This is a genomic window from Sphingomonas sp. Leaf257 (assembly GCF_001422185.1).
Lineage (GTDB): Bacteria > Pseudomonadota > Alphaproteobacteria > Sphingomonadales > Sphingomonadaceae > Sphingomonas > Sphingomonas yabuuchiae.
Window position 1 is genome coordinate 1 of the sequence record NZ_LMMH01000007.1, and the last position, 57,006, is coordinate 57,006.

The following is a 57,006-nucleotide window of genomic DNA, read 5'->3' on the forward strand; positions in this document are numbered from 1 at the left end:
CGCAACTCGCTACGACCGCTGCCCAACCGTCTTCTTCTCTGCCGTCGCCCTCGCGGCCACCGTCATCTTCTGGCTATGACCAATGAGTCCTGACCCTAAGACGGGTCAGGCGATCCGCATGGGATCGGCGTCGGAGAACGGCACGGAGGTCGTCGTCGGCACCGCGGTGATGCGGATCGGACAGAACAGCCGCAACGTCGCGACCGCGGTCGCCGATCGGTTGAAGTCGATCAACGCCTCGCTGCCACCCGACGTAGTGGTGCAGCCGGTCCTCGATCGCACAGCCCTGGTCAATTCCACCATCAAGACGGTGGCGAAGAATCTCGGCGAAGGCGCACTGCTCGTCATCGTCGTGCTGTTCCTGTTGCTCGGCAACTTCCGCGCCGCGCTGATCGCCGCGGCGGTCATCCCGGTCACGATGATGCTGACCGGGTTCGGAATGTTACGGCTGGGGGTTTCGGCGAACCTCATGTCGCTCGGCGCGCTGGACTTCGGGCTGATCGTCGATGGTGCCGTCATCATCGTCGAGAATGCGTTGCGGCGTCTCGCCGAGCAACAGCATCACGAAGGTCGCCTGCTGAGCGTCAAGGAGCGGTTGGAGGCGGTCGCGACCGCGGCGCGCGAGATGATCCGTCCGTCCGTGTACGGGCAGGCAATCATCATCCTCGTCTATGTGCCCTTGCTGACGCTGACCGGCGTCGAGGGCAAGACGTTCGTGCCGATGGCGCTCACCGTCATCATCGCGCTGCTGTTCGCGTTCGTCCTGTCGCTGACCTTCGTGCCTGCGGCGATCGCCATCTGGCTGTCGCGGAGGGTGAACGAGGAGGACGGGCGGATCATCTCGTGGCTGAAGCAGCGCTACGAACCGGGCCTTGAGAAGGCGATGAAGCGACCGTCGATCACCATCGGCGCCGGCGTCGTCAGCCTCGTCGCCGCGGCGCTTGCCTTCACGACGCTGGGACAGGTGTTCCTCCCCCAGCTCGACGAGGGCGACCTGCTCATCCAGGCGCTGCGCATTCCGGCGACATCGGTGCAGCAGAGCCAGGCGATGCAGGTGCCGATCGAGCGCATGGTCTCGAAGCAACCCGAGGTGCGGTTCGTCTTCTCCAAGACGGGCACGGCCGAGCTGGCTTCGGACCCGATGCCGCCCAACGCGACCGACATGTTCGTCATCCTGAAGCCGCATGCGGAATGGCCCGACCCCAAACTGGAGAAGGCCGCGCTGGTCGAGCGGCTGGAGACGAAGCTCGCGCAGTTCCCGGGCAACGCCTATGAGATCACGCAGCCAATCCAGATGCGGTTCAACGAGCTGATCGCCGGCGTGCGCGGCGACATCGCGGTGAAGGTGTTCGGCGACGACTTCGCCTCCATGAACCGCACCGCCGAACAGATCGCCGGCATCCTTCGCCGGACGCAAGGAGCGGCTGACGTGAAGGTCGAACAGACGACGGGACTTCCCATGCTCGACATTCGCGTCAACCGCGACGCGATGGCACGGGTCGGCGTCACCGCGCAGGATGTGCAGGACACCATCACCGCCACGCTCGGCGGTCGCGAGTCCGGCATGATCTTCGAGGGAGACCGGCGCTTTCCGGTGGTCATCCGCCTGTCGGACGCCGAGCGCGCCGACCTGGGGCTGCTCGAACAGGTGCAGGTGCCGGTCGCCGGCGGTGGCTATGTGCCGCTGTCCAGCGTCGCCGATATCGGCGTCGTCGACGGGCCGAACCAGATCAGCCGCGAGAACGGCAAGCGCCGCGTCGTCGTCCAGGCGAACGTCCGCGGACGCGACGTCGGCAGCGTGGTCGCGGATGCGCAGGCGGCGGTCGCCGGCGTGCGCCTGCCGGCGGGCAGCTATCTCGAATGGGGCGGCCAGTTCGAGAATCTCGAATCCGCCAGCCAGCGGCTCAAACTCGTGGTGCCGGCGTGCTTCGTGCTGATCCTGCTGCTCCTCTACGGGGCCTTGGGATCGGTACGCGATGCGGCGATCGTCTTCACCGGCGTGCCCTTCGCGCTGGTGGGAGGCGTGCTGCTGCTGTTCGTTCGCGGCATGGACTTCTCGATCTCGGCCGCGGTGGGATTCATCGCATTGTCGGGTATCGCGGTCCTCAACGGCCTCGTCATGGTTAGTTCGGTGCAGGAGCTGATCCGGTCGGGCATGGACCGGGCCGAAGCGGCGCGGACGGGCGCGCTCCAGCGATTGCGCCCGGTCGTCATGACCGCGCTGGTCGCCAGTCTCGGCTTCGTACCGATGGCATTCGCCAGCGGAGCCGGCGCGGAAGTGCAGAAGCCGCTCGCGACCGTCGTCATCGGCGGCCTGATCTCGGCGACGCTGCTGACGCTGTTCGTGCTGCCGACGCTTTACGCCCGGTTCGGGCAGCAAGCGGTCAAGGTCGACGACGCGGATAGGGCGGACGACGGCGCGCCGCTGCCGCAACCCGCATGATCGCGTCTGGCAGGGGGGACTGACGATGGCGGCGCTCAAGTTCGCACTGATCCCCATGATCGCGATCATGATCGGCGCGCTTCTCGCCGGGTGGCGCACACCCGGCGAGAGGCTGGTCGCCGCCATGCAGCACCTTGCAGCCGGCGTCGTATTTGCCGCGGCGGCGACCGAAATCCTGCCGCTGGTGATGCACGGGGGATCGCCGGCTGCGACGCTGATCGGCGGTGCGATCGGCGTCGCGGTAATGCTGGGCCTCAAGGCGGCGGAAGGCCGGTTTGACGGCCCCGTGGCGCTGCTCGCCGCGATCGGGCTCGATCTTGCTATTGACGGCCTGGTTCTGGGTCTGGCCTTCATCGCCGGCGAGAAGGCGGGCACGTTGCTGGCGGTCGCGCTGACGCTCGAAGTGCTGTTCCTGGCCCTGACGCTCACCAATGATCTGACGAGCCGGTATCGCAAGATGAAGGCGATCGGCCTAACCTGCGCGCTTGCGCTGCTGGTGCCGATCGGCGCACTCGTCGTGCAGCCCGTGGCGCTGCTGTCGCCGGTGTGGATCACGGGATTCCTGAGTTTCGGCCTGATGGCGCTGCTCTACCTCGTCACCGAGGAGCTGCTGGTCGAGGCGCACGAGAAACCGGACTCTCCGCTCATCAGCGCGATGTTCTTCGTCGGCTTTCTCGCACTGCTGCTCATCGAGGAGATCGCGATGTGACCGGCCTGACCTTGAGCGGTGTCGATGTGCGCCGCGATCCATCCCGTAAGGAGAAGAAAATGTCGATCACCACGGCGCGATGGTCCTTTCTGGCCGCTGCGATTGCCCTGTCTGCGTGTTCCGGCGGCAAGCCGGCGGGCCAGTTCGGATCGAACGAGTCCGGTGCGACCGATGCCATCCACGGATCGAGCGCACGGCACGGCCGGCATGGCGATGCCGTCGACCGGCGATCCTGATACCGACTTCCTTCGGGGCATGATCCCGCACCATGAAGGTGCGGTCGATATGGCTCGCGCCGAGCTTGCCAACGGCACCGATCCGAAGGTGCGCGCGATGGCGGAGGAGGTGATCCGGACCCAACAGGCCGAAATCGTGAAGATGCAGGCCTGGCTCGCCGAACGGCAAGCCACAAAGAAGGGGACGCGATAATGGCACACGATCACGGCGAAGCCGGGCACAGCCACGACCATACGGCCGGCGCCAACGCCAAGATGCTCAGATGGGCGCTTGCCCTGACGGCGACCTATCTCGTGGCAGAGGTGGTCGGCGCCTTCGTGTTCAACAGCCTCGCGCTGCTGTCCGACGCAGCCCATATGATGACCGACGTCGCCGGTCTGGTCATCGCGTTGATGGCGATCCATCTCGGCAAGAAGGCTGCCGACGACAAGCGGACGTTCGGCTACAAACGACTGGAAATCCTCGCCGCGACCTTCAATGCGATCCTGCTGTTCGTCGTCGCCATGTATATCCTTTACGAGGCGATCCAGCGCTTCCGCGAGCCGCAGTCGATTCAGTCGACCGGCATGTTGATCGTCGCGGTCATTGGCCTCGTCGTGAACTTCGTATCGATGCGTCTGCTGACCGCCGGCAAGGACGAAAGCTTCAACGTCAAAGGCGCCTACCTGGAAGTATGGGCCGACATGATCGGCTCGGTCGGCGTCATCCTTGGTGCCCTCGCGATACGGTTCACGGGCTGGACGTGGGTCGATCCAGTCATCGCCATCGGCATCGGCCTGTGGGTGCTGCCGCGCACCTGGGTTCTGCTCAAGGGAACGATCAACGTGCTGCTGGAAGGTGTCCCCGGCGGGTTGAAGCTGCCGGAGATCCGTTCAACGATCGCCGCCATTCCGGGTGTCGCCGGCGTTCATGACCTGCACGTCTGGTCGATGGCTTCGGACGAGATCAATTGCACCGCCCATGTGACGCTCGGCGAGGGCGTCGATCCCGATAGCGTCAGGGTTGCAGTGACCAGAACACTCGACGAGAGGTTCGGGATCGAACATTCGACGATCCAGACCGAAGCGCCATCGCAAGCCTGTGAGGATGACCAGCACCTTCATCGCTAGCCATCTCGGCGATCGAAAGTCACAACCGGTATGCTCTATGTCGTCATCAAGGCAATGATCTCCGGTGCGATTATCGCGGCGGTTTCGGAGATCGCCAAGCGCAGTCCCGGCGTCGGCGCACTTGTCGCATCGTTGCCGTTAGTCTCTGTGCTGGGAATGATCTGGCTGTGGCGCGACACCCAAGATCGGGTGCTGATGGCGTCTCACGCCGGGGCGACTTTCTGGTTCGTGCTGCCATCGTTACCGATGTTCCTGCTGATCCCCGCGTTGCTCGGGCGCAACGTACCATTCTGGCTAGCGCTGGGCGCGGGGTGCCTCCTTACCATCCTGCTCTATCTCGGCCTGGTATGCCTTGGTCCACGCCTCGGCCTGCGGTTATAGGCCATCAGCGCAGGTCTCCCGCAATGTTGAGAGGCAACGCACACTAGACCAACGCCATATATCCGCTATGCTGGATATATGGAAAACGACTCGGCTATCACTGCGCTGGGCGCACTCGCACAGGGCACCCGCCTCGACGTGTTCCGCCTGCTGGTGCGGCACGAACCGGACGGCATGGCCGCAGGCGATATCGCCCGCCAGCTCGACGTGCCGCAGAACACCATGTCGGCGCATCTCGGAATCCTCGCCCGTGCGGGTCTGGTCCGCTCCGAACGGCATAGCCGCTCGATCATCTACCGTGCCGATCTGGACGGCCTGCGCGCGCTGACGCTGTTCCTCGTCAAGGATTGCTGCGCCGGCAATGCGGAGCTGTGCGCGCCGCTCGTCGCCGAACTCGCCCCCTGCTGCTGAAAGGACATCCCGTGGCCGTCGATATCGTCATCTATCACAACCCCGAGTGCGGCACGTCGCGCAACACGCTGGCGATGATCCGCAATGCCGGCATCGAGCCGCATGTGGTCGAATATCTGAAAACCCCACCCGCACGCGCGCTGCTAGTCGAGTTGATCGACCGCGCCGGCATGAGGCCGCGTGAGCTGCTGCGCGAGAAGGGGACGCCCTATGCCGATTTGGGCCTGGGCGACACGTCGCTGTCCGACGACGCGCTGGTGGATGCGATGATGGCGCATCCGATCCTCATCAACCGGCCGCTGGTTGTCTCGCCGCTCGGCGTGAAGCTCTGTCGGCCGTCCGATGCCGTGCTTGATCTGCTGCCAAGCGATCAGCTCGGCGCGTTCGCGAAGGAAGACGGGGAGAAGGTGGTCGATGCTTCGGGCCAGCGCGTCGCCTGATGCTCCTTGCCGTCCTGATCTTCGTCGCGACGATCGCGCTCGTCATCTGGCAACCCAAGGGACTCGGCATCGGGTGGAGCGCGATGGGCGGGGCCGTCGTGGCGCTGCTCGCGGGGGTGGTCACGCTGTCCGACGTGCCGGTGGTGTGGGGCATCGTCTGGAATGCGACCGCTGCGTTCGTCGCGATCATCGTCATCAGCCTGCTGCTCGATGAAGCCGGGTTCTTCGAATGGGCCGCGCTCCACGTCGCCCGCTGGGGCCGGGGGCATGGTCGTCGGCTGTTCGTCCTGATCGTGCTGCTCGGCGCGGCGGTATCCGCGCTGTTCGCCAACGACGGCGCGGCGCTGATCCTGACGCCGATCGTCATCGCCATGCTGCGGGCGCTCGGCTTCAAGGACAAGGCGACGCTGGCGTTCGTCATGGCCGCCGGGTTCATCGCCGACACCGCCAGCCTGCCGCTGGTCGTGTCGAACCTCGTCAACATCGTGTCGGCCGATTTCTTCAAGATCGGGTTCGGCGAATACGCGGCCGTGATGGTACCGGTCGACCTCGTGTCGATCGCCGCGACGCTGGGCGCGCTGCTGCTGTTCTTCCGGCGCGACATACCGACCGACTATGACGTGGGAGCGCTGCGCGCGCCGCGCGACGCGATCCGCGATGCCGCGACCTTCCGCGCCGGATGGATCGTTCTCGCGCTGCTGCTCGCCGGCTTCTTCCTGCTCGAACCGCTCGGCGTGCCGGTCAGCGCCGTGGCCGCTGCCGGCGCGATCCTGCTGCTGGTGATCGCGGGGCGGGGCCAGGTGATCTCAACGGCCAAGGTGCTGCGCGGCGCACCCTGGCAGGTCGTGATCTTCTCGCTCGGCATGTATCTCGTCGTCTACGGCCTGCGGAACGCCGGCCTGACCGATCATCTGGCGGCGCTGCTCGATCGCACGGCGCAAGGGGGCGTGTGGGGCGCGGCGCTGGGTACGGGCGTGATCGCGGCCGTCCTGTCGTCGGTGATGAACAACATGCCGACCGTGCTGGTAGGCGCGCTCTCGATCGACGCCACCCACGCCACGGGCGCGATCAGGGAAGCGATGATCTACGCCAACGTGATCGGCTGCGATCTCGGCCCCAAGCTGACGCCGATCGGTTCGCTCGCGACGCTGCTGTGGCTCCACGTCCTTGGACAGAAGGGCGTGCGGATCGGATGGGGCTATTACTTCCGTGTTGGCGTCACGCTCACCGTGCCGGTGTTGCTCATCACGCTCGCGGCGCTCGCGATCCGGATCAGCCTCGCGTGATGGGACTGACCATCACGACACTCGAACCCGCCGAGCTGGCCGGGTTGGCATGGTTCCTCAACGCTGCGAGCCTACCGAGCGCCGACCTCGCCGACCCTGGCCGCCTGTTCTTCCGGTTCGAGGCCGATAGCCTCGTCGGCTATGGCGGCCTGGAGGGGGAAGGGGCTGACCGCCTGCTCCGCTCGATCGTCATCCTTGCCGATCGCCGCGGGCATGGCCTGGGGCGGGCGTTGGTCGCCACCCTCGAACGACAGGCGCGCGACTTCGGGGTGCGTCGCCTCCATCTGCTGACGACGACGGCCGCGCCATTCTTCCGGGCGCTTGGCTATGCCGACGCAGATCGCGGCGCTGCTCCCCCGGCCGTCGCCGCATCGCGCGAGTTTACCGCGCTATGCCCGGCGTCGGCCGCCTATCTCGTGAAAGCTCTCTGATGCCGCTCCGCACGCTTGCCGATCCCGATACCCTGCCGGCACTCGATCCCGCCTATGCCATCCAGCGGCCGGCGCTGGGGCTTGGCCCGCTCGATTCCGCGCCGCGTATCCTTCTGCTCTATGGTTCGCTGCGCGAACGGTCCTTCTCCCGGCTGTGTGTCGAGGAAGCGGCGCGCCTGCTCCGGTTCTTCGGCTGCGAGACGCGCATCTTCGATCCATCGGCCCTGCCGCTGCCCGACCAACATGCCGGCGACGACCATCCGGCCGTCCATGAGCTGCGCGAGCTGTCTCTATGGTCGGAGGGTCAGGTGTGGTGCAGCCCGGAACGTCACGGGCAGATCACCGGCATCATGAAATTGCAGATCGACCATCTGCCGCTGTCGATGGGCGGGATGCGCCCGACGCAGGGGCGGACGCTCGCGGTCATGCAGGTGTCGGCCGGATCGCAGTCGTTCAACAGCGTCAACACGCTGCGCGTGCTGGGTCGCTGGATGCGGATGGTGACGATCCCGAACCAGTCGAGCGTCGCCAAGGCGTTCAATGAGTTCGATGACGACGGACGGATGAAGCCATCGAGCTACTATGACCGGATCGTCGATGTGATGGAGGAGCTGGTGCGGTTCACGGTGCTGCTGCGCGCGCATACTGTGCAACTGGTCGATCGCTATTCAGAGCGAAAGGAAGCCGGGGTGCCGATCAATACTGCGATGGACCTGTCCAGCATCGCGATTGCGCCGTAGGTCTCACAACTGAACTGCCTAAAAGAATTGACTATTTCCGATGCTTGCGAAGTGATGAAGCTCTCGCCGCGCTGGCTCACTCGACCCAGCTCGAAGCCGAGCGAGGCCAATTAACAGCGTAAACCACGACCATATTTTACATAATCTATGTTATCAATCTTGTACGTTTGTAAGCGCTAGATACAAATGACACCATCCTGCTAGATAGAAACGGCACTGCCGGTGCTGTCAGCGGATCGCCGGTGTCATAGCCTTCCTCGGCAACGAGGACGCGCATGGTATGACGGTGCTGACGATGAGTGCTGCAGAGATCACCCGGTTCAACACGCTGATGCGGCTCGACCGCGGCGAGATCCGGATCCCGGACGCGATGGAGCTGCTGGGCCTACAGCGGCGGCAAATCTACCGGCTGCTCGATCGCCTGCGACAGGAAGGCGCTGCGGGTCTCGTGTCGCGCAAACGTGGGCGACCGAGCAATCGGCGCTACAGCGATGCCTTTCGCGCCGAGGTGGTCGCGCTGGTGCGAGAAAACTATGCCGACTTTGGGCCGACGCTCGCGCGCGAGTATCTCGCCGAGCGCCACGGCCTTGGCTTGTCTTGCGAGACGCTCCGGCAGATCATGATGGAAGCCGGGCTTTGGAAGGACCGCGCCGCCAGGCGCCCTCGCCCCTACCAGCCTCGCTACCGGCGCGACTGTCGCGGTGAGCTGGTCCAGGTCGATGGTTCGAAACACTGGTGGTTCGAGGGCCGCGGCCCGCAATGTACGCTGCTGGTGTTCATAGACGATGCCACGAGCGAGCTGATGCACCTCGAGATGGTCGAGAGCGAGAGCACGTTCTCCTACATGCGCGCGACGCGCACGTACCTCGAGCGGCACGGCAAGCCGGTCGCTTTTTACACGGACAAGCACAGTGCGTTCCGCAACAACACGGCCTCGGCGAATGGCGACGGCATGACCCATCTTGGACGCGCGTTGGACCGGCTGAACATCGACTTGATCTGCGCGAACTCGCCGCAAGCGAAGGGGCGCGTCGAGCGGGCCAACGCGACGCTGCAGGACCGGCTCGTCAAGGCGATGCGGCTCCACCGCATCGACACCATCGACCAAGCCAACGCCTTCCTCCCCTCCTATATGGCGCAGCACAACCAACGGTTCGCCAAGGCGCCGTTCGACCCGCGCGATCTGCACCGGCCGCTCGCCATCCACGAGAACCTCGAAGCCGAGATGGTATGGCGCGAGCAGCGCACCGTCACCGGCGCCCTCACCCTCCACTACAACAAGGCGATGTTCATCCTGGAGCCGACCCTGGTCGCACAGGGGCTCGCGCGCAAGAAGGTGGATGTGTGCGAATATCCGGACGGCCGGCTCGAGATCCAGCACGAGGGTGAGACCCTGCCCTATCGCGTCTTCGACAAGATGCGCAGGGTGAACCAAGCGCCGGTGGTCGACAGCAAACACCTGGACGCCGCTCTGGCGCTCGCCCATGCCATCCAGCAGGTCCAGCCGCACCACGCCAAGCGCAACAACCACGAGCCCGCGCGTACCGCTCAGCCCAGCGGGATGTTCAAGGCCCCCTCGCCCGTCCCCCCTGGGCCTAAGCTGGATCGCCGCAAACTGGGCAATCAGCGCCTGAAGCGAGGCCCTCGCCTCTCCAACGACGACCTCGTCGCGCGCGGCCTGGGCGAGTATGTCCGCCAACACATCGGATGACCGAAGGCTGTGCCTGTCGGCGCCTCAAACGCGATGGAGTTTTGAGTGCTTCTAAGCAGACACGCGGTAAAGCCTGCACGGGAGTGCCCTGTGTCCCCTCAGCCTGGGTGGACGCTGGGCGAACCAACATGTATCTTAGGCGTTGGAGGACCAGGATGCGCGTGAATACCAGCACTTCGATGCGTTTGGCCCGCCGGGTCAAAAGCAGGTACGGCACATGGCAGGCCGTGCGACAGGCGTCGCGCGTCGAGAACGGCGTGTACGTCGTGAGCGCTAACGCGGCCACCGATAGCGACAAGCAGGACGGCTCAATTCCCGTCACGGCATAACCGGCTTGGCCTTCAGCTACTCGCTTTTTCTCGTTCTGCTGCTGATCTTCCCGGGCCTGTGCTTCTGGGCTGGCTGGCGTGCCGGCGAACGAACCGACTTCCTGAGCCCGTCGCCGGATCGACCGAACTCCACCCTTACGCTGTTCATGGTGGTCTTCGGCACCATTGTAGGACATCTGCTAGGAACGGGCTTCTTCGCTCTGCAAACGGCCTGGTGTCAGACAACCGGCTTCTGTGTCGGTGTCGGCTTCGACCCCAACATATACCGCGCCTTGTTGCGGGGTGCTTCCGATGCTCGAGGCGCGACAGACTTTGCATTGGAAGCATGGCTATTGGCGATGCTCCTCATCGGCGTGGTGACAGGCGTCGTCGCCCAGTGGCTCGTGCAGCGCGACGCCGTGAGTGGCAAGACGGACCCCATCGCGTTCGGATGGCTCAACCCCGCCGTGCAGGCGGTCAAAAAAGGCGACTCCTTCGTCGTCGCCTATGTGCTTACCAAGACCAGCCACGACGGCTTCATCGTGGCTTATGAGGGCACGGTTCAGCAGCTCGCGCTCGACGAAGACCAGTCGATCAAGCTGGTCATCCTCAACGACGTCGACCGTTTCCTGGTCAAAATTTCTGAGAGCGGCCTAGACCGGGTCGACACAAGCTCGACGCCGATCACCCAATTGCAGGTGACAGCGGCCGAGATTGCAAATGTGGCACTGGAGGTCGTGCAGGCGCCAGCTGCGGATGTTGAGGCCGTCGCACAAGAGGACGCGGCTGAACGGAGCTGACCAGCCTCACGGTCAGCCGAACCGCGCTGGCCAAACCCGTCTCGAAAAGGATGCTGAAACGGGAAAGCTTGCGGCTTCTCAGAAGCCTCGTTTACTTAACCCCGAAGTCGATCGCCAGCGCCTCTCGCTCTATCTCGGAAGCCGTATGGTGACACCAAAGGCCCACTCGGATCGGGACAGAAGGGCATCGCCGCCATGACCAACGGCGATGGCGCGAACCAGAGCAAGGCCCAGCCCATGTCCATCGGTGGTGCGTGACGCCTCGGCGCGGGCGAAACGCTGAAACAGGCGTTTGGCATCAACAGGAGGAACGCCCGGACCATTGTCCTCCAGTGTCACTTCAATCGCATCATGCGACACCTTGGCGGAGAGCTTCGCGGCGGTGCCGGCCGGCGTATGCCGCAACGTATTCTCCAGAAGGTTCGACAATGCCTGCGCGAGCAGGCGCCGGTCGCCCTCGATATGCAGTCCGGGCATGACGTCGATCGTCAGCGTATGGCCGGCAGCCTCAAAGTCGGGACGATAAGTTTCGGCCATGTCCTCCAGCAGCGCCGACAGATCGACCGCTCCCAACGCTCGACGTTCAGCCAACCCTTCGACCTCGGCGATGCGCAGCAGCGCGGCGAATATCTCCAGCAGATCGTCGGCCTGCCGCCGTGCCGCCTCGATCGCGTCTTTGTCCCCGGTCGCGGCGCGATCAAGCTGGTTGCACAGGCGGGTAAGGGGGGTGCGCAGGTCGTGCGCCACGTCGGTCGACACCTGCCGCAGATTATCCATCAACGCGGCGATGCGGTCGAGCATCCGGTTGAGCGTGGCGGCGAGGCGATCGAACTCGCTGTCCGACCCGTCGCGCGGCACCCGCTGCGTCAGGTCGCCGGCGATGATCGCCTGCGCCGTGGCATCGATGCGCGACAGGCGACGCCGGGTTAGCCATCCGACCAGCACGGCTGCGCCGATTCCCAGCGCCAGCATCGCCGCAAGCGCGGTGGCGAACAGCGACGCCAGTGTCCGGTCGATCGCGGCAAGGTCACGTCGATCAGCGACGACGACGAGCATCCCACCGGGCAGCGGTGTCGCAAGCGCCTGACCGACGCCGGTCACGTTGCCACGTCGGAAGCCGAAATGCTCCTGATAGCCTGGCTCGACCGGCGTCAGCGGCGTGATCGTCGCTGCGATCGGCCGCCCGGCGCGGTCAACGAGCAGATAATCAAGGCTCGCTTCGTTGCGCGCATCCTCGCGTAGGTGGATTGCCTCGGACACCGCCGCCAGACCACCTTCGCGCGCTTCTGCGACGAGCGCGCGGGTCTCCACCGCGACCCGATGGTCCAGTTGCTCCTCCAGTGCCTCGTGCGTCACTTCATAGGCGACGGCACCGATCGCCAGCGTCGCGGCGCTGAACGCCAGCGCGACAAGCACAACGATGCCGAAGGTCGAGCGCCACAGGCGGGTGAGCATCTACTCGCCCCGGATCATGTAGCCAGCACCTCGCACCGTCTCGATCGCATCGGCGTCGAAGCCGGCGTTGAGCTTGGAGCGCAGCCGGCTCAGATGCGTCTCGACGATGTTGGTCTTCGGGTCGAAGTCGAAATCCCACACCCGCTCCAGCAGCATGGTGCGCGTCATCACCCGGCGCGGATTGCGCATCAGCTCGGCGAGCAGCGCGAACTCGCGCGGTTGCAGGGTGACGCGTCGGCCGTCGCGCTCGACGGTGCGGCGATGCAGATCGAGGACGATATCGCCGACCCGCAGCAGATGCGCGTCATCGCCGCGTGGTGCCGGCCGGCGCGCCAGCGCATTGAGGCGGGCGGCCAGTTCGGAGAAGGCGAAGGGCTTTACCAGATAGTCGTCGGCCCCGCCCTCCAGCCCCTCGACGCGATCGGCAATCCCGCCGACCGCGGTCAGCATCAGAACCGGCGTCGCATCGCCCGCCGCGCGCAACGCCTTCACCAGCGCCAGCCCGTCGAGGCCGGGCAGCATCCGGTCGACCACGATCGCGTCGAACCCCCCGCCGGTCGCCTGGAACAGCCCGTCGCGGCCATCCTCGCTGACCGCGACCTGATGCCCGGCCTGGCCCAGTCCCTGCGCGACGAAGGCGCGGGTGTCGCTATCATCCTCGACGATCAATATCCGCATTGCCCAATTATCGCGTAGCGGCGTCGGTTCGCCAACCGCCGCCCAAGGCGCGGAACAGAGCGACCTCGTTCTGCGACACCGCCAGATCGGACTGGACCTGTTGGAGGGTCGCCGATGCGATCGCGCGCTGGGCATCGACTTGGAGCAGGCCGGGCGCGTCGCCAAGGCGGACGCGGGCACCTGCGCGGCGCGCATAGGCCTGCGCCTCGCGCGAGGCGGTCGCCAGATCGCGGTTGCGACGGGTTTCGGCATCGTAGGTCGCCAAGGCCGTCTCGACCTCGCGCAGTGACCGCAGCACCGCCACGTCCCACCCGGCCAGCGCCGCGCGCTCGGTCGCGCGGGCCTGTTCGAGACGTGCGCGTGCCGGTGCCTGGTTGGGAAAGGCCCAGCTGACGAGCGGCGTCACCGCCGCACTGATCCCGCCGGACAGCAACCCGACAGCCCCGCCCAGATTGACCCGTGGATAGAGGTCCGCGCGTGCCACGCCGATCCGTGCGGCCGCGGCGGCAAGGCGGCGCTCTGCTTCGCGCACGTCGGGACGGCGTAGCAGCAGCGCGGTGCCGTCGCCGACCGGTGCCGCCCCGCGCAGACGGGGCGCGGCGGTGCAGGCGAAGCGGTAGGCGCGCGCTTCGGCGGGCGGGCGCCCCTGCAGCGTCGCGAGCCGGTACAGCGCATTGGCGCGCTGCGCCTCGAACGGGGCGATGGCGGCACGAGTGGCAGCGGCGATCGTCGCGACCTGCGAGACTTCCAGCGGCGACACCTCGCCGGCACGCAACTGCTCGCGCACGAGAGCGAGCGAACGGTCCTGCGCCGCAGCGACCTCGCGCGCGGTGGCGATGGCGCGGGTCGATCCGCACAGGTCGACATAGGCCAGCACGGTATCGGCAACGACCGCAACGCGCAGTCCGTCGACGACGGCCACTTGCGCCTCGGTATCAGCGCCCGCCGCGGTCGCGGCCGAGCGAAGCCGGCCGAACAGGTCGAGGTCCCAGCTCGCGGTTGCGGCGATATCGTAATCCGTCGTGGGCACATTGCCCGACGCACTCGGTTGTCCGGCGGGATTGTCGATGCCCAGCGCGCTCTCGATCGTCGTCTGCGGCAACCGCGCTGCCCGTGCCTGTCGCAATGCCGCGCGTGCGCCGTCGAGATTGGCATAGGCGACGCGCAGATCGGCGTTGGCGGCGAGGGCCGATAGGACCAGTCCGTCGAGGACTGGATCGTCGTAGAGCCGCCACCAGTCATCCGGCACCGGCGCGATCGACGCGACGGGAAGTCGGGCGAACTCGCCCGTCGCGCTGGGTGGGGCGATCGTCGGCGGAGGTGCGGGCACGCTCATGCACGCGGAGGCGAGCAGCGCGACGGCGGGGACGAGGCGACGGATCATGCCAGCGCCTCCTTGTGTGCGGCAGCAGGCGGCACGGCGCGTTTCTCGCCATAGCGAGCGTAGAGCGCGGGCAGCAGCAGCAGGTTGAGCGCGGTCGACGAGATGAGACCGCCGAGGATCACGATCGCCATCGGATGCTCGATCTCGTGCCCCGGCGCGTTGCCCGCGACGATCAGCGGCACCAGCGCGAGGCCGGCACAGGCGGCGGTCATCAGGATCGGCACCAGTCGCTCCTCCGCGCCGCGCAGCACCAGTTCGCGGCCGAAGGTCATGCCCTCATGGCGTTCGAGATGCTGATAGTGCGACAGCAGCATGATGCCGTTGCGCGCGGCGATGCCGATGACGGTGACGAAGCCGACCAGCGAGCCGAGCGACAGCACCCCGCCGGTGAGCGCGACCGCGACCACGCCCCCGACCAGCGCGAACGGCAGGCTGACGGCGACCAGCGCGGTGATCCGGCGCGAGCGGAACTCCATCCACACCAGCAGCAGGATGCCGACGAGGCACAGCGCGCCGATGCTCCACAACCGGCTGCGCGATTCCTTCAGCGCGGCATATTCGCCCAGCACCTGCGGGTGATAGCCGGTCGCGAACGGCACCTTCGCGACCGCGGCGTCGACCGCCTGCGCGACGGTGCCGAGATCCGCGCCCGCGACGTTCATCGTCACGTCGAGGCGGCGCTGGCCGTTCTCGCGCTTCACCTCGTTGGGAGCGGGCGCGATCTCGATATCGGCGATGTCTCCGAGCCGCACCGGCGCGCCGGTGACGGGTGCCTGGATCATCAGGTCGCGAAGCGCATGGACGCTGTTCCGCACCGCCGGCTCACCCCAAACCGCGACGTCAAACGCGCGCTGGTCGCGGTAGATTTCGCCGACCTTGGCCTGCGCCACTAAGACCTGCGCCTGCCGGCGGACCTCGCCCGCGGTCAGCCCGAGCCGGGCCAGTTCGCCGGCGCGCGGGCGGATGCGGATTTGCGGGACCAGCACCTGGCTCTCCAGCTTCAGGTCGGACACGCCCTGAATACCGCCGATCGCGTCCCGAACACGCGCGCCGGCCGCGCGCAGCTCCGCCTGGTCAGGGCCGTAGATGCGGACGACGATGGTCGCGCCGGCACCAGTCAGCACCTCCTTGATCCGCTCGCGCAGATAGGTCAGCACATCGCGGTAGAGGCCGGGATAGCCCTCGACCACCTCCTTGATCCGCTTCACCGACGCATCGTAATCGGCATTCTCATCCAGGCTGATCCAGAGTTCGGTGAAGTTGGGACCGACCACCTCGTCGGCCTGCTCGGCGCGACCGATATGCGCGCCGAAGTTGCGCACACCGGGGATGCTGCGCAGCTCCTTCGACGCGCGGATCGTAATCCGGTCCATCGCCTCGATCGACGTGCCCGGCTTCTCGACGAAGTGCATCAGGAAGTCGGTTTCGCGGAAGTCGGGAAGGAACTGGTCCTTGAAGGTCGCATAGCCGACCCCCGCCAGCAGCAGCCCGCCCGCAACGATCCCGACCGCCAGCGCCGGCCTTCCCACCACGCACGGCAGGAAGCCGACATAGCGACGCTTCAATCCGGCGACGAAGCGGGTGTCGCGCTCCTCGGTAAGCGGCGCGTTCGGCAGGAGCAGCAGGCACATCGCCGGCGTGACGGTCAGCGCGACCAGCAGCGACATGCCGATCGCCAGCACATAGGCGATGGCGAGGGGCTGGAAGAAGGTGCCGGCTACCCCGCCGAGGAAGAAGATCGGCACGAACACCAGCATCACGATCAGCGAGGCGAACACGACCGCCGAGCGCACCTCCAGCGACGCGGCCAGCACCACCGCGAACGCGGGCTTCGGATCGGCCGCCTCGCGGTTCAGCCGCAGGCGACGGGCGATATTCTCCACGTCGATGATCGCGTCATCGACCACCTCGCCCAGCGCGATGACGAGGCCGGCAATAATCATCACGTTGATCGTCGCGCCCGACCAGAGCAGCATCATGCCGGCGCCGAGCAGCGACAGCGGGATCGCGACGAGGCTGATCGTCGCCTGCCGCCAGTCGCGGGTGAACAGGAACAGCACCGCCGCCACCAGCGCGCAGCCGATCATCAGCGCACGGGTGAGATTGTCGATCGATCGTTCGATGAAGGTCGCCGGCCGGAAGATCGTCGTGTCGACCTTCGCGTCCTTCAAACCGGGCTTCAGGTCGGCGAACGCCGCTTCGACCGCGCGGGTCAGCTCCAGGGTGTTGGCGGTCGGCTGCTTCTCGACGATCAGCATGATGCCGGGACCGTCGTCGATGATGGCGTTGCCGATCGGCGCGTTGAAGCCGTCGACCACGCGCGCGACGTCGCCGATCCTGACCGGTGCTTCGCCTGCCTGCTTGACGATCGCTTGGCTGAGGTCAGCCGCCGTCTGGACGGTGCCCGCCTGCTGGACCGCAAGCCGCTGGTTGGGCGTGTCGACGAACCCGCCGCCCCCGACCAGAACCGCGTCGCCCGCCGCGGCGCGTACTTCCGCCAGCGTCACGCCGGAAGCGCGCAGACGATCGGGATCGACCAGCACCTGCAATTGCCGGTCGCGCTGGCCCCAGACCGCGACGTTGGCGACGCCGGGGACCGCCATCAGCCGTGGCCGGATCGTCCAGCGCACCAATTCGGACAACTGCATCTGGTCGAGCTTCGTCGACGACAGCCCGACCTTCATCGCGCGACTGGTGGAGGAAAGCGGCGGCATCAGCACCGGTTGACGCGCCGCGAGCGGCAGGCGCGGCTGCACCTGCGCGATCCGCTCTCCGACCATCTGGCGGGCGCGGATCACGTCGGACCCGCGCTCGAACAGGATCTGCACCGACGACAGGCCCAGCACCGATTTGGAGCGCAGCGTCATCAGGCCGGGAACGCCGTTGACCGCGGTCTCGATCGGCACCGTGACCAGGCTTTCGACCTCCTCGGTCGACAGCCCCGGGGCCTCGGTCTGGATTTCCACCATCGGCGGTGCGAACTCGGGGAACACGTCGAGCGGCACGTCGCGCCCGGCGCGGACCCCGAGCACCACCAGCAGCGCGGCGAGCGCGAGAACGAGGACGCGCTGCGCCAGCGCGAAATGGACGAGCCGGCCAAGCATCAGTGCGCCGCCCCGAACTCGGTACCGAACAGCTCCGCCGCGCCATCGGTCACGACCTGCGCGCCGACGGACAGCCCGCGCGCGAGCAGCGCCCGTCCGCCGCTTTCCGATGCCACCTCGACCCGCTGGCGGACGAAGGTGTCGGGCGCGGTCTTCTGATAGACCCACTCGCCGCCATGAATGTCACGCAGGATCGCGGCGGACGGGACCGACAGCCCCTCGGTCTGCCCGGCGAGCGGCAGGTCGACCGACACGCGCTGACCGACCCGGAAAGCCCGGTCGCGATTGTCGACGGCGTAATACAGGTCGACGGTGCCCGCGACGGTGTTGGCGGATGGCGGCGCCTGCACCGGACGGGCGCTGCGTGGCAGGCCGGCGTCGCCGAGCGTGCGGACCGTCGCGGCGGCCTCACGGCGCACATTCCCCATGTCGCTGCCGAACACCGACGCGCGGACCCACAGCACCGCTTGCGACCCGAGCGAGGCGACCGCAGGCCCAAGCAAGCGGCGCTGCTGACGTGCCGCGCCCAGCGCTGCCTGTGCTGCTGCCAATGCCGCCGCAGCTTCGTCACGCGCGCGCACGCTGCCCGCTTCCTCGCGCACCAGGCTCGCGGCGCGATCGAGCGCGATCCGGGCGAGGCGGGCCTGCGCCGATGCGCGCGCCAGTTCGGCATCGGCCGCGGCCTGCTGGCTGCCGATTTGCTGGAGGTTGGTCGTCGAATTGACCGGCACGCCGTTGGCGCTGATCGGCGGGACCACGATTTCACCGGCCACCTCGCGCGTTGCGGTGGCCGATCCTCCGCCGACACGCACCAAGCCGATGCCCAGGCGACGTTGCGCCTCGGGCGTCAGCGTCAGCTTCAGCAGCTCGCTTTCGTGCGCGATCGTCTCGGCATGGGCGGGCGGTGCGGAGGGCTTCGCAGTCTTCTCGCCGCAACCGGCAAGCAGGATCGGGATCAGAAGAAAAGTCTGGCGCATCGTGACGGCTTAGTCACGAAAGCATGGGCGCTGCTGGAGGCGACTATACAAAGTCCCAATGAAGCGGCCCCCCGCTCTGGTTGCAGACGAGGGGTCCCGAGGTCACCCCCGACTTTTATTCGGGTTCTGTCGCGCGTGAAGTTCGCACCCCCGTCAGGCGACGTCGGACGAACCATATTGCCGCCAGCACGATCGCGCCCAGCAGGAACAGGTCGATCTTGTGAAACCAGGCCGACAATCTCGGGTCTGTGTTCCAGCGGCTCCCGAGTACCTGGCCGGCATAGGCCAGCCCCAGGCACCAAGGCAGTGACCCTATGAAGGTGTATAGGTGAAAGCGCAGCAACGGCATCCGGGCGATCCCCGCAGGCAGCGCGATAAACGAGCGGATGCCCGGCAACATCCGACCTATCAGAACAGCCGCACCGCCGAAGCGCTCGAAAAACCGTTCCGATCGGTCAAGATCCTCGGGTGTGAGCAAAAGCCAGCGTCCGTAACGCTCGACCATGGGACGACCACCGCGGCGCCCCGCCTCATAAGCAAGAGCTGATCCGAGATTACAGCCAACTGCTCCCGCAATCGCTACCAGCCACAGGTCCAGGCGACCGGTCGAGACCAGATAACCGCTAAACGGCATGATGATTTCAGACGGCAGCGGGATGCAGGCGCTTTCGAGAGCCATCAAACCGATGATGCCAATATATCCGGTCGCAGCGATCACGGCGACGATCCAGCCCGCCAGCGTCGCGATGAGATTGCTTAGCCCATTCATTTTGATGTCCTTGGCGCTTCAGTTTTCTTGCGCAAATGTGCGTCGACGCTCGTTGGCAGCCGCGAAATGACCGCAAGCGTCGTTTCCTCGATCATGCGCTAACGGAGAGACGGCCAGCTGCTCGGCGCGGAATTCAGGTTATTGGTCCAAACAAAAATCTGCGTCACGATGGCGGTCCAGCCCAAGCCGATAGCCCAACCAGCGGCCACGTCCGTCGGCCAGTGGACGCCTAGAATGATCCGTGAAGCCCCGATTGCAAAAATCAGCAACATGGCAACGGAAGTTGCGACAGTCGCTCGACGACCTCGACGGGCCTGCGCAGCCATGACGATCGCTAGCGAGCCATAGACGAAAGCGGAGTCCATGGCGTGCCCGCTCGGGAAGCTAGCCGTTCGAACATCGACAAGATGCGCGACAATCATCGGCCGGGGCCGATCCACGAGTGCCTTTAAAACGCTGACGATAATCGCCCCACCTGCGGCCGTGCTCGCAAGATAGGCACACAACCGCCAGCGTTGCCTGCTCGCTAGATATGCGAGCCCGATCGCGGTCACGATCCACAAAGTGAGGTTGTTACCCATCATGGTCGCACCGTGGGAAGCCACGATCAGCGGACCATGATCGCCGGTGCGCTCGCGCACCCACACGAGAATGGCCGCATCGAAACCCGTCACCCGGCCTGTGGCGAAGAGCGACGCGGCGACGAGTAGAAGCCCTGCGCCCAGCGCGAGCAGTGAGCCCCCGTAGAGTATCCGCATGGGGACAGTCACCCGACTTATTCCATTTGGTCCCGTCACGCCGGCTTCACGACCAGGACCTTGAACGTGCCAAGCGTTGCGACCGGGCGGGCACCAGGTTTGGCTGGCAGGCCAAACGATGCTGTCGGCAAGTAGATCGCACCGCTATCTGGATCGAGCGCACCCGTCCGTGCACCCACCGCAGTCTTGATACGGCCCACGCGCTTCACGACGGTGCCCTCAAGAGACAGCACGTCCAGCACTCCGTCCTTGCCGCAGGGAATGAATGCCAAGCGACGCTGCGGATCCAGAATCACGGCATCCGGGCCTGCGCCGATGTCGACCAGCTGCGAAAGTTTGTGGTTCGAGCCCGTGACGATGGCCGCCTTGCCGTTGGCACACGCGGCAATCAGGCGATCCGTTTTCGCGTCATAGGCAAGGCCAGATGGCTCGGCGCACCCTGGCAAGGCGATCGGCGCAGCGGCTGTGCCACGCCGCACGTCGACGACCTCCATCTCGTTTGCGTCCTCGTTGTTCACGAACAGCGTGCCGTCCGGCGTCAGCGCGGCATATTCAAGGCCCGGCTTGAGCTGCACAGTGCGCAAAGTCCGCATCGCTGCCGTGTCGATGATCGATACCGAACCGGCCTTGGCATTCATCACGAAGCCAGTTTTGCCGTCAGGCGAGACGATCGCAGCGTCAGGTTTTTTGCCGACCGTTACACGACCGAGTTCGCGACCATCGGAGGTTGAAAGAAAGCGGACCGAGGCATCGTCGCCGCTCGTCGCCATGAGCCGCCCGCCGGGAAGCGGTACGACCGCATGACCGTGCGCGATCGTGCCGATCGATCCGACTGCCCGCTCACCTCTGGTGTCGATGACGGTGACCGATGTCGACCGGGCGATGAAGAGGCGGTGATCGACTGGATCAACGCGGGCATAGTCCCATCCCCCGCCGTCCGGACCGGAAATGGTAGCCGCGACGCGATAAGCTGGCGTCGGCGGGGCAGCCCCCGCCGCAGCGAAGGAGGTCAGCGCCAAGGTAGCAGTCGTCAGTACCCTCTTCATTGTACAGTTCCTTGTGCTGGAATGGCGGGATCATGGTCGGAATGCGGTAGGGTCAGCCGAACGAGGATCGGCATTGCCAGGAGGACGAGCGGATATTGCAGCAACAGCCCGGCGATGATCGCGATCGCCAGCGGCTGCTGGATGCCTGAGCCTTGGCCGATCGCCAGGGCGAGCGGCAGGAGCGTCAGGATCGCCGCAAACGTCGTCATCGTGATCGGACGCAGGCGGTTGCGGCTTGCCTCGCGCGTCGCGACGACGGGCGGCATGGTGTGGCAGAGTTCCTCGAACTCGGAGACGTAGAAGATCGCCATCTCGGTGCCGATGCCGATGATCATCGTCATGCCCATCAGCGCCGTGATGTTGAGGTCGACGCCGGCGAGCCACAGGGCGGTGAACACGGCCGTGGTCGACAGGAGCGAGCAGCCGATGATGATGACGGGCAGCCAGAACCGCCGGTAAAGCACAAGCAGCAACACCAGCTCGGTGACGAGCGCTGCGCCGAACACCTTGATGAGGCCGGCGAAGGCGATCTGCTGCTGCTGATAGAGACCGCCCAGCTCATAACGGATACCGGGTGCCAGCACGCCTGGCTGGTCGAGGGCCTTCGTCACGTCGCCAACGGCAGCACCGATGCCGCGTCCCTGAATGCGACCGGTCACGGCGACCATCGGTTCCAGGTTCTCACGGGCGATCTGCGGTTGTCCGACGACTGCCTCGATGGACGCGACACGCGACAGCGGGAATAGATGGCCATCAGTGGCCCGGATGGGCAGCTGCCCAAGCCCGGCCTGGCTGATCGTCATCGCCTGCGGAAGCCGGACGCGCACGTCGATGGCCTTGTCGGGTCGGGCAAGGGTTGTGGCGACAGTGCCGCTCAGGGCGGTCGACAGCTGTGTCTCGACGTCTGCGGGCGCGACCCCTTCCACGCCGGCGCGAACCGGGTCGACCCGGACGTCGAGTGCGTCACCTGCGAGTTGAACGCCGTCCTTCACCTCGACCACGCCATCGATCTTTGCGATCAGTGCAGCGACCTTCTTGGCTTGGGCATCGAGCACGGTTGGGTCGGACGAGTAGAGCTTGACCTCGATCGGCTGCGGAACGGCCGTGAGATCACCGATCAGATCCTCGATGAGTTGCGCGACCTCGACTTGGACGCCCGGCACCTTGACCCCGATCTCGTCCGCGACGCTGGCAGCCACTTTCTCGGTCGGGCGACTGTGGTTCGGCTTCAGCCGGACGAAATAGTCACCGTGATAGCTCTGACCGAGATCACCGCCGAGGCCAGTGCCGAGCCGCCGCGAGAAGGTTAGCACCTCCGGATTGGCGGCAAGCAGACGGTCGATCTGGCCGACCTGACGCCCGCTCTCATCCAGCGACGTGCCGGGCGAAGTGTAATAGTCCATGACAAAGCCGCCTTCGTCGACCTTCGGCATGAAACCTGTCGGCACCTTGGAATAGCCGATATAACCGATTGTCAGGAGCGGCACGAGAATGACAAGTAGCAACCAGGGCCGGGCCGACAGGCGATCAAGGCCCTTGTCATGGACCACGGCAAGCCGCCCCTCACCGGCGACACCGGGATCCTTCCATGTGCGAAAGTCCACCAGCCACCTCACGAGGACCGGCACGACGAAAGCCGTCATCGCCCAGGAAATGGCAAGTGCCGCCGCCATCGTCACTGACAGCGCCTTGGAGAAGGCACCGGTGACCCCGGTCAGGAATGATAGCGGCACGAACACGATCAGCGTCGCGAGGCTCGATCCGGTCAGCGGTGCCATAAACTCACGCGCGGCCGGGATGACCGCGGCATTGCCAGCGACCTCCCCATCCGGTCTCACCTCGCCAGCGCGGCGGGCGATATGCTCGACCATCACGATGACGTCGTCGATCAGCAATCCGACTGCGGCGGCGATCCCGCCGAGGGTCATGATGTTGAAGCTCATGCCGAGGATGCTCAGCACCAACACCGTGGTCGCCAGCGTTGCCGGCACGACGATGATGGCGACGAACGTGACGCGCCAGCTGCGCAGGAACAGGAGGAGCACCAGCGCGGCGAGCACGAGGCCGATCAGTACCGCGTCACGAACGCTCGCGACCGATTGGGTCACCAACTCGCTCTGGTCGTACCAGTTGACGAGCTTTACCCCGGCCGGCAGCCTCACACTCGCCAGCTTCGCCTGCACTTGCTTTGCGATCTGAACCGCGTTGCCGTCCGGCTGTTCGTAGATGTTGAACAGCACCGCAGGCTTTCCGTCTTCGACGATCCGCTGCCAGACGGGCACGGCACCGGTCTGCACGGTTGCGACATCCCGCACCCGAACGACCCCTGCCGGGGCCGCCTTGACGACGATGTCACCGATCTGCGCAGCGCTGGCGACACTGCGATCGGCAATCACGAGCGAGAGTCGACCACGATCCTGGACCTGCCCGACCGCACTCAACACGTTGCCGTTGCGGATGGCGGTCGCAAGGTCCGCCATCGCCAGGCCGTAGCTCGCGAGCCGTTGCGGGTCCGCGAGCACCTCGACCTCTGCGGTGTCACCACCCTGCACACCGACCTTCGCAAGGCCGGTGATCGAGGACAGCAGCGGGGTAATCTGAAGTCGTGCGAAGTCCTGGAGCTGAGCTGGATCCGCCGTGTCGGATACCAGCGCATAGGAGATGATCGGAAAGACGGTCGGGTCCATCCGGCGGACATTGTACTGCGTGCCGGCAGGCAGCGACGGCAGGATACGGCCGACCGCGGTATCGACGAGCAGCGTGCTCGCGATCATGTCGCGCCCCCAACCGAAGTCGATCGAGATCTGCGCGGTCCCGCGCGCCGTCTCGGAACGGACGTTGTTGACGCCAGGGATGGCGCGGATCGCCTCCTCGACTGGACGGGTAACGGTCAGCGCGGTCTGATCTGCGGGACGGCTCCCGGAATCGAGATCGACGACGACCCGCGGAAACGATACCTGAGGGAAGAGCCCGATCGGCAACGACAACGCTGCGACGATTCCCGCTAGTGCCAGCGCCAAGCCGACAAGGACGAAGGCGCGCGACTGGGTGCGGAGGAACCGCTCGAGCATCAACGGCTCCGGACGGCATCGCCGTCGGTGACCTGATAGGCACCGGCGACGATCAGCGGGATACGGGGGGACAGGGCGCCATCCACGACGTCGCCCGCGTCCGACGACAGCCTGATAGTGACCGGCACCGCCTTGGCTTTGCCGCTCTGCACCTGGAATATTTTCGGGCTGCCACCGGCGGTCACGACGGCCGCGTGCGGCACGACCCATCCGTTGACCGCGCCGGTGCGGATGTCGACCTGCATAGGCTCGCCCGGGAGGAGTGCGCCCGCAGGGAAGGATAAGTCGACGTCGACCATCTTGGTCACGGCATTCAACGCGCCGTCGACCCGCACGACGCGACCTTCGATCGTACCGCCGCCCGACAAGCGCTTCAGCGACGCCGCTTGTCCGACAACGACCGCGCCGCGCTGCGACGGATCGATCCCGACGGTGACGACGATCCCGCCCGATCGCGCGACCGTTAGGATGGTCGCGCCCGCTGCGGTGCGGTCACCCTGGGCAACCGCGACGGCGGTGACGATGCCCGCAAACGGTGCCACGATGGTATGGACAGGGGTGCCAGCCCCCTCGGCGCGCAGCGCAGCGAGAGAGGTTCGTGCGTCGGACACCGCCTTGTCCGCCTGCACCAGCTGATCGGTTGTCGCGAGCTGCTGCGCGAGCAGCTGCGCCGTGCTGGCGCGCGCCTTCTGCGCTGCGGCGAGAGCGCTCACCGCTTGTGCGTAGGTGCTGCGCGAAGTCGGCGCCGTGACAAATATAGCAAGAGCCTGTCCGGCCTTCACGGCGCTGCCTGGGGCGACGAACAGCCGCGTCACCTGGCCTGGCTGCGCTTCATTGAATGTCCGGGTGCCGATCTCGGAAGGCGCCACGGAGCCATAAGCCGTGACGATCGCCGGTAGCGCACCCTGGCGGGGTGCGACGGTGTTGACGAGAACGCTGGGCGTCGGGGTATCGCTGGCATCCGGCGCGGGGGATCCGCTGCTGCAAGCCGTGACCAAAAGCAGAAGCAGAGCAGCAGATATTCTCGGATGAGGCGGCATCACCGACCGCTCCCCGCTTGTTCGGCGGACAAGTCGATCGTCGGCAGGCCCGCGCCGACCAGCGTCTGTATGGCGATCTGACGATCGAACAGCGCGAGTTCCAAGGTCATGATCTCCTCTTCCTTGGCGAAGCGGTTAGAGACGAGGTCGACATAGCCCCGCTCGTCGATGTTGGAGGCGCCGAACGCCGCCTGTGCCCGGGACGCGGCGATGCGGGCGGCAGGCAAATCGCGACGCGCGATCGCCAGTTGCGCCGCGAGCTGCTCATATTCGCGCAGCAGCGCGCCGACCGTACCGGTAGCGGCCGCTAGCCGCGCAGAATAATCGGCTTGAAGCTGCGCCCGCGTCGCCCGCGCGATCGCGACATTGCCCTGGTTGCGATCGAAGATGGGCAAGCCGACCTGCACGTTCGGCCCGCCGTTGATGACCTTCGAACTGTCGCTCGACGCGGAACCGCCAAGGATCAGGTCAGGAAACTGCGACAGGATCGCGACGCGCAATTGCTCGTCAGCGGCTGCATAGCCGAGGCGCAGTGCGAGCAGGTCGGGCCGGCGATCAGGCAGCGTCGCAAGCCCTGCGCGGATCGCGGCGGGGTTAAACGGCGGGAGGTCGGGCGCGGTCGCAAGCGGCATGACCGCATCGGGTGTCAAGCCCAGCAGGGCGTTCAGCTGGTGCCGCTGCGATAGCAACGTCTGGTCGAGCGTGTTGAGCGACGTGCGCGCCGCCTGAAGAGCGACACGGTCCGGGGCGACGGTGACGAGCGTCACGGTTCTGGCAGCGAGGGCGCGCTCGAGCTTGCCGTTGCGATCGGACAGGAGATCGTAGGCCGCGACATAGGTCGGGCGGCTGCGCGTGCCGATGATGATGTCGGTGGCAAGCTGGCGCGCCTGCCCGGCGACCTGCCATTCCTGCCAGACGAGATCAGCCGCAACTTGCCGGGTGCTGGCAGTGGCAGCGCGGCGTCGCGCGCGATAGGTGACGAGGCTCTTGATGTCCTGTGCCACTCCCAGATTCCAGGCCGGGACGGTGCCTGCCCCCGAAAGCAGAGGCAGGAAAGCGCCCGACAGGGACGGATTGGCGAGGATCGAGGCTTGCGTCGCCTGCCCCTCGGCAATGCCCCGCTTCAGGCGCGCCGCGCGAAGATCCGGGTTGTTTGCCAGCGCCAACGTCACGACGTCACTGACTGATAAGGCTCCATGATCTTCCGCGGCACCCTGCAGCGCGCCGACAGACGGCGCGAGCGGTATGTCTCGCGTGAGCGGAAGCGCGGTGTAATGCGCGCATCCCGCCAACAACGCTGCAAGCAGAATGGGCAGGACGCCCTTCCTGATCCCCCTGATCAACATGCTTCTGTCGCGCCTCCTGGCCGGTAACGCTGGCCAATGCGTCGGGATCTCGATGTTGGTCAGTCCGGGTTTTTGCCTTCGGCAACATTCTCGAGGATCACGCCGCTTCGCGCGTCGATTCCGACCTCATAAGGCTTGCCGTGGCTGGTGATATCGAAGGAATAGCGCAGGCCGCTGCCACCCTTCTCCCGTTCCAGCTCCTGATCGGTGATCGTGCCGGGACGCGCCTTGAGTGCGGTCTGCCGTGCCGTGGCGAGAGAGACCTTCGCCTGAGCGGCGTATTGGTGTCCCTTCAGTTTCGTTGCTGCCGCAGCGGCTGTTCCACTCATCGCCGCGACGGACAGCAGACCCAGCATCAATCGCACGTCTTTCATGACACACACTCCTTGGGGCAGATTACACCGTGCCCTTCTAGGAGCGGCAACCTTCGTCGCGGGTGAGGACAAGATTGATTATGCCCAACTTGCCGTCTCCGGCGCGAAACCGGATCATCAGTCGATGAAGCTCTTGTTGCTTGAAGACGATGCCGGGACGCGTGAGGACCTGGAGCGCGTGCTGAGCAGCGCAGGCCATGTCGTCGACGCCTGTTCGACCGGGCAGGACGCGATCTTCCTGGCATCTTCCAGCGAATACGCCGTTCTGATCCTTGACCGGATGGTGCCGGGCATCGCTGGCCTGCCGGCGCTCAAGGCCATCCGGGCGGCGGGGATACGGACACCTGCGCTGTTCCTCACAGCCATGAACGGCGTCGAGGACCGGGTCGAAGGGCTCGAGGCGGGGGCCGACGACTATCTGGCGAAACCGTTCGCGGCGACCGAACTGCTCGCCCGGATCAATGCGCTCGCGCGGCGCCCCCCGATCTCGGACGTCGCCGCCACGATTGCGGTCGGCGACCTGGTTCTCGACCGCATCCGCCGCAACGTGACGCGCGCCGGTCAGCGAGTGGATTTGCAAGCCCAGGAACTGAAACTGCTTGAATATCTGATGCTGCACGCAGGCGAGGTGGTGACCCGCACGATGCTCCTCGAAAATGTCTGGTCGTTTCACTTCGATCCCAAGACCAACATCATCGAGAGCCACATGAGCCGGTTGCGCGCCAAGGTCGATCGCGGCTTCGGACGTGAATTGATCCAGACCGTTCGGGGCGCTGGATACCGGATCGATGCGGGTTAGGTCACGCATCCCGGCCGCGTTCGGGAGCGCGGCCTTTCGCTTCGCCTTAATGCTGGCGGTCGTCGTGGCGCTCGGCGCAGGCGCCCTGTTGCTCACCGTGGAGAGGCAGATCGGTTATTACGCCCGAGAAGCCAGTGATGGGATGCTTCGGGCGGAATCGTCGGTTCTGGCCGCGGAATATGCCGATCTGGGTCTCTCGGGACTGACGGATGCCATCGCGCGGCACAGGGGTAGCGACGCGGATCCGCCCTATCGATATCTCCTGATCAACAGAACGGGACACCGGCTATCCGGCGACCTGCCGCTGCAAGCCGCCAGGATCGGTCAGGCAAGCGTTGCGGTGCCCGAGGATTTTGACGGTTCGCGACACGTCGAACATCTCGCAACGCAAGTAACGCAGCTGCCCGACGGATTGCTGCTTGTCGTGGCGACCGACAGCTTCGATGTTCAGCAGCTACGCCAGCGGCTCGGATACTTCACGATCTGGAGCGGCATCGCGATCGCTGCCTTCGCATTGATCGGCGGGTATCTGGTTGGGCGCGTCTTCCTGCGTCGGCTCGCGACGGTCAATCGCGCCATCGACCGGATAATTGATGGGGATAGCGCGGAACGGCTGCCGATGATCGGGTTCGGTCCGGAGTTCGACGACCTCACCCGCAACCTCAATCGCATGCTCGAGCGGAAGGACGCGGCGATGGAGGCTCTGCGGCAGGTGTCGACGGAAATCGCGCACGATCTGCGCACGCCACTTACCCGGCTCCACCAACGGCTCGAACGATTGCAGTCGTCAGGTGCCGGCGATCCCGACAGTATCGACGCGGCCGTCGAGCAGACCAACGGACTGCTCGCGACGTTCGAGGCCCTGCTGCGGATTGGGTCGATCGAGGGAGGTGTCGGGCGACGTCGCTTCGGTCCCGTCGACCTGTCCGAACTGCTCGATCGTATCCATGCGGCCTACTTGCCCGTGGTCGAGGACTCCGGGCAGACGTTCATTGCTCACCATGCTGCAGGAGTCACCGTCATCGGCGACCCCGACCTTCTCGCGCAGCTGTTCACCAATCTGATCGAGAACGCGATCGTCCACACTCCGCCCGGAACGCATATCGTCTCTCGCCTGCATATCGTTGGCGCCGAAGCAGTGGCGGAAATATGCGACAAAGGTCCCGGCATTCCCTTCGATGAACGTGAGAAGGTGTTTCGACGCTTCTACCGGCGGGATGCCAGTCGCAACACAGAAGGCGCGGGGCTTGGCCTGGCACTCGTGGCTGCGATTGCCGCCCTGCATCAGGCGGACTGCACCATCCCTGACAGTGCAATGGGCCTATGCGTCCGTCTCACTTTCCATCGGTCGTCTGCAATAGATCAGGTGACCGATGCCCCGAAGCACCATGGCTTGGCGTGATCGCCGACACCCGGGCGATCGGGCGCATACCCACGTCCCGTTAGGGGCACGAACATTGCCCAACCCAGTGAACACGCGACGACACTACCGTCAGTCTGCTTTGTGAAGACCTCTAGTCGCTCGGTCGCCGTGGAGGGGCCGATCGGCATGACCAGACGCCCGCCTATCCGCAACTGATCAAGGAGCGACGTTGGAACGCTCGCAGAACCTGCGGTGACGATCACTGCGTCGAAGGGCGCTCGTTCGGGCCAGCCCACGAAGCCGTCTCCGACGCGGGCATGGACATTTCGATAGCCGCGCCGGCGCAAGGCCGTGGCTGCCTGGTGCGCCAGCTGCGGGACGATTTCGATCGTCGAGACCTCTGCACCCAGCTCGGCCAGGATCGCGGCCTGATAGCCGGAGCCAGTCCCGACCTCCAGAACGCGAGACTTGCGCCGCACTTGCACTGCGGCCGTCATGATCGCCATGACGTAAGGATCGGAAATCGTCTGCTGCCACCCGATTTCCAACGGTGCGCCGATGTAGGCTTGCGGCTTGGCAGCGCGGGGTATGAAATCCTCGCGTGGAAGCTTTGCCTCGACCGCAACCGCTGCTCGAAAAAAGGGATCATCTCGCAGTGCCGGAACGTCAGCAGCAGCTGCCTTGATCGAGCTGATCATTCGCGCACGCTCGCCTGTTCGGTTCTGTGCGAAAGATCCGATGGCCGCTGAAGCACCAGTTAAGCAAACCAGACCCAGAAAAATCTTCAGCACGACGATCATGGCTCCGTCAGAATCCGCCGGCCCACCGGCAATATAGCTTGACGGTGCCAGCTCGCGGACGTGTACCCCTGACGAGATTACGCCACGATCGCAGCAGCTATGAGATTTACCAATGTCCGATACCTCACCGATCGGTGAGTGCATCGAGGTGACCGCGCGACGCATTCTCGATTGGGAACGGCCAGCGGGAGGTCGTGTCCCAGGCGGTGGTGTAGCTGAGGGATGGCCATCGGAGATCTTCGGATAGGTTTGGGTTGCGAAACTCAACCAACGGAGACTCCGATGACCGATGAGATGATGAGCGTTCAGGCGCTGCTGGGGAAGAGTGCGGACGCCGATTTCCTACGCGAGATGATCGGCTTTGCCGCGCAGCGTTTGATGGACCTTGAGGTCGGCAGCCTGACCGGCGCCGGCCTGCGGTAATTCGCCGCCAGTGCCGCCATCCCGGATCGAAAGCACCCGCACGATATGCAGCCCGGCCGCGGCGGCATATGCGTCCGCTTTCGCGCGTGCGGTTTTGTAGGCATTTCCGTAGCCGGTGAGGTTCGCCTTTTCCGGATCGGCGACCGAAAGGTCGGGGCCGGACACGATGTTGGCACCGGCGTCAGTGACGGCGGCGATCGCCGCGCCTACTTTGCCGGTGTCGCGCATCCGAACGGTGACGCTGTTGGCGACCTCGTACTGTCCCTTGTTCGCGCCCCAAGTGATGCGGTTCACCGACAGATTGCGAGTTTGGATATCCCGTTGGGCGACGCCTAACTTTGCCAGTGCCTGCGTGATCGCGGTCATGGTGCGAGCGTTCCGTTCGGACGCGCCGCGGGCATCCGCGGCGATGCTCGACAAGCCGGCGGTGAACAGCGCCTGGTCAGGCGTCGCCTCGGTGCGGCCGGTGCCCGTCACCGACAACAGCGTCTCGCCCGGCTGAAGGCCGATCGGATCGGGGGTGGCGTTGCAAGCGCCGAGACCAGCGCATAGCGGCGCGACCCAGATCAGACTCCTCATCCGCGTTCTTCCTTCTCGTTCTCTACCTGGAAGACACGTCTATCGATACGGTCGAGGTTTTCCCATTGGGATGCTAATTTTGGGACAACGAAAGGTCAGCCCAGGATAGGTGTTCCTATAACTACGCCATCCTCAAGCTGAAGCTTTTGCCACTGCCGCTCTCGCGCATAGTGGTACAAGGCAGAGTAGAGCCGCCAGCATCCAGAAAGCGGCCGTTAGGCCGGTATGCCCCGCGACGAAACCGATCGCAGCCGGACCTGCCAGGATGCCGGCGTAGCCAACCGTCGTAATCGAGGCGACGGCAAGCTCAGGCGGCATCGCGTTCTGTGCGCCAGCCTGGCGAAACAATACCGGCACCGTGTTCGATGCACCAAGTCCGATCAACATCAGACCCAACATGGCGACCACGGCAACCGGTGCGAGCAGCATGATCCCGTAGCCCATGAGCGCCAGCAAGCCGCCCCAAAACATGGTCTGACGATCACCAATTCGAGCCACCACCCGATCGCCGGTGAGCCGCCCTGCGGTCATCGCAATAGCGAAGACACTATATCCAAGGCCCGCTTGATCGGGTGCCAGCAATCCCTTGCCGGCAAGGAGCAGCGCACCCCAGTCGAGAATAGCCCCCTCCGTCAGGAAGGTAATCGCGGCGAGTAGCGCCAGGAGAACCACAATACCGCGCGGCACGACGAAAAGCGGCGCTTGTTCGGCACGCGGCGTAACGATGAACCGTGATGCGGCAACTGCCAGTGCGGCAAGCATCAGTGCGGTCGCAACGAGTGTTCCGGCGAGCGCGCTTAGGCGCGCAGATACATCGTCCGCGACGCGCACAGCTGGACATGCGCGACCTTCACGCGCATCGGCTTGCCCGAGATCTCGACGTCCTCGTGGCTCCAGTCGAACTGGTAAGCCTCGCCCGGCCGGAATAGCAGCGGGATGAACGCCGGCGCATTCATTACGTCGCGACGCCGCGCCTGCCGCCAGCGCGCCGCATAACGGCGCACCGCATCATACGAGCCGTCGAACCCCTCGCGTAGCAGCAGGTCGTGGATACGGGTGAGGCGCAGCTTCTCCCGCCGCGGCCGTGCCTCATCTTCCTCCAGCAACGCGTCCAGTCGCGATTGAAACGGCCCCAGCTTAGGCAGCGGCTGTACCTCCCGCCGATACCCCATGTCCGCCTCCGGCGCCCGGATCGCCTTACGCACCACCTTGCGCGACAGGTGCAGGTCCCGCGCTATCGCCTTGATGGCCTTCCCAGACGCGTGCTCGCGCCGGATCCTCAACACCGTCTCCAATACCAGCATCCCGATCTCGCCGCCTGACACACCGCCAAGCGAGCAGCCTAGACCACCGGGATGAGGGGTCCTTTTTCGACGCCGATCACCCCGCTGCCGGGGTCCTTTTTCCACGCCGATCCACACCCGAAATTTCGCTCGAAATGCGGTTGCCCATCACCGGCCACCGCTCTTTGCCCAGCCGCAGACTACCGACTGGCAGGTGAACGGACGACCGCTTTCGGGAGCGCTATTACCGCGATTGAACCACCGAAATTGGGTCGTTATAGCCTGGATCGCCGGTGAATATCTCAGCCTTGATGGTGTCACATTTTGAGCAGTGCGCCTCTCCCGAGGCATGAGGCTCGTGACGCCAGCGTGTCACGAACGCTGCATCATGCGCTCAACGATCCTAGACTGTTTGGTTGATAAAAAAAGCACGTGCAATCTCGTGTGCGGCGATGTTGGCTAACTTGGCCGAACAAAGCGGGCATATGCGATCCAGCCGTAGAAAACGGTGAGCCCGAAGAGGTTCACCACTTCGCCTGATAATTGCCGAAGGCTTCCACCCATCTGGTTGACCCCCACCATCAGATGTATCCCCGGGGTCGTGGGAAGCATCCGTGACGCTGCGACGAGCCATCCCGGCGTTGCCTCCGAGGGCCATGACAAGCCGGAGAGGAAGAAGATTGGCAGGGATGTCACGATCCAGAGCTGGATCGGCCGCTCGCGAGTCTTGAAGAAGCTGGCAAGCGCCATTGCCCCGGCGACGGTTGCCGCGACGAACGCGATTGCTGCGACGATGAGGGTGAGAGGGGCCGCCTGAGCACGTGGGTAGTCCTGAAACCAGAAAACGAAGCCAGTGTAGTAGGCCACGTCGAGGAGACCAATTGATACGAATGCCAGTGCGATGCCGAAGAACTCCCTGCGAGTGAAGCGTCGGCGGCCCTGCCGTTCCCTCATCGTCCCGGCAAGCAGAGCGAGACCCATCAGCAGCGTCTGATGAATGATCAGGAACGCGACGCCCGGAACGACCGTGCTTCCATAGCCTTCGCGCGTGTTGAAGAGCGGTCGTTGCACGAGCGACAAGGCCGGTGGCGCCGTCGCGCCGGCGGCCATCGCCTGATCCATCCCTGCCTCGCGACCGACCGCCGAAATGGCAGCGGCGATGCTGCCGAGCGAGGTGCTGCTACGAAGAAGATAGGCACCATTGCCATACAGCGCGATCGTGCCTTGGCCACCACGCAGGATGTTCCGCTCGTAGCCGTCCGGGATGACGATCACCGCGTCCGCGTGGCGAGATTGCACCCATCCGTAAGCCTCTCGAGGAGACGATAGGGAGGCGATGAGCTCGGCCTGCTGAAGGGCCGGGAGCTTCATCAGGAGCGAGCGGCTCGAACCGGTATGGTCGAGATCGACAACGACGATGGGCAGTCGCCTCGGCACCTCGCCGGAATAAGCGGCCGGGTAGAAGAACGAATAGATGATGGCCGATCCGATCAGCAGCAGGAGCGCGGATCGGTCCGAGAGGATGGCACGGAACGTGCCGAGGAAGGCGTTGCGTATCACCGGCGGCCCCAGGTTTCCGGCTGCTTCGCCGCGGCAAGGTAGCGCGGCAGTCCGACGGCAAGACCGACGATCACGAATGGTAGCATGACGATGATCTGTCGCAGTGACACTGATGCCGCCGAACCCATGATCCACTGCTCCGAAAGCAGCTTGGCAAAGGAAGAATAAGGAAGCAGCGCGCTCCATACCCGAGCAAAGCCGGAGGCGGACTCGACCGGGAATACCGCCCCGGCGAACGCGAAGGAGGCTCCCGCGTAGAGGCCAGCCGCCGAAAGCGCGCTGCTCATCGTTAGAGTAAGACCGACGAATAGAAGCCCGACACCGACATATGCCATGTACATCACCGCATAGCCGGCGCCGATCAGCAGCGGGCTGCCAGCGATCGGCCAGCCTCGCAGACCAGCCAGATAGGCGATCGCTGCGATCCCCCAGCCCATGAAGATGAGGACGTAGAGCAGCAATTTGCCGCAAACGGCCCAGGCCGCCTCGCGTCGCGAGCAGTCTGCAAGCCAGTCCCCGATCGTTCCGTCGCGAAGCTCCCGCCCGAGCGCGCCGGTGATCGCCACCATGAAGATCAGATGCAGCAATGCGGGATGAAGCAGCGCCACCAGCTGAATTTCGTAGCTGCCCTGCGGATTGAAGAGAACGGTCGAGCGTACCGCGATGGGTGGCCTGCGAACCCTCCCAGGCCCCAGCACGGCCGCGCTCTGCTGCGACGCAAGCGAGCTGGCATAGCCTTGCACGACGCTGCCGACTTCGCGGATGACGGACCCGGCCGGTGTCGAGTAGCTGGCATTGTAGAGCGCAATGACCTGAGCCGTGCCGCCGCGGAGTACCTCTCTGCTTGTGTCCCGATCGATGAGGACAATTGCATAGGCCTGTCGGGCGCGCACGGCGTTTTCCGCCATCGACAGGTCGGGTGCTATTTCGAGAACGGCCAAGCCGGGCGCCGCATCGAGACGGCGGGTCAACTCGCGGGCGATGCCGCCGCCGTCGCGATCGACCACCACGATTGGGAGGTCGCGCATGGCCCCGGCCGACATCTGGATGGCGACCGTGGCGAGAAGGATCAACGGGATCCATGTCACGAGCGACAGGTCCCAGAAGCTCTTTCGCAGGAAGCCGGCCTCCCGCCGAAAGCCGCCGACCAGCGCGGGCGGGATCATTGCGGCCAGTCGAACAGGACCGTCATACCGGGACGCAGCCCGTCGATGGGACGGGATGGCAGGGCGCGGACCTCGAAGCTCTTGACGTCGAACCCGCTGGACTGGCGGGTCGCGCGCCAGGTCGCGAACTCGCCCGCCGGCGCCAGGTACGACACGCGGAACGTCACCCGCCTGTTCGCAAGCGCAGGTATCGTTCCGACGATCTGCCGGCCTCGTGCGAGCCCGTCGAGCTGATCCTCGCGGACGTTCAGCGTGACCCAAGCGTTTTCGACGTCGGTCAGCATGAAGACCGGAAAGCCCTGCGGCACGAGTTCGCCTGGTTGAGCCATCCGCTTCCCGACTTCCCCAGCAGATGGCGCGACCACGCGCGTCTCGGCGGCGGCGGCCTGCACCTCGGCCACCGCGCCGCGCGCCTGCTGGACCTGACCGCCAGCGGCGGCCTTGTCCTGAGGGCGGGCTCCCGCCAGGGCCTGATCGTATTGCGCCCTCGCTGCCTTCGCAGCCTCCGTCGAAGCGATGGCGTTCGTCCGCGCCTCGTCCGCCTTCTGACCGGCGACGACGCCCTGGGCGAACAAGCGTTGCGTGCGGTTGCTGGTATCCTGCGCCAGATTCGCTGCCGCCTGTGCACGCCGCCATTGCGCCTCGGCCGCCCGGATGTCCTCGCTGCGCGCGCCGGCCTCGGCCTTGTCCTGCGTTGCCTGCGCGGCCTCCAGCGCCCCGCCGGCCTGCTGCTGCTTGGCGGCGACTTCGGGGCTGGAGATCGTGTAGAGTAGCTGCCCTTGCCGGACGGGCTGTCCTTCCTCCACGCCGAACGATGCGATCCGTCCCGTGACCTTGCTCGTGACGCGGATCTCGCGCGCGTCTACCATGCCTTGCAGCTGACCAGGCACGGGACGGTAGCTGAGCCAGAGTCCGACGCCCAGCAGGGCAGCGACCACGAGAGCGACAACGACCAGTTTGCCGCGGGGTGGCCTTGTCGTCCCCCCGCCGTCGTGCATTTCGTTTTCAGTTGCGGCGTTCATGGAATTACCTTGTCGGCTTTGGCGACGTATGCGGCCATCTCATCCATTTGCCCGCTGACGTTCAGAAGCTGGGCAAGTGCCTGTACATATTCGTTGGCCGCCTGCGCGCGCTGGATGCGCGATCGCCCCAGCGAAAGCTGCGCGTCGATGACGTCCAGCGATGTCGCCTGCTGTTCCCGATAGGATAGGGTCTGAAGCCGCAGATTCTCGATAGATGAAGCGAGGGAGGTATCGAGAAGCAGATACCGCTTTCGCGCCGCCTCGACGTCGTTCCACGCCTTCGTCACACCGATCTCGATCTGCGTGCGGCCTTCGCGCAGACCGGCGCGCGCCTGTTCCGCCGTCGCCCGTGCCGCATCGACCGCCTGTCGGCGCCCAAGACCCCCGGCGAGCTTATAGCGCAAGCCAACACCCACTGCCCAATCCGGGTCCGTGAGGAGGGTGTTGCGCCGGTCGAAATTATACTGGCCGAAGCCGTAGACGGTCGGGCGCTGCTTCGCCTGCTGGATCAGGACGCCGGCCTTCGCCTGGTCCTCCAGCGACGACAGCCGCTCGAGTTGAGGATGTGAGGCTAGGGCCGCGGCCTTGAACGTGTCGAGCGGCGGCAGTGGACGCGAGATGACGAAGAGCGGCGTTGACGGCCTCACTCCTGCGGGTTCGCGCAGCAGCCCCGCAAGCGCCGCATTCGCCGTCTGGAGGTCAGCGATCGCCTTCTCATATTCCGCCCGTGCGTCGTCGCGTGCCACCTCTGCCTGAAGGCGTTGCGCCCGGCTGATGAAGCGCGCTTCCTCGAGCTTGACGGCGTCTGCGACGTGACGGTCGAGCCCATCGAGCACGTCGCGGCGCACGCCCAGCGCTCGCTCGGCTAGCTGCTGGCCGAAATAGGCCCGCACCAGTTGCACGAGCTGATCGTTGGCGGTGATGGCCCGGTCGGCCTGCGCCTGCGCCACCTGTGCCCGCGCACCAGCCTGCGTCCCCGAAATCTGCCCTCCGGTGTAGATCGGGAGGGTCGTCGAAGCGATGGGGCGCGTACTTTGCCTTCTAACTTGAAACCGCAGCGGGTCAGGGATGCCGAAGCCCTCGGCGACCGGCGCGAGCGAACCGAGCGGCAGATAGAGCGTCTTCTGATAGTCCAGCAGTTGCGCCTCGAGGTCGACGTCCGGCCTGCGCAATGTGCGCGTGGCTCCCTCTTGCGCCTCCTTGCTGCGCACGTTCGCGTCCGAGGCCGCGATCGCGTCGGAACGGTCCAGCAGCTGCTCCTGCGCACGGGCGTATGTCAGGACGGCGGGGCTTGAGGGGCCGATGTTCTGGGCCGATGCGGCATGCGCCGTCGCGACCGCGGCGCCGATGATGGCGATAGACCGAAGGCTCATCATCGACGTTGGCCCGCTTTGCTGTGAGGCGACAAGCCGTCTGCGGCCTCGATGCCGCAGCCATGTACGAGGGGACGAGGTCTGGGCGTCGCCGCCATGATCACGTTCACGACTGCGACCCCGGTCGTCGAAATTCGCAAGAGACGATGCTCGCCCCCCTTCGGAGGGTCAGCTCGCGGGCCGCACGTCGTTTCGCGAATGATCTTGGCAATCCCAAAGCATGGTCCAGCTCGTCGCCGATCAACGACGCACTCAGCGCGCCCGAAACGATGCCCTCGACGAGGGCCGGCAGCTCGTGGTCGGCGACTGTCGAGCCCCCCGTCGTGTCGCCCGCCAACTCGCTTGGTAGGCGGGAGAATCGGCTGAAGAGGGGTTCCAGCATCTGACGATCGGTCGCGGCAAGCCAGCCGATCAGCCGGCCCACGCCGGTCTGTGCGAACGTGTCGAAGACGAGGTCGACGAGGCCGGCTTCATCGATGTCGCCTGCCCTCAAGGCTCGGACACCGCGCCGGACGTCCTCCAGAAGCTGGCCGATGCCGTCGTCCGCGACGGCTGCCTGCAGGTTGGCCGCGGTGCCGAAATGATGGGTGATGCTTCCGTGCGCCATGCCTAATGCCCCGGCCACGCTCTGAAGCGTGATCGCTGCCGGCCCGAAACGCTCAAGGATATCGCGGGCAGCGCCGACCGCTTCGCTGCGAAGCTCGTCCGGATGACGCCGGCGGCGACGGGGAGGCTCTATTGTCACTGATGACAATATAAGTTAATGCCGTGTCGGTGTCAATGACGATCAGCGGAGACGACGCGGATGCCTAACGATAGCGCCGGCCATACCTGCGCCTTCGATGTGATCGCCTCCGACATCGATCACATGGGCCACGTCAACAATACGGTCTATTTACGCTGGATACAGGAGGCGGTGATCTCCTTTTGGCACCGGATCGCGCCCGGCGATGCGCTGGAGTCGGTTGCCCGGGTCGCGATAAAGCATGAGATCACCTATCGCTGCCCCGCCTTCCTAGATCAGCGCGTTGACTGTCAATCGGCGTCCAAAAGGGACCCCCTACCGGCGTCCAAAAGGGACCCCCTTCGTCGAGCAGCGTACCGGGGATGACGGGCGCACTGTTCGCGCTGGTTGCGGCGTAGGGCGGGCGTAGCCCGACGGGAGGCGCAACCAGCGCGAAGCGTTCTCTGCCGGTGTCCCAGGCGTCAGCTTCGATGTTTGAAGCGCCAGCTGTCGTTGCCGGTTTCGACGATGTCGCAATGGTGGGTAATTCGGTCGAGCAGCGCGGTGGTCATCTTGGGGTCGCCGAAGACGGTGGGCCACTCACCAAAGGCCAGGTTCGTCGTGACGATGACTGAAGTCTGTTCGTAGAGCTTGCTGACGAGGTGGAAGAGCAGCTGACCGCCCGAGCGGGCAAACGGCAGGTAGCCAAGCTCGTCGAGCACCACGAGGTCGAGGCGCGAGAGCTGGGCCGCCAGCGTGCCGGCCTTCCCAAGGCGGGTTTCCTCCTCGAGCCGGTTCACCAGATCAACCGTGTGGAAATAGCGCCCGCGGGCGCCGGCCCGTACCACATTGGCGGTGATGGTGGTGGCGAGGTGCGTCTTGCCGGTGCCCGTCCCACCGACCAGCACGACGTTGCGCCGGCCCGGAAGAAACGAGCCGCTGTACAGCGAGCGTACCGCGTGCCGCTCTACACGGGCGGTGCGATCCCGGCGATCCAGGCGGGTGCGGACGGCGCGGTCGAGGTGGCCCGCGCCAGGCAGGCGGGTGGTCGCGACCTGTCTCGCGTCAGGTTGGTCCGCACCTATTTCGGTCAGCAGGTTGCCGCCCAGCTGACCCGGTCGACGCGCGAGACGCTCGCAGGGTTCGATCGGCATCTGTCGGATGCCGTGAAGCTCGAGCAGAACGGGGTCATTCCCCATGCGCGCGTCCTCCAGGTTCAGGTCGCCCGCGACGCCGCCGAACGCGCCTTCATTCGCGCGCAACTCGAGGAAGCGACTGCTGCCGACGCACTGTCGCGGTTGCTGGACCGACCCGCCGGCGTCGGCGCATCGACGCCGCTGTTCGTCAATTCGCAGCCGCTGCCTCCCGTCGGCACATTCCTGGAGGGCATAGACGCGACGCCCCGGGCCCGCGGCGCCGACGCAGCGCGTGACATCGCCAGCGCGGGGGTCGGCCTGGCGAAATCGCGCTACCGCCCGCAAGCCTTCGCGTTCGGCAGCTACAACGCCAATCGCGACAATGCGCTGCCCACGGACACGCGAAACCGCGACCGCTCTGTCGGCGAGCGCCGTCTATGCCGGTTCGGCGCTTGCCTATTCGGGCGCGACGTTACCGCTGAACGGCGCCAACGCCTTTGCCCACATCTGGAGCAACGTGCTGCCGCTGAACCCAACTCAGTCGCGGCGGGCTGCCCGTCGCGGTCACCACCGAACCGTTGTTCAATCGGACGGGTGGTTACAAGGGCTATGTCTTTCCGGCCGTAGCGGTGATCATCGTTCAGCAGACGCTGCTCTTCGGCGCCGCTACCTTCATGGGCGGACGACGCCGCTCCGGCGCATGGCGGATGGGTGTCGCGGAGTTCTGGGGAACGCTGGCGGCGTTCACGTCGGTAGGCATCCTGGGATGCTATTTCCTGTTCGGGTTCATCTTCTGGCTCCAGGCTGTGCCCGTCGATGGCGACATTACCGGCATGATGGTGATGGTCCCTGTCTTCGCCACGGCGGTTGCTGCCCTAGGGCTGCTCATCGGCAGCGTGTTCGATTGCGCCGAGCGGGCAACCTACATCCTGGCACCGACCTCGGTGCCGTTCTTCTTCCTCACCGGGACCGCCTATCCGCTCGATCAAATGCCGGGCTTCGTCGCCGCCCTCTCTCACTTGATCCCGGCCACCGCCGGCGTCCACACGTTCGTCCCGTTGAACCAGATGCATGCGCGCCTGAGCGAGGTCACGATCCCCGCCTTGACCCTTGCAAGCCTCGCCCTCGGCTATGCCATGCTGGCGTATTCGCGCCTCGTCGGCTTCGGCGCGATGGTCGGGACGTCCGCCACCGAGGCCTGAATGGAGGGCAATCCTCGCCAAGGAGCGCAAGCTCCACCGTTTCCGCGGCTGTAGTGTATCGCGCACTCCTTCTAGCCGCTCGTAGTGGCTGCGACCTCGCTTCGCATGGCCACGAGACTTCGTGTCGCTGATCGCTGCCACCTGCATCGATAGTTGCCTCACGTAGAGACCTGGTCGAGTCAGCAAGAAAGGGAACCATTCGGTTCCCCTAGGTGTTGTTGGTGGGTAATTGCCGGGAAATGGCTGGGCCAAGCGGCGCCGCGACCGGCGTCGGGACATGGGCAACAGACGAGGTCAGGCTTTGAAAGCACCGCTTCTCTATTCGTCCGACATCGAGACGATCGCCGAGGATGAAGATCGCCTGACGGCCGAGATCGTCGAGCAGATGGCGGCCGGGAACCGCTGCGCTTTCGAGCATCACCGCCATGCGATCCGCGACGCGCATGCCAAGTCCCATGCTGTCCTGAGGGGCACGTTGACGGTTCACGACGATCTGGCGCCGGAACTGCGGCAGGGCATCTTCGGACACCCATGCACCTACGGCGTGGTCGCACGGCTGTCCTCGGCGCCCAGCGACATTCATTCGGACGCGATCCCTGCGCCGCGAGGATTCGCGATCAAGGTGATCGGCGTCGAGGGGGAGCGGTTGTCGCCCGATATCGGGGGCGCCAACCAAGATTTCTTGATGGTGAACTTTCCCGTCCTCGCCTTTGGCACCATCGCCAAATACAAGCTGATGCTGAGCCTTCTCGAGGCGAATGCGCATGCGCCCGACACCTTCCAGCGGCTGATCGCGGGCACGGCGCGGGGTGCCAAGAAGACAGTGGAGGCGTTCAGGATGACCCCCGGGGCGACACTCGAAGGTTTGGCGCGCGACAACCATCATCCGCTCGGCGAGAGCTACCACACTCAAGGTGCCATCCGCTTCGGTGACCATGTCGCCAAGCTGGCGCTGTCCCCGGCTTCCGAAAACGTGCGGGCTTTGACGGGGCAGCCGGTTGGCAAGGCGGATTTCTCCACGATGCGGGATGTTCTGGTCGAGCATTTCGCCGGGCAGGGCGCGGAATATGCCCTGTCGGCGCAACTCTGCACCGATCTGGCGGAGATGCCGGTCGAGGATGCGGCGGTACGCTGGGACGAGAAGGTGTCGCCGCATCGCCCGATCGCGACGCTGCGGTTCGCAGCGCAGGACGCCTACGCCCCGGCACGCCAGGTGTATGGCGACGACGTCCTGTCTTTCAATCCATGGAACGGCGTAGAGGCGCACCGCCCACTCGGCCAGATCATGCGCATCCGCCGGGCGGCTTACGAACGCTCCACCAGCTACCGCCATCGGATGAACGCGCGCCCCCGGATCGAGCCTGACCGGCTCGATGACATTCCCGATTGAACAAGCAGGAGGTCGTGATGACCACAGACAACAAGGACCCGCGCCTCGCGGATGAGAGCAAGCTTCAGGAAATCCGTCGCCGGGTGGAGGAAGTCGCCGCCGATGCACCCCACCTCGCCAAGATCGCGCTCGAGGCGATGATCCGCAAACATAATCCGGACCTGAAGGGCAGCGCCCGGTCGGCGGGCCGCGCCGGCAAGCAATCCGGCAACGTGTCCGAACTCACCGCCATCGCGACGCTCAAGCCGGGCGGCGCAGAGCGCCTGCGGCGGATCTTCGATCTCACCGCCGGCAACATGGACGGGGCCCAGCGCGTCTCCACCCTGCACGACATGCGCTTCGTCTTTTTCGACGATGATACGCGCATCCTGTTCGCGACCGCCTACGACGGCGACTGGGATGCCTACATCAATGACTTTGCGACCAAGATCCCCGAACTCATGGACCTTCTGTTCGCCAACATCGAAGGCTGGCCGGGTATCGACAGCCCCAAGGTGAAGGATTTCATCGCCGACCACCAGATCGACGCTGCCGGCTGGTTCGTTGCCAATCCGCAGGTGACGGTGGTCGACGTACGCCGTTTCCAGCGAATGGATAAGGCGCTCAACGCGTTCCTCGATGCAGAGGCCGCCAACATGGGCATCGACCCGACGACCAAGGCGGCGCTCGGCCAACTTACCGACGCCATCTCCAAGCCGGAAGGGGTGGATTACTGACATGAGCGTTCTGGCGGACCTGAGGGCGCGCTTCAGCCGGGAGCGGGTCAAGCTGCAGCTCGACGACATCCAGGCCCTGATCCTGCGATCGCGGCCCGAGCCCTATGTCGGCTTGCACGCGATGCTGCACGTCGATGAGGCGGAAGGCGGTCGCGACCTCGTCCGCCGACTCGCGCCGCATATCCCCGCGGCCGACGATTGGACGGACGACATGGACGCTTGGACCGGCGTCGCGATCAGCCATGCCGGCCTGAAGGCGCTGGGCGTGCCAGAGGCATCGCTGAAGAGCTTTCCCCTCCCGTTTCAAAAGGGCATGGCCGCCCGAGCCGAGCAACTGCGCGACTTCGGCGAGAATGCACCCGACCGGTGGGAAGATGCCTTTCGGCCCGGCACCTGCCATATCGCGCTGACGATCTATGCCCGCGACGAAGACGCGCTTGAAAAGGCGATCAAAGTTGCCATGACCGAGTTGGAAGCCTCGCATGGTGTCACGCTCGTCGGCACGCACAGCTTCGGGGCGGATGCCGATGCCAAGAACCCTTTCGGATTTCGCGACTCCATCTCGCAGCCGACAGTGGCGGGCGGCGGGGTGGACCCGCGGGGCGACGAGCGCGCGATCGCGGCGGGCGAGTTCATCCTGGGCGAAAACAGCGAGACCGGCGCGCCAGTCGCAATGCCCGAACCGGCCCCGCTCGGTCGCAACGGATCGTTCGTGGTCCTGCGCAAATATCAGAGCGCGGTTGGCGCCTTCAACGATTTCATCCGCGCAAACGCCGACAGCGAAGCCGACCAGGAGAAGCTGGCGGCCAAGATGTTCGGCCGCTGGCGCAGCGGCGCGCCGCTGATCCTGGCACCGGATCATGACGACGAGGCGCTGGGGGCGGATCGATCACGCAACAACGACTTTAATTTCGCGGAAGATCCCAAGGGACTGGTCTGTCCGCATTCAGCGCACATGCGCCGTCTGAACCCGCGCGACAGCCAGTTGACGATCCTGACCGACGTCAACATTCACCGCATCATCCGGCGCTCTTCCACCTTCGGCCCCAAGTGGACTCCGGACGTGACGGCGGCCGACGATGCGAAAGACGATCGCGGCATCTTCTTCATCTTCATCAGCGCGCGGGCGTACGATACGATCGAGTTCCTCCAGCAGGAATGGATCAACCGGGGCAACTTCATCGATCTTGGCACCGAAAAGGACCCGATCGTCGCGCTGCACGAGGAGCCCGGGACCTTCACCATTCCGCAGGAGCCGGCGCGAAAGCGCGTCAACGGCGTGACCACCTTCAACCGTCTGATGGGCGGCGAATATCTCTTCATGCCGTCGCTGACGGCGCTCCGGTGGATCGGTGAAGCAGGCTGGCACTGATCCGTCCAGCGGGCCTGAGGGGCGCTCGCAATACCGTTCGCATCGGCATGCCATCACCGTTTCGGCGGACGCGATCGACGAACTGGGCCACGTCAACAATGCTGTGTACCTGCAGTGGGTGCAGCAGGCGATAACCGCGTACTGGCGCGCGGTGGCGAGGAAGGAAGATGTCGACCGGCTTCGCTGGATCGTCGCTAGTCACGAGATCTTCTATCGAAAACCGGCCTATCACCGCGATAGTCTCATCGCGACGGTTCAGATTACCAAGCACACAGCGTCGCGAGCATGGTTCTCGACGCATATCGGCAGGGACGGCGAGACGGTCGCCGAGGTGCACTCGACGTTATGCTGTCTCGACGCGAGCTCGGGTCAACTCGTCCGCATCACTCCGGACCTTGCGCAGCCGTTCTGCCTGTAACACGCCGGGCCTATGAGGGGCGGTTAACCCTGGCGAGCAGCTTGGGTCGGATGGTGCGGCGCAGCCCGCGAGCAAGCTGCGCCACGGCCGATCATGCTCAGCCTCTGGGCATCGTCGGAACGGCTCGAGCGGTCGTCGCCGACGCTGACCGGGACCGATCAAAGCTCGGAGCGATGTAAGGAAGAGCCGCGATGGTCGGTGAAAAGAGAATGCCGAAAAGCCAACGCGGTCGGATAGGCCGGCCGAGTGCCAAAGAGGCGGCCAGTCTGGAAGACCGGATCCTGGCCGCCACTTGGGACTTGCTGCTCGCAAAGGGTGCCCGCGAACTCTCGGTCGAACGGATCGCACGTGCGGCTGCTGTCAGCAAGAAGACGATCTACACACGCTTTCATGGCCGCAGTGATCTCTTGATGCGCCTTCTGCGGCGCAAGCTTGAACTGGAAGAAAGCGGACTTCATGAGGACGTGGATGCGGAAGACTTTCGCGATGCATTCTGCAGCGTCGGGAGGCGTATCCTGGCCTTCTTGATCAGCGCGGAGCGTCAGGCGATCGCAGCGGTGCTGGCGGAACTACCGGACGCGCGGCATGATGCCTGGACCTCTACCTATGCTGTCGGTCTGCGCGCAATTGATGCCTTGCTAGCACATCCGGGAGCCGCGATCGCGCTAGCGAATCTCGATCTTGCGACGTTCCGTCATGCTTTGTTGCAATGTCTGATCGGTCGGGCGGAGAACATGCTGCGTGCTCCTGAGTCAGATCAGCCTATCAGCGAGGATTGGATGAAGGCCTTGGCAAAGCTCTTCATACGGCATGATTCGTAACCGCGGTGGTGACTGCCATAGCCAATAGCCTTGGCAGGGTAGAACGGCCTCGCCGCATCGCTCGTCTCCATCTGACGAGCTAACCTACAAATGGCATGATTTCCGGGGAGCAGGTCATCAGGCTTGAACGCACCCAGATTCTTGAGGTGAACCGAACCCAGCACCGAAACCTGCGTCTTCTCCCCGGCCACCTTGGACTTCCAGGCACGCGGATCAAATGCCGGGTCTCGCGCGATAGCTGCACTTCCCAGCGAAAGGCAGACCAATCCCATTATAAGTGCGCGCATCTGTAGCCCCCCTGTGCCCCGCGACCAGTGGCACGTTCTGATCGCCAAACACCAGTCGTTATGCCGAATTAGTGATTTCCGCTGCGACGCCTTCCCGATTGGGAAGGTCGGCCGGGAGGACGGTACGCCTATCAGCGCGCAGTTGACCGCCCGGGGCCATTTTCCCGAAATATGTTCCCGATTGCCTTTTCCCAAAATGCTGCCTCGGACATGGAGTTTCGGGAAAGGCCGACCGCCTGAAACCGGGCGTGACCGAGCCCGCTGCTGGCGCAGCGGGTCCGGGGTCAGGAGCCGGGAGGTGATCGCATCAGCGGGGGCAACGCTGCGCTGTTTGGATGGCTCCACGCTGCCCCCGCTGCTACCAGACGGTGTCGTTTCTATGTGGCGAAGAATATGTCTTCTCTAACTCACAGGAACATACGTTTGTGCTTGCAGACCGTTTACCAGAACTCTCGACCGCCGCGTATTTCACGCCAGGCATTATCCCACTTCACTCCGGCCTCGCTGCTGACCGGTCGAGATCCAGGCTCAAAGCCAGTCATGGCGTCATCAATGTGCTGCGATGGCGTACCTGTATTGAACGGTGCGATCCGACGCCGTCGAAGATGCCAGACATAGGCCTTCTCGTGCTCGCTTGCCGGCTCGGCCCTCCCCCAAGCCACGTCCTGAAATTGGCGCTGTGCAGCGCTCCTGGGGCGCCGCTCGCGCAGTCGCAGCGCTTCGTAAAAGCCTAAATGCGTCGCCAGTAGCTCCTCGTACCGAGCAGCGACGCTAGGATCCTCTACTGCCTCCTTCGCCGTCATCGCGCTTCCTGCAACGTCGGAGAGAACAAACACGGAAAGCCGCTCGCTTAGTTCAATGCGGTCTGCTACGCTTTGCAAGCGTAAATCGCGCCTGGTTAAGCCGATCGGTGCAGGAGGAGCGGCCATGTTGAACCACGATACTGGTCAGATGGACTGGGATGCCGGCCGGGCTCAAGGGCCAGCATTCCCCGCCTCGTCCTTCTCGGTCAATCCGGACAATCTTTTCGACCCCTCGACCCCCCGCGGCAGAGAGTTGCTCGACGAGGTTTACCCATCCAGCACCGCTGATGTGAAAAACGAGGTGTCGCCGCACGCACGTTGGATCGTTGCTGCCGTGCTGATCGTCATGTTCATCGGCCTATTCCTTATTCCCGGGCATTCCTAAGCTGGAACCGCTTGGGGTCGACTGGCCTGCCATCTTTCCAAAGCTCGTAATGAAGGTGCGGGCCGGTCGACTTACCCGTGCTTCCCACCCGGCCAAGAACTGAGCCCGCCTCAACGTTACTACCTACCGGAAATGCCGACCGGTCCTGCATGTGGAAGTATTTGCTTTGCGATCCGTCGCCATGCTGCAGCACTAGGTAGTTCCCAGCACCGCCTCCTTGAAAGTCATTCTTCACCACTCGGCCGGACGCTGGCGCACGGATTTCAGTGCCCAGTGCTGCCGCGATATCGACGCCGCGGTGATGATGCCCCGGTTGCCCGGTCACCGGGTCTATGCGGCCCCCCATGTTAGAGCTCAATCGTCCGGAGATCGGCAGCGTTGCCCGCTCTCCCTGCGGTAGCTCGTAAACGTGGCTTGTTCCCTGGCCCATGCCCAGCGTGTCGCGCGCCCAATCACGCGCTCCCTCGACGCCGGGGAGAGTCGTCGGGATCCATGCGTCATTCCGCTCCCGAACGTGGTTGCCCAGGCGTCCGGCCGTAACCTTAGCGTCGTCGACCTGGTTTCCAATTTCGAAGGCCTGACGGGTGATGCGTGCCGAGGCGTTCGGGATCGCGTCCGAGACCTCACCCGCGAGATCGTGATCACGTGAGCTCTCGCGGATAGATACATCAGGTCCCTGCGCAGCCACACTAGCAGCCCGATGTCCGCCCCACTGGCGAACACCAGCCGCAGTCGTCGACGCGGGACCATGCAAGGTCCCACGCAGATGCTCCGGAACGCTGACGCCGAGCTCGTCCCGCACCTCGGCAACTCGTCGCTCCATGAAGTCGCCAAGGAGGATGTCTCGGACCTGCTCCTGCTCCCGAGTACGCGGCATCACCATGCCGGGCGTCCAGCCAGACTGCGAAAGGTTGTCATCCTGCAGCAACCGCTCTTGCGCGTACGTGACGAACTCCTGGGTCTCGTTACGGCTGAGCGACCAGCCCCTCGAGGAGGCTTCACGAACGTCGTTGCTGACGCGCTGGAACGTCTCCTCCGCGCGAGTCGCCTCGAGCGAAGCCGACCGCGATTCACCAACGCTAACCCCAAGCTTTTGCGAAAGCGATCTTACTTCGCTGTCGCCACTCGAACTTGTCTCACGGAAGAAGTCGTCCCGTGCTGCCTTCGCCTGGGTAGAATTAGTCTCCCTTGTGAGATATTCCTTCATCTCACCGAGGGCTTGATCACCGCTTACTGTTCGGCCGGTATTTTCGGATGCTATCGAGGCAAGCCGCATAGCGAGGCCGCCCTTGGCACTGACGTCAGCAAACTTATTCTTCCAAACCTTAGCAAGTGCTTCAATGCCTGCATTTGCATCGCCAGTAGTTTGAGTGGCGCGCGAAACCAGCTGACTGTCCGCCTCACTCAAGCCAAATCGGCTGGTGAGACCATTCGCCATACCCCTGGATACGTCAGTCATTTTAGCGACGCTATTGTTGAACCCCGAGCCGGTCTCAGTCGAACTCCCGCGACGCCGTTCAGCCGCGCTGAGCAAGTCGGTTGCCGTCGTAGCGGTCGCATTCCAGGACTGCGAAGCCGTGTTACGCAACGAGTCCGTATGAGATTGGCCGTCCGATAGAGCCCTGCTCATCTGGCTATCGAAACCGGCCGTGCGCGTTGGCGTAAACCCGAGGCGCGAGATCCCCTGCGACGTGTCGAAGGCGTTGGACCCGTCCGAGAACCCGTACGTCACGCCGCCATCGGCGTTCGTGAAGGAGCTGACGGCATAGCCCGAGTTGAACTTCGGCTGATCGTCGAACTTGTTGGCTTGCGTGTTGTTAGCCGTGAGATTTTGGAACGACGTGTTCCCGTATGAATAATTGCCTGTCGTCCGCTCGGTTGCGGCCTGCTCCGCGGCGCTTTGAGCGGGCTGCAGCATCGACGTCGCGTGCCCGGCGATTGCCATAGCGCCACGGGCCATCCCGCCGGCAATGAAAGGCACGCTCATCATCAAGAAGCCTGCCAGCGTCGTGATGGACTCGTTCACGCTTGCCATTCCGTCGACCACAAGCAGGCTCGGCCCGGTTGGCGACACGGCGTGGTAGAGGCTTGCTGCCCTGCTCATCACGAACATGTGCAGGATGACGTAGAGCGGCCCCCAGGAGGCGAGATAAAAGAAGCCGGTCGCATAGCCCTTCAGCGTCTGCACGCCGGTGCGGGGGAACAGGAACAGCGGGAAGAGCACCGGGAACATGGCGTAGAAAACGACGGTGAGGACGATCCCAAGGAGCGGCACCCAAGTCATCGCCTGCTGCGCGATGGAGGTGTAGGTGTTCTTCGCCTGAGCGTCAGCGCGCTGCGCCGCATAGGCGTCCCAGCCGGCCTCGGAGAAGCTCTCGCGCGCCGCGAGGAAGGCGTCGATCATCGAGACCTGGCGTAGATAGCTATACGCGTCGCCGCTGGATCCATGCATCTCCTTCGCGACGATCGGCAGATCGTCTTTCAGGCGCTGTGCCGCGATCTCATCAACAACGCCTGGATAGGCGCTCTTGGCGAAGAAGGGGATGTCGTTGTCGTACTCCGCTTTCCACTGGTTGGACATCCGGGTGTAGGCTTCGTTGCACGGGATGATCGAGTTTTCCGTCGTGTCGGTGCCGGTTGACGTTATCCAGCGTTGGCTGCGCGCCGGCGACCCCGGCCCGATATCTTCCCAAAGATGGTTGGACTTCGTCAGCTGGTTCATCGATTTGAAGCCCAGCAGCACGTCGTAGAACGTACATTGCTTCAGGTGCTCGTCGATGTTGGCGCGGAATACGCTATTGGTCAGCTCGAAGGTACGCGCCTTGTCCATCAACCGCGCGCCGTAGATCATGCCGTTGGTCGACAGGGCGAGCGCGTTCGGCATGACGAAGACCGTCTCGGCCGACCGAGTCAGCCAGTCACCGGCCTGGCTCGTGAAAGATGCCATGACGCCGAGACCAAGCGGGACGTTGTCGACGACGGCCGGCGCGAGCCCCGGGTTGATCCGGTCGGTGACCTTGATCGTCACCGTCGGCACCATCAGCATCATGTAGATGAGGGTCGACTGCAGGAACCAGTTGAACCAGGCACGCCAGTCCAACGAGAAGGCGACCACGAACAGCGAGTAGGTGAGCCCCATCACCATCACGACCTGGAGCATTGAGCGGTAGCCCCCGCCCCCGCACCACGCCGCGACCGCGTTCAGCACGTTGACGATGAACTCGCCCCCGCCGATCGTGAAGACTTCAAGCGCGCCCATCGTTGTCGCTCCCTGCCCTACTGCTTACCGGAGACCCTGCGAGCTCAGACCGCGTCCGAAGCGAAGCGAGGCAGTCATCTGCGGGCTCATGGTGTTCTTCAGCGTCGATTCCAGGAACTGCGTTTGCTGGATGACACGGTAGGTGTTCTGCACGTCGGCCGACATCTTCGTGCTCCGGCGCGCCAGCTCCGCCTTCACGTTGTCGACTTGCTTGCGCCACGTCTCGAACTCCGTGGTGGAGACGTAGGCGGCACCCTGTTGCGACTGCGAGATGACGTCGAGCATGCGGTCGAGCATCGAGATGAGCATATCGATCGCCACCATCTCGGACAAGGTCGCCTTGTCGCCCGAGCCCAGCCCCATGTGCGCCGCCTCGTTGACCACCAGGATCTTGTAGAGCGGGATCGACGTCATCCCGAGGAGGTTGATCTCGTCGCCGGACAGCGCGGCGTTTGAGCGGATCTTCGCGCTCATGCTATCCATCATCTTCAGCACCCGGGTGCGCAGCGCCACTTCGGTAGGGATGCTGAGCTTGGTCGACGTCGGGCTGATGCACCCCTTTTCATCCGTCGTGTCACACGACCACACATCGGTCGGCGCCGATGCCGTGCCGTCGAGAAGAGCCTGGTACGTGTCCCAGCTTGCCGGAGCGATGAAGCGGAAGCCGCCCATGCTGTCGGCCTTCTTGGTGGAATCGTAGATGATCGTGCCGACCATCGTCATCAGGAACTCGGCATATTCCTTCGACGGCTTGGTCGCGCTTTTCGCGTTCAGCGCATACCAGGTATAATTCTTCGACTGGACCAGCTCGGCAGCGTCGCCGGCCTTGGCGATCGTGTCCTCGCGCTCGCCCTTGTTCGTGCAGCCGTGACGGGCCGACGCGGCATCCGAGAAGAAGCCTTTGGCGCCGCCCACCTGCTGGCAGATGGTGGAGCTAGCGCCGTCCATCTTGGGCCAGATCGATCCGATCGCCTGTTGCGCGGCCTCGCAGCTCGACATGTTGAAGGCGTTGAGCGCCTGAACGCGCTGGCTCATGTCCTTCATCACCCCGCCGATCTGCGCGGAGATGCTGTCGATCGCGAGCTGGAACGCGAAGCCGATTGCGTTGTTCGCTGTCGCCTTCAACGTGGCGACCATCTCGTCGGCGTTGATGAAGCTGAAGCTGCCGGCGAACAGATCGATGCCGCCGCAGCCTGCGCGCGCCGATGGCAGCGCCACGCTTACCGGATTGATCGACTTCTGGGGGAACCGGCTCCACACCGAGCCGCCCGAGTAATAGCCAGCCGATTGGCCGTTGAACGCGGTAGGACCGGTGACGTTCGCCGACGCGCCCGCCGAGTTGAAATAGCTGTTCATCTCCTGCCCGACGTCGGCCATGGCGGGCTGCGAGACGAGACCGAACACCGCCAGCAACATGGTCAGCTGCGCGAAGGTCGCTGCGGTGACCCTCGCGAGGCGGCGCGGGGTGAGGCACTGGATCAGCCGGCGCATCAGAAGTCACTCCCGGGTTCGACGCTGGTGAGGGTGAAGATGCGGTCCATCACCTCGTCTGCGGCCATGACACCGTACCCGATTGGCATCGGACGCTTGGTGACGGTGTCGAACAGGACGAGAGCAGGCACCTGGCCGCCCTGCATGCCCATCGCGCGGTATTGGCCTGTGTCGACGGTGAAGTTGGGGAACGTCTTGGACGGGCCGCCGTCGAGCGAAACCGCCATGACCGTCAGACCGAAGCGATCCGAGACGCTTCGCATTATCGGCCCGAACACCTCGCACGCCGCGCAGGCGGAGGAGTAGAAGTAGAACACGCCGTAGCGCTTGGAGATCGATCCCAGCACGCGGTTCTTGTCCGCGGTGCGCGTGTCGAGCCATGTCCGCTTGCCCAGCTGATTGACCGGGCGCTGCAGCGTGTAATCCAGCTCCGGATTCTGCCAGATCGACCGGCGCCACATGTCCGCGAACGACGAAGCGCGGTTGAGCTGCTGCCGCTGGTAGCTGATGTAGGAGGAGACGTTCTCCGGCGTCGGGTCGAGGATCGCCCTCGCCTTCTTCTCGTCCAACTCCTTGCCGATCGCCGCCAGCTGCTCGGCCGCGGACTGCGCCGGCTGCGCCGCCTTGCGATCCGACGGGTTGGGCTTCGGCTTCTCACAGTAGAACCACGTTCCGAGCTTACGCTCCCCGCAGTAGAACGCGTCGCCCATCTGGCTGGCGACGCGGCGGTCATCCTCGTCGCGGACGGCGTCCGGCCTACCCTGCCCGCGCATCGTCACGCTGTCGGATAGCTCGGACGACGCTTCGTCGCCGGCGATCGGCTCTTCCGCATACCGAGCCTGGGCGATCGCCGCTGGTGGCACGATCGCGCCAGCGGCAAGCGACGCGACGAGAGCGAGCGTGAGTGTGGTGCGCATTATCGGTCCCCGTCCTTGTGCTGGTTTCCCTCCTCACTCGCCTTGCGATCGAGGTAGGCTTTCATCGTCGAGAGCATGTTCGGCTCCTGGGCCGAGACGAGCTTGGTCACGTCGTCGGCGAGGATCCTGAACAGCGAGCCGTAGAGACCCATCACGATCCTGGCGGTGTGCCGGCGCGGGTAGAGCGTGTCGCCACGCCGCAGCACGTAGTTCGCGCGCACGAGCCGGCCCGCAGTGGGCTCGAGATCCGAGACGCCAAGCTTGCAGTCGAACCAGGCGTCCAAGGTCGGAAGCAGGAAGGCCAGCGGGTGCGGCCCGGCACGCATAAGCGCGATCAGCAACGCGAACTCCATGACCGACATGTCGGTGAAGCGGCGATGACGGTCGAAGGGCGCGACATCGCTCATTACGGCTTCCTCGTTTCGTAGTAATCCTTGATCCGCTGCTGGATCATGGTCGACGTCGCGAGCTCATCCGGAAGCCTCGCGGCGTCGGTGAACTCGGCAACGACCTCAGAGAAGTCCATCACCGAGAGGTTGAGGCGCGAGAACTCGTCGATCGTGAACCCTTCGCACGTGCCCTTCTTGGCGCTCCCCCAAGGCTTGCCGAGCTGCGGTCGGCCCTGCTCTTGGAGGATGCGCGTCAGCTTGGATGCAAAGCAGCAGTAAGCATCCTTCGACGTCACGCAGATGCCGAGAACCTTATCCGAGCAGTAAGACCCAAGCTTGTGGCAGAGACCCTTGTCGTCCTTCTCGTCCAACTGCTTCTCGGCCGAGCTGCATAGCCAGGGGGTGAGCAGCGGCACGCCCTTGCCCGAACAGCAATTCGAGGCACCAAAGATCTTCTTGTTGCAGGTCTCTCGGGTGCCCGAGAACAGCGTCAGCGTGTTCTCGTTGAACTCCGCATTGGCCTGACCCAGCGCGTGAAGCCCGACGACCGCGTCCTTGAACTCCGTCGACGCCTCGCGCTCGACCGGCTCGCAGTCGCCGTTGATGCAATAGACGTCGTTGCCGCAGATATACTGCTTCGCGTCGTCCTGCTTATCGGGAAGCGGGCATTTGTAGACCTTGGTCGAAACCTTGCACGGACCGTCCTGCGGATCGTCGAGGCACTCGTCGCGAACGTAGCTGCACTTTGGATTGCCGGCGAGGCTGGCACAATCCGAGGTCTGGATCATGCTCGTGCAGGTGTAGGTGCGTTCCCAGTTCCAGCACGCGCGGGTGACCTGAACCCCATTGATCGTCCGGGTGGTCGGATCCGGATCGACGCAGGTCTCGCCCTTGAACTCGCAGGTCTTGCCGCTCGTCGCCGCGTTGCACATGGCCTCGTTGCGCCGCTCGTTCACGACCTGACCGGTCGTCTCGGTTGCGTAGTAGCGCTGCACGGCCGGGGAGTCGCACTCGTACGTGATCTCCTCGCCCTCTTCGACGTCGGGCTCGTAGCACTTGGTGATCGTGCCTTGACGACAGACGTTGTAGAGAACCGTGGCGCGTGATCGCTCGCGGCAAATGCCTTGGGCGACTGGCTGCGTGAAAGCCGGCGTGCAACGCCGAGCGGTGTTGTCATTGGACATCGGGCGGCGACCCACCCAGTTCTCGCAGGTATAGATGTATTTGGTCGAGCCCGGGATCACGTCGACGACGAGGGGCGTGCGGCAGATCGCTTCGCCTTCCTCGACCTTCGTGCCCGAGTTGCAGCTCGCCTCGTAATAGCCGGTGCTGCCGCTCGGCGGGAGCGGCTTGCAGCTGCCGTCGGTTGCGCCCATCGATTGTCCGTCGAGGTAGCTGTTCGGATCCTTCTCGACGTCCTGCGCACGGGTGATCTCGTTTGGTGCGAGCGTCACCTTCACCCGATCCGGATCGGTGACCATCTTCCAGGCCACGTTGCTGCCTACCGCGGCGTTGCCGGCTGCAGTCAGCCCGTCGGGATCGTCCGCATACGCCTCAGCGGGGTTCGCAGCCGGCGAGTAGCCCGGGACACTGGTCAGAGGCGTCGACGTGGGGAGACTGGCGGCACTAGCGCGCGCCGGCTTCGCGAGCGCCTTCGCATCTGCGCGGGCTTTGTCGAGGTCGCCTTTGGGGAAGACATAGGGCTGACCCTGGATCTGCGCGCTGGGCTGCTGAACCGCCTGCGCGCGGACAGCGGCCTGAGCGGTCGACTGGGTCGGCGCCTGGGTTACCGACAGCGCCGGTGCCGAGGTGACACGAGGCTTCGGTGTCGGCGTGGGCGTCGGCGACGGGGCGGTGGGCTGGTTGAAGTAGGTGTAATCGTCCATGTCATAATAGCCGCCGCCCGATTGGGTCTGCGCCTGGCCGCTCGTCTGAGCCTCCAGCGCGACCGGCACCGCGAGCAAAGCGGCGAAACCGGCGAGGATGGCGCGGCCCCCAGCCATGGTCAGGGTGCCCGGCCGAGGTTGGCGAGCGCGGTCTTGGCGATCAGCGCGCCCGGCCCGTTCGCGTCCGAGAAGGTCTCGAGCGCATAGCGGACCGTCACGTTTCCGACGATCCGGTCAAAGGGTGGCGGTTCGCTGCGACAGGTGAGCCCATCGCAGGGCGTGAAATCCGTGGAGGTGACGACCATCGCCGGCACCGCATCGACATTGAAGGCCCGGAAGAGCCGCGGATCGATGCCGATCGAGGCGAACTGCTGATCCTTGGTGACGACCTTGGAGAGCGCGGCGATGAAGGCCTTGCCGGAGTTACCCGGGAAGCCACGAAAGACCACTACGCCTCCCGCAGCCGACGTGTCGGCGATGATCTGCTTGAGCGCCTGCTCCGGCATCGAGGTCGAGACGAAGACCATGAACTGCGGGGCGCTCCCGCGATTATCCTTCATGTTCGCCGAGGCAGTCTGGATCATCTCGTCGAAATCGACGGCCCCCGCCGGCCCCTTGGGCAGCTTCGCGCGATCGATCGTCCGCACCTGCTCCATCGCGACCGCGTGCACCGTCTCCGCGTCCTTCCGGAACGCGTCACCGCGCCGCTGCACTTCGGTCGAAAGCGCCTGCGCGTCGGCCGCCATCGTCTCCGAGCGCGCGCGGATCGCGTCGAGGTTCAATCCTTCCACGGTCTGGCCCAGCACCGCCGCACCGGTGCCCAACGTCGCGAGAGCGGCAGCTGAGAGAAGGAGCTTGCGCATGGGGACTATCCTCACAGCATGCAGCAGTTGCGCTTGCGCCAAAGCAGATACCCGAAGTCCTCTCCCCCGACGGGGAAGGCACGGCCGGCATCGGGCGGAAGCGTTGAAGCGCCGATCGGCGAGCAGGCATATTTCCCGCTGACGGTCGGTGTCGGGTTGGTCATCTGAATCCGATATTGCGACTTCTTCAGGATCGGCATGATGTACTTGTTGCAAAGAGCCTTTGATCCTGCCGTGCCCCACGCCAGACCCTGGCGGTGCATCTTGAACAACAGCCGCTCCGCGGCGAGCCGTGAGGATTGAACGGGCGAGTTGTGGGCAGCCACATTGCCGTTCATCGGGAACATCGAGCCGTTGCACCCATCGCACCAGAACATCTGATCGATCGGCAGCTTGGCGGTCGCCGCGGCGCAGTCGGCCGCGCAGGCAGCCACTGCGATCGGATTGTTGAACAGCGCCACTTCCGGATTGATGACCGTGGTCAGTGTGTCGTCGTTCCAGAGCGGATCGATCTCGGTGATGTAGGCGACGTCGAAGGTCGTCTGCTCGAAGCAGGCGAAATCAGTGAGGATTTCGAGCCAGTAGAGCAGCGGATAGACGTAGTAGTGCGCCTGCCAGTTGGCCGAAGCCTGGGTCGCCCCACCCTTGATCAGCGGCCCGGTATATTGGCCCTGCCCGATGTCGAGCCCCGGGTTGAGCCGCAGACCACCGAGATTTGGAAAGCACCACGGCTTGGTCGTCACATCGACGAGACGAGCCGGCTCCCAGAAGCCGATCGCGATGCCGATCCGCGGCACCGGGCTGCCGCAGGCGCAGACCGGCAGATCGGGGTTCTTGGTGTCGGGACGCGAACCCGGCCAGATATGCAGCCCCCCCACCGACAGCGGGAACAGGCACGACCAGCAGACGTCCGTGATGGGATTGACGAACTTGCCGGTGCAATTCGACGGCCCCGCACTCGCCGGCGCCGGCAGCAGCGCGAACGCTGCAATGATGCCGAGGAGTGCGAGCAGCCGACGGATCATGCGACGTCGCCCTCTTCGCGAACCGCGACGAGCTGGTCGAGATAGGCATTGTCCGCTCGATTCTTGGTCGTCGCGTAAACCGGCACCAGGATGGTGAGCACGCCGATCAGCAGCGCCGCGATCCCCCCTGCCCCGTTGCCGATGACGCTCCGCAAGGGCGCCAGCGACACAATGGTCGCCACCAGCAGCGCAGCGCATACGAGGATCGTCAGCCGCATCGCCTTGAGGCGTGGCGTCTCGGGAGCCGCCATCGGTGTGCGGAGCATGTCGAGCCACATCATGACGCGCTTCCCGGCAATTCAACTTCGCTGACCCGCATCGCCTGACCTTCCGGCGCGACGATCGCGGGGACATGGGTGATGCCGAAATGACCGCTGAGGCGGCCCTGCTGGTCGAAGAAGAAGCGACGCTTCTTCTCGCCCATGCGCTCGAACGGCGAGCCGGCGACGAAGATGATCTTGGCGGCGGTCGCACTCCAGCGCTTCAGCGCCCAATCGACCTGAGCGTCATCACGGCCGTCGATGAACACGAGGTCCGTCTTGAGCG

Annotated in this window: 53 protein-coding genes and 5 pseudogenes (1 of these 58 only partly in view); 26 read left to right on the top strand and 32 right to left on the bottom strand. The window is 64.9% G+C overall.

Annotated features, from left to right (window positions below; translation table 11 throughout):
- Nucleotides 1–97 precede the first annotated feature (97 nt).
- The 14 genes and pseudogenes from ASF14_RS06250 to ASF14_RS06310 form a co-directional block, all read left to right on the top strand.
- Nucleotides 98–2,443 (top strand): annotated as a pseudogene (locus ASF14_RS06250) (efflux RND transporter permease subunit); the annotation flags it as partial.
- A gap of 25 nt (nt 2,444–2,468) precedes the next feature.
- Nucleotides 2,469–3,152 carry a ZIP family metal transporter gene (locus ASF14_RS06255; RefSeq protein WP_018251250.1) on the top strand — a complete coding sequence of 228 codons (684 nt, stop codon included), beginning with the start codon at nt 2,469–2,471 and terminating at the stop codon, nt 3,150–3,152.
- Nucleotides 3,149–3,388, top strand: coding sequence for a hypothetical protein (locus ASF14_RS22155; protein WP_018251251.1), 240 nt, complete (start codon nt 3,149–3,151; stop codon nt 3,386–3,388). Before ASF14_RS06255 ends, ASF14_RS22155 begins: the two co-directional genes overlap by 4 nt.
- Nucleotides 3,324–3,581: a CopM family metallochaperone gene (gene copM, locus ASF14_RS22160; RefSeq protein ID WP_231376782.1), complete on the top strand. Its 258-nt coding sequence runs from the start codon at nt 3,324–3,326 to the stop codon at nt 3,579–3,581. The genes ASF14_RS22155 and copM overlap by 65 nt, the downstream gene beginning before the upstream one ends.
- Nucleotides 3,581–4,498 (top strand): cation diffusion facilitator family transporter, encoded by a 918-nt coding sequence (locus ASF14_RS06270; protein WP_018251253.1) that lies wholly within the window; start codon nt 3,581–3,583, stop codon nt 4,496–4,498. The genes copM and ASF14_RS06270 overlap by 1 nt, the downstream gene beginning before the upstream one ends.
- A gap of 30 nt (nt 4,499–4,528) precedes the next feature.
- Nucleotides 4,529–4,879 (top strand): DUF3147 family protein, encoded by a 351-nt coding sequence (locus tag ASF14_RS06275; RefSeq protein WP_018251254.1) that lies wholly within the window; start codon nt 4,529–4,531, stop codon nt 4,877–4,879.
- A gap of 78 nt (nt 4,880–4,957) precedes the next feature.
- On the top strand, nt 4,958–5,290 hold the full coding sequence (locus ASF14_RS06280) for an ArsR/SmtB family transcription factor (protein ID WP_018251255.1): 333 nt from the start codon (nt 4,958–4,960) through the stop codon (nt 5,288–5,290).
- Between the two features lie 11 nt (nt 5,291–5,301).
- Nucleotides 5,302–5,730: an arsenate reductase (glutaredoxin) gene (gene arsC, locus ASF14_RS06285; protein WP_018251256.1), complete on the top strand. Its 429-nt coding sequence runs from the start codon at nt 5,302–5,304 to the stop codon at nt 5,728–5,730.
- A complete protein-coding gene (locus ASF14_RS06290; protein WP_043061442.1) occupies nt 5,730–7,016 on the top strand; it encodes an arsenic transporter in 1,287 nt (428 codons plus the stop codon). The genes arsC and ASF14_RS06290 overlap by 1 nt, the downstream gene beginning before the upstream one ends.
- Nucleotides 7,016–7,447 (top strand): arsenic resistance N-acetyltransferase ArsN2, encoded by a 432-nt coding sequence (gene arsN2 / locus ASF14_RS06295; RefSeq protein WP_018251258.1) that lies wholly within the window; start codon nt 7,016–7,018, stop codon nt 7,445–7,447. The genes ASF14_RS06290 and arsN2 overlap by 1 nt, the downstream gene beginning before the upstream one ends.
- Nucleotides 7,447–8,187, top strand: a complete 741-nt coding sequence (arsH, locus tag ASF14_RS06300; RefSeq protein WP_018251259.1) for an arsenical resistance protein ArsH — start codon at nt 7,447–7,449, stop codon at nt 8,185–8,187. Before arsN2 ends, arsH begins: the two co-directional genes overlap by 1 nt.
- 280 nt (nt 8,188–8,467) lie before the next feature.
- On the top strand, nt 8,468–9,898 hold the full coding sequence (locus ASF14_RS06305) for an ISNCY family transposase (RefSeq protein WP_056433019.1): 1,431 nt from the start codon (nt 8,468–8,470) through the stop codon (nt 9,896–9,898).
- A 155-nt stretch (nt 9,899–10,053) separates the two neighbouring features.
- On the top strand, nt 10,054–10,227 hold the full coding sequence (locus ASF14_RS21320) for a hypothetical protein (protein WP_156361063.1): 174 nt from the start codon (nt 10,054–10,056) through the stop codon (nt 10,225–10,227).
- A 5-nt stretch (nt 10,228–10,232) separates the two neighbouring features.
- A complete protein-coding gene (locus tag ASF14_RS06310; RefSeq protein ID WP_056433022.1) occupies nt 10,233–11,006 on the top strand; it encodes a hypothetical protein in 774 nt (257 codons plus the stop codon).
- 129 nt (nt 11,007–11,135) lie between these two features.
- On the opposite strand, the gene ASF14_RS06315 is transcribed toward ASF14_RS06310, so the two are convergent.
- The 12 genes from ASF14_RS06315 to ASF14_RS06370 all read right to left on the bottom strand — a co-directional run bounded on the left by ASF14_RS06315 (nt 11,136) and on the right by ASF14_RS06370 (nt 27,008).
- The gene (locus ASF14_RS06315; RefSeq protein ID WP_056433025.1) at nt 11,136–12,461 is read right to left on the bottom strand and encodes a sensor histidine kinase; all 1,326 of its coding nucleotides are present in this window, start codon (nt 12,459–12,461) and stop codon (nt 11,136–11,138) included.
- Nucleotides 12,462–13,139: a response regulator transcription factor gene (locus ASF14_RS06320; protein WP_056433028.1), complete on the bottom strand. Its 678-nt coding sequence runs from the start codon at nt 13,137–13,139 to the stop codon at nt 12,462–12,464.
- A gap of 7 nt (nt 13,140–13,146) precedes the next feature.
- Nucleotides 13,147–14,523 (bottom strand): efflux transporter outer membrane subunit, encoded by a 1,377-nt coding sequence (locus ASF14_RS06325; RefSeq protein WP_056433030.1) that lies wholly within the window; start codon nt 14,521–14,523, stop codon nt 13,147–13,149.
- Entirely contained in the window at nt 14,520–17,627 is a 3,108-nt protein-coding gene (locus ASF14_RS06330; protein WP_056433033.1) for an efflux RND transporter permease subunit, read from the bottom strand. The genes ASF14_RS06325 and ASF14_RS06330 overlap by 4 nt, the downstream gene beginning before the upstream one ends.
- Nucleotides 17,627–18,604 (bottom strand): efflux RND transporter periplasmic adaptor subunit, encoded by a 978-nt coding sequence (locus tag ASF14_RS06335; protein ID WP_056433036.1) that lies wholly within the window; start codon nt 18,602–18,604, stop codon nt 17,627–17,629. The genes ASF14_RS06330 and ASF14_RS06335 overlap by 1 nt, the downstream gene beginning before the upstream one ends.
- Nucleotides 18,605–18,719: 115 nt before the next feature.
- Nucleotides 18,720–19,373 (bottom strand): DedA family protein, encoded by a 654-nt coding sequence (locus tag ASF14_RS06340; RefSeq protein ID WP_056433039.1) that lies wholly within the window; start codon nt 19,371–19,373, stop codon nt 18,720–18,722.
- Between the two features lie 98 nt (nt 19,374–19,471).
- Entirely contained in the window at nt 19,472–20,143 is a 672-nt protein-coding gene (locus ASF14_RS06345) for a phosphatase PAP2 family protein (RefSeq protein WP_168371508.1), read from the bottom strand.
- A 23-nt stretch (nt 20,144–20,166) separates the two neighbouring features.
- Nucleotides 20,167–21,177 (bottom strand): YncE family protein, encoded by a 1,011-nt coding sequence (locus ASF14_RS06350; RefSeq protein ID WP_056433045.1) that lies wholly within the window; start codon nt 21,175–21,177, stop codon nt 20,167–20,169.
- Nucleotides 21,174–24,248, bottom strand: coding sequence for an efflux RND transporter permease subunit (locus ASF14_RS06355; protein ID WP_056433048.1), 3,075 nt, complete (start codon nt 24,246–24,248; stop codon nt 21,174–21,176). The genes ASF14_RS06350 and ASF14_RS06355 overlap by 4 nt, the downstream gene beginning before the upstream one ends.
- Entirely contained in the window at nt 24,248–25,288 is a 1,041-nt protein-coding gene (locus ASF14_RS06360; protein ID WP_056433051.1) for an efflux RND transporter periplasmic adaptor subunit, read from the bottom strand. The genes ASF14_RS06355 and ASF14_RS06360 overlap by 1 nt, the downstream gene beginning before the upstream one ends.
- Nucleotides 25,288–26,634, bottom strand: coding sequence for a TolC family protein (locus ASF14_RS06365; RefSeq protein WP_056433055.1), 1,347 nt, complete (start codon nt 26,632–26,634; stop codon nt 25,288–25,290). Before ASF14_RS06365 ends, ASF14_RS06360 begins: the two co-directional genes overlap by 1 nt.
- Nucleotides 26,635–26,693: 59 nt before the next feature.
- On the bottom strand, nt 26,694–27,008 hold the full coding sequence (locus ASF14_RS06370; protein WP_056433058.1) for a PepSY domain-containing protein: 315 nt from the start codon (nt 27,006–27,008) through the stop codon (nt 26,694–26,696).
- Nucleotides 27,009–27,132: 124 nt separating this feature from the next.
- Between ASF14_RS06370 and ASF14_RS06375 the strand changes: the two genes are divergently transcribed.
- Nucleotides 27,133–27,807 (top strand): winged helix-turn-helix domain-containing protein, encoded by a 675-nt coding sequence (locus ASF14_RS06375; RefSeq protein WP_056433062.1) that lies wholly within the window; start codon nt 27,133–27,135, stop codon nt 27,805–27,807.
- Nucleotides 27,808–27,856: 49 nt separating this feature from the next.
- Nucleotides 27,857–29,209, top strand: a complete 1,353-nt coding sequence (locus ASF14_RS06380) for a sensor histidine kinase (RefSeq protein WP_236696955.1) — start codon at nt 27,857–27,859, stop codon at nt 29,207–29,209.
- Here the strand turns inward: ASF14_RS06380 and ASF14_RS06385 are convergent.
- The gene (locus ASF14_RS06385; protein ID WP_056433069.1) at nt 29,170–29,970 is read right to left on the bottom strand and encodes a protein-L-isoaspartate(D-aspartate) O-methyltransferase; all 801 of its coding nucleotides are present in this window, start codon (nt 29,968–29,970) and stop codon (nt 29,170–29,172) included. The genes ASF14_RS06380 and ASF14_RS06385 overlap by 40 nt on opposite strands.
- 282 nt (nt 29,971–30,252) lie before the next feature.
- Between ASF14_RS06385 and ASF14_RS22165 the strand changes: the two are divergent.
- Nucleotides 30,253–30,381, top strand: a pseudogene (locus ASF14_RS22165) (IS256 family transposase); the annotation flags it as partial.
- 54 nt (nt 30,382–30,435) lie between these two features.
- Here the strand turns inward: ASF14_RS22165 and ASF14_RS06390 are convergent.
- From ASF14_RS06390 to ASF14_RS06425, 8 genes and pseudogenes are all read right to left on the bottom strand, one after another.
- Nucleotides 30,436–30,972 (bottom strand): annotated as a pseudogene (locus ASF14_RS06390) (SIMPL domain-containing protein); the annotation flags it as partial.
- A 132-nt stretch (nt 30,973–31,104) separates the two neighbouring features.
- Complete coding sequence (locus ASF14_RS06395; protein WP_056433076.1) at nt 31,105–31,734, bottom strand: MFS transporter; 630 nt, start codon at nt 31,732–31,734, stop codon at nt 31,105–31,107.
- 38 nt (nt 31,735–31,772) lie between these two features.
- Nucleotides 31,773–32,276: pseudogene (locus ASF14_RS06400) on the bottom strand (IS21 family transposase); the annotation flags it as partial.
- A gap of 438 nt (nt 32,277–32,714) precedes the next feature.
- On the bottom strand, nt 32,715–33,815 hold the full coding sequence (locus tag ASF14_RS06405; RefSeq protein WP_056433079.1) for an ABC transporter permease: 1,101 nt from the start codon (nt 33,813–33,815) through the stop codon (nt 32,715–32,717).
- Nucleotides 33,812–34,981, bottom strand: a complete 1,170-nt coding sequence (locus ASF14_RS06410) for an ABC transporter permease (protein ID WP_056433082.1) — start codon at nt 34,979–34,981, stop codon at nt 33,812–33,814. The genes ASF14_RS06405 and ASF14_RS06410 overlap by 4 nt, the downstream gene beginning before the upstream one ends.
- Entirely contained in the window at nt 34,978–36,003 is a 1,026-nt protein-coding gene (locus ASF14_RS06415) for an HlyD family secretion protein (protein ID WP_232834232.1), read from the bottom strand. Before ASF14_RS06415 ends, ASF14_RS06410 begins: the two co-directional genes overlap by 4 nt.
- Entirely contained in the window at nt 36,000–37,379 is a 1,380-nt protein-coding gene (locus ASF14_RS06420; RefSeq protein ID WP_236696956.1) for a TolC family protein, read from the bottom strand. The genes ASF14_RS06415 and ASF14_RS06420 overlap by 4 nt, the downstream gene beginning before the upstream one ends.
- A 103-nt stretch (nt 37,380–37,482) precedes the next feature.
- Nucleotides 37,483–37,983 (bottom strand): hypothetical protein, encoded by a 501-nt coding sequence (locus ASF14_RS06425; protein WP_056433085.1) that lies wholly within the window; start codon nt 37,981–37,983, stop codon nt 37,483–37,485.
- Nucleotides 37,984–38,181: 198 nt separating this feature from the next.
- Here ASF14_RS06425 and ASF14_RS06430 point away from each other — a divergent pair, with 198 nt between their 5' ends.
- On the top strand, nt 38,182–38,487 hold the full coding sequence (locus ASF14_RS06430) for an acyl-CoA thioesterase (protein WP_056433088.1): 306 nt from the start codon (nt 38,182–38,184) through the stop codon (nt 38,485–38,487).
- Nucleotides 38,488–38,582: 95 nt separating this feature from the next.
- Here the strand turns inward: ASF14_RS06430 and istB are convergent.
- Nucleotides 38,583–39,056 (bottom strand): annotated as a pseudogene (gene istB / locus ASF14_RS06435) (IS21-like element helper ATPase IstB); the annotation flags it as partial.
- Between the two features lie 3 nt (nt 39,057–39,059).
- Here istB and ASF14_RS21325 point away from each other — a divergent pair.
- From ASF14_RS21325 to ASF14_RS06465, 7 genes are all read left to right on the top strand, one after another.
- Nucleotides 39,060–39,863 (top strand): TolC family protein, encoded by an 804-nt coding sequence (locus ASF14_RS21325; RefSeq protein WP_236696957.1) that lies wholly within the window; start codon nt 39,060–39,062, stop codon nt 39,861–39,863.
- Nucleotides 39,815–40,438, top strand: coding sequence for an ABC transporter permease (locus tag ASF14_RS06440; protein ID WP_236696958.1), 624 nt, complete (start codon nt 39,815–39,817; stop codon nt 40,436–40,438). Before ASF14_RS21325 ends, ASF14_RS06440 begins: the two co-directional genes overlap by 49 nt.
- A 301-nt stretch (nt 40,439–40,739) precedes the next feature.
- Complete coding sequence (locus tag ASF14_RS06445; RefSeq protein ID WP_236696959.1) at nt 40,740–41,828, top strand: catalase family protein; 1,089 nt, start codon at nt 40,740–40,742, stop codon at nt 41,826–41,828.
- A 17-nt stretch (nt 41,829–41,845) separates the two neighbouring features.
- A complete protein-coding gene (locus ASF14_RS06450) occupies nt 41,846–42,544 on the top strand; it encodes a hypothetical protein (protein ID WP_056433221.1) in 699 nt (232 codons plus the stop codon).
- Nucleotide 42,545: 1 nt separating this feature from the next.
- The gene (locus tag ASF14_RS06455; protein ID WP_056433092.1) at nt 42,546–43,916 is read left to right on the top strand and encodes a Dyp-type peroxidase; all 1,371 of its coding nucleotides are present in this window, start codon (nt 42,546–42,548) and stop codon (nt 43,914–43,916) included.
- A complete protein-coding gene (locus ASF14_RS06460; RefSeq protein ID WP_056433095.1) occupies nt 43,897–44,334 on the top strand; it encodes an acyl-CoA thioesterase in 438 nt (145 codons plus the stop codon). The genes ASF14_RS06455 and ASF14_RS06460 overlap by 20 nt, the downstream gene beginning before the upstream one ends.
- Before the next feature lie 191 nt (nt 44,335–44,525).
- Nucleotides 44,526–45,155 (top strand): TetR/AcrR family transcriptional regulator, encoded by a 630-nt coding sequence (locus ASF14_RS06465; protein ID WP_082442114.1) that lies wholly within the window; start codon nt 44,526–44,528, stop codon nt 45,153–45,155.
- Nucleotides 45,156–45,882: 727 nt separating this feature from the next.
- Here the strand turns inward: ASF14_RS06465 and ASF14_RS20670 are convergent.
- Complete coding sequence (locus ASF14_RS20670; RefSeq protein WP_236696960.1) at nt 45,883–46,371, bottom strand: hypothetical protein; 489 nt, start codon at nt 46,369–46,371, stop codon at nt 45,883–45,885.
- Here ASF14_RS20670 and ASF14_RS06470 point away from each other — a divergent pair.
- A complete protein-coding gene (locus ASF14_RS06470) occupies nt 46,370–46,630 on the top strand; it encodes a hypothetical protein (protein WP_056433121.1) in 261 nt (86 codons plus the stop codon). The two genes, ASF14_RS20670 and ASF14_RS06470, sit on opposite strands and share 2 nt — an antisense overlap.
- Here the strand turns inward: ASF14_RS06470 and ASF14_RS06475 are convergent.
- From ASF14_RS06475 to traW, 9 genes are all read right to left on the bottom strand, one after another.
- Nucleotides 46,611–49,889, bottom strand: coding sequence for a conjugal transfer protein TraG N-terminal domain-containing protein (locus ASF14_RS06475; protein ID WP_056433124.1), 3,279 nt, complete (start codon nt 49,887–49,889; stop codon nt 46,611–46,613). The genes ASF14_RS06470 and ASF14_RS06475 overlap by 20 nt on opposite strands.
- A 24-nt stretch (nt 49,890–49,913) precedes the next feature.
- A complete protein-coding gene (locus tag ASF14_RS06480; protein ID WP_056433127.1) occupies nt 49,914–51,380 on the bottom strand; it encodes a conjugal transfer protein TraH in 1,467 nt (488 codons plus the stop codon).
- On the bottom strand, nt 51,380–52,153 hold the full coding sequence (gene traF, locus ASF14_RS06485) for a conjugal transfer protein TraF (RefSeq protein WP_375272568.1): 774 nt from the start codon (nt 52,151–52,153) through the stop codon (nt 51,380–51,382). Before traF ends, ASF14_RS06480 begins: the two co-directional genes overlap by 1 nt.
- A 143-nt stretch (nt 52,154–52,296) precedes the next feature.
- Nucleotides 52,297–52,704 (bottom strand): hypothetical protein, encoded by a 408-nt coding sequence (locus ASF14_RS06490; protein ID WP_056433140.1) that lies wholly within the window; start codon nt 52,702–52,704, stop codon nt 52,297–52,299.
- Nucleotides 52,704–54,689 (bottom strand): conjugal transfer protein TraN, encoded by a 1,986-nt coding sequence (locus tag ASF14_RS06495; RefSeq protein WP_056433143.1) that lies wholly within the window; start codon nt 54,687–54,689, stop codon nt 52,704–52,706. The genes ASF14_RS06490 and ASF14_RS06495 overlap by 1 nt, the downstream gene beginning before the upstream one ends.
- A 2-nt stretch (nt 54,690–54,691) precedes the next feature.
- Nucleotides 54,692–55,435: a type-F conjugative transfer system pilin assembly protein TrbC gene (gene trbC / locus ASF14_RS06500; protein ID WP_056433147.1), complete on the bottom strand. Its 744-nt coding sequence runs from the start codon at nt 55,433–55,435 to the stop codon at nt 54,692–54,694.
- An 11-nt stretch (nt 55,436–55,446) separates the two neighbouring features.
- A complete protein-coding gene (gene traU / locus ASF14_RS06505; RefSeq protein ID WP_056433151.1) occupies nt 55,447–56,460 on the bottom strand; it encodes a conjugal transfer pilus assembly protein TraU in 1,014 nt (337 codons plus the stop codon).
- Entirely contained in the window at nt 56,457–56,741 is a 285-nt protein-coding gene (locus ASF14_RS06510) for a hypothetical protein (protein ID WP_056433154.1), read from the bottom strand. Before ASF14_RS06510 ends, traU begins: the two co-directional genes overlap by 4 nt.
- Nucleotides 56,738–57,006: the end of a type-F conjugative transfer system protein TraW gene (traW, locus tag ASF14_RS06515; RefSeq protein WP_056433157.1), read on the bottom strand. Its footprint extends 391 nt past the window's final position; only the last 269 of its 660 coding nucleotides appear in the window; its start codon lies beyond the right edge, outside the window; the stop codon is at nt 56,738–56,740. Before traW ends, ASF14_RS06510 begins: the two co-directional genes overlap by 4 nt.

Coding starts and splice junctions, on each gene's coding strand:
- ASF14_RS06490 (WP_056433140.1), bottom strand. CDS start 52,704: ATGAGCGATGTCGCGCCCTTCGACCGTCATCGCCGCTTCACCGACATG.
- ASF14_RS06450 (WP_056433221.1), top strand. CDS start 41,846: ATGACCACAGACAACAAGGACCCGCGCCTCGCGGATGAGAGCAAGCTT.
- ASF14_RS06430 (WP_056433088.1), top strand. CDS start 38,182: ATGCCTAACGATAGCGCCGGCCATACCTGCGCCTTCGATGTGATCGCC.
- ASF14_RS06360 (WP_056433051.1), bottom strand. CDS start 25,288: ATGCCGCCTCATCCGAGAATATCTGCTGCTCTGCTTCTGCTTTTGGTC.
- ASF14_RS06255 (WP_018251250.1), top strand. CDS start 2,469: ATGGCGGCGCTCAAGTTCGCACTGATCCCCATGATCGCGATCATGATC.
- ASF14_RS06410 (WP_056433082.1), bottom strand. CDS start 34,981: ATGATCCCGCCCGCGCTGGTCGGCGGCTTTCGGCGGGAGGCCGGCTTC.
- ASF14_RS06385 (WP_056433069.1), bottom strand. CDS start 29,970: ATGATCGTCGTGCTGAAGATTTTTCTGGGTCTGGTTTGCTTAACTGGT.
- ASF14_RS06480 (WP_056433127.1), bottom strand. CDS start 51,380: ATGCGCCGGCTGATCCAGTGCCTCACCCCGCGCCGCCTCGCGAGGGTC.
- ASF14_RS06395 (WP_056433076.1), bottom strand. CDS start 31,734: ATGCTTGCCGCACTGGCAGTTGCCGCATCACGGTTCATCGTTACGCCG.
- traF (WP_375272568.1), bottom strand. CDS start 52,153: ATGCGCGGGCAGGGTAGGCCGGACGCCGTCCGCGACGAGGATGACCGC.
- ASF14_RS06510 (WP_056433154.1), bottom strand. CDS start 56,741: ATGATGTGGCTCGACATGCTCCGCACACCGATGGCGGCTCCCGAGACG.
- ASF14_RS06365 (WP_056433055.1), bottom strand. CDS start 26,634: ATGTTGATCAGGGGGATCAGGAAGGGCGTCCTGCCCATTCTGCTTGCA.
- trbC (WP_056433147.1), bottom strand. CDS start 55,435: ATGCGCAAGCTCCTTCTCTCAGCTGCCGCTCTCGCGACGTTGGGCACC.
- arsH (WP_018251259.1), top strand. CDS start 7,447: ATGCCGCTCCGCACGCTTGCCGATCCCGATACCCTGCCGGCACTCGAT.
- arsN2 (WP_018251258.1), top strand. CDS start 7,016: ATGGGACTGACCATCACGACACTCGAACCCGCCGAGCTGGCCGGGTTG.
- ASF14_RS06335 (WP_056433036.1), bottom strand. CDS start 18,604: ATGCGCCAGACTTTTCTTCTGATCCCGATCCTGCTTGCCGGTTGCGGC.
- ASF14_RS06380 (WP_236696955.1), top strand. CDS start 27,857: ATGCTGGCGGTCGTCGTGGCGCTCGGCGCAGGCGCCCTGTTGCTCACC.
- ASF14_RS06350 (WP_056433045.1), bottom strand. CDS start 21,177: ATGAAGAGGGTACTGACGACTGCTACCTTGGCGCTGACCTCCTTCGCT.
- ASF14_RS06355 (WP_056433048.1), bottom strand. CDS start 24,248: ATGCTCGAGCGGTTCCTCCGCACCCAGTCGCGCGCCTTCGTCCTTGTC.
- ASF14_RS06495 (WP_056433143.1), bottom strand. CDS start 54,689: ATGGCTGGGGGCCGCGCCATCCTCGCCGGTTTCGCCGCTTTGCTCGCG.
- ASF14_RS06470 (WP_056433121.1), top strand. CDS start 46,370: ATGTTGAACCACGATACTGGTCAGATGGACTGGGATGCCGGCCGGGCT.
- ASF14_RS06275 (WP_018251254.1), top strand. CDS start 4,529: ATGCTCTATGTCGTCATCAAGGCAATGATCTCCGGTGCGATTATCGCG.
- ASF14_RS06415 (WP_232834232.1), bottom strand. CDS start 36,003: ATGAACGCCGCAACTGAAAACGAAATGCACGACGGCGGGGGGACGACA.
- ASF14_RS06475 (WP_056433124.1), bottom strand. CDS start 49,889: ATGGGCGCGCTTGAAGTCTTCACGATCGGCGGGGGCGAGTTCATCGTC.
- ASF14_RS06465 (WP_082442114.1), top strand. CDS start 44,526: ATGGTCGGTGAAAAGAGAATGCCGAAAAGCCAACGCGGTCGGATAGGC.
- ASF14_RS06320 (WP_056433028.1), bottom strand. CDS start 13,139: ATGCGGATATTGATCGTCGAGGATGATAGCGACACCCGCGCCTTCGTC.
- ASF14_RS06455 (WP_056433092.1), top strand. CDS start 42,546: ATGAGCGTTCTGGCGGACCTGAGGGCGCGCTTCAGCCGGGAGCGGGTC.
- ASF14_RS06280 (WP_018251255.1), top strand. CDS start 4,958: ATGGAAAACGACTCGGCTATCACTGCGCTGGGCGCACTCGCACAGGGC.
- ASF14_RS06375 (WP_056433062.1), top strand. CDS start 27,133: ATGAAGCTCTTGTTGCTTGAAGACGATGCCGGGACGCGTGAGGACCTG.
- ASF14_RS06325 (WP_056433030.1), bottom strand. CDS start 14,523: ATGATCCGTCGCCTCGTCCCCGCCGTCGCGCTGCTCGCCTCCGCGTGC.
- ASF14_RS06330 (WP_056433033.1), bottom strand. CDS start 17,627: ATGCTTGGCCGGCTCGTCCATTTCGCGCTGGCGCAGCGCGTCCTCGTT.
- ASF14_RS06420 (WP_236696956.1), bottom strand. CDS start 37,379: ATGATGAGCCTTCGGTCTATCGCCATCATCGGCGCCGCGGTCGCGACG.
- copM (WP_231376782.1), top strand. CDS start 3,324: ATGCCATCCACGGATCGAGCGCACGGCACGGCCGGCATGGCGATGCCG.
- ASF14_RS06425 (WP_056433085.1), bottom strand. CDS start 37,983: ATGGCGCACGGAAGCATCACCCATCATTTCGGCACCGCGGCCAACCTG.
- traU (WP_056433151.1), bottom strand. CDS start 56,460: ATGATCCGTCGGCTGCTCGCACTCCTCGGCATCATTGCAGCGTTCGCG.
- ASF14_RS06315 (WP_056433025.1), bottom strand. CDS start 12,461: ATGCTCACCCGCCTGTGGCGCTCGACCTTCGGCATCGTTGTGCTTGTC.
- ASF14_RS20670 (WP_236696960.1), bottom strand. CDS start 46,371: ATGGCCGCTCCTCCTGCACCGATCGGCTTAACCAGGCGCGATTTACGC.
- ASF14_RS06290 (WP_043061442.1), top strand. CDS start 5,730: ATGCTCCTTGCCGTCCTGATCTTCGTCGCGACGATCGCGCTCGTCATC.
- ASF14_RS06370 (WP_056433058.1), bottom strand. CDS start 27,008: ATGAAAGACGTGCGATTGATGCTGGGTCTGCTGTCCGTCGCGGCGATG.
- ASF14_RS06340 (WP_056433039.1), bottom strand. CDS start 19,373: ATGAATGGGCTAAGCAATCTCATCGCGACGCTGGCGGGCTGGATCGTC.
- ASF14_RS06270 (WP_018251253.1), top strand. CDS start 3,581: ATGGCACACGATCACGGCGAAGCCGGGCACAGCCACGACCATACGGCC.
- ASF14_RS21320 (WP_156361063.1), top strand. CDS start 10,054: ATGCGCGTGAATACCAGCACTTCGATGCGTTTGGCCCGCCGGGTCAAA.
- ASF14_RS06305 (WP_056433019.1), top strand. CDS start 8,468: ATGACGGTGCTGACGATGAGTGCTGCAGAGATCACCCGGTTCAACACG.